74 protein-coding genes and 1 tRNA gene (1 of these 75 running past the window's edge) are annotated in these 52,949 nt (G+C 62.3%); 49 read left to right on the forward strand and 26 right to left on the reverse strand.

Annotated features, from left to right (window positions below; all coding sequences use genetic code 11):
- The first annotated feature begins 66 nt into the window (after positions 1–66).
- Positions 67–141, forward strand: a tRNA-Asn gene (locus RMO89_RS00955).
- An 87-nt stretch (positions 142–228) separates the two neighbouring features.
- On the opposite strand, the gene RMO89_RS00960 is transcribed toward RMO89_RS00955, so the two are convergent.
- The 20 genes from RMO89_RS00960 to RMO89_RS01055 form a co-directional block, all read right to left on the reverse strand.
- The gene (locus RMO89_RS00960) at positions 229–1,404 is read right to left on the reverse strand and encodes a tyrosine-type recombinase/integrase (protein ID WP_310530663.1); all 1,176 of its coding nucleotides are present in this window, start codon (positions 1,402–1,404) and stop codon (positions 229–231) included.
- Between the two features lie 8 nt (positions 1,405–1,412).
- Positions 1,413–1,589 (reverse strand): hypothetical protein, encoded by a 177-nt coding sequence (locus RMO89_RS00965; protein ID WP_310530664.1) that lies wholly within the window; start codon positions 1,587–1,589, stop codon positions 1,413–1,415.
- The gene (locus RMO89_RS00970; RefSeq protein ID WP_310530666.1) at positions 1,586–1,996 is read right to left on the reverse strand and encodes a hypothetical protein; all 411 of its coding nucleotides are present in this window, start codon (positions 1,994–1,996) and stop codon (positions 1,586–1,588) included. Before RMO89_RS00970 ends, RMO89_RS00965 begins: the two co-directional genes overlap by 4 nt.
- Positions 1,993–2,583 carry an MT-A70 family methyltransferase gene (locus tag RMO89_RS00975; protein WP_310530667.1) on the reverse strand — a complete coding sequence of 197 codons (591 nt, stop codon included), beginning with the start codon at positions 2,581–2,583 and terminating at the stop codon, positions 1,993–1,995. Before RMO89_RS00975 ends, RMO89_RS00970 begins: the two co-directional genes overlap by 4 nt.
- On the reverse strand, positions 2,580–4,199 hold the full coding sequence (locus RMO89_RS00980) for a helicase HerA domain-containing protein (protein WP_310530669.1): 1,620 nt from the start codon (positions 4,197–4,199) through the stop codon (positions 2,580–2,582). Before RMO89_RS00980 ends, RMO89_RS00975 begins: the two co-directional genes overlap by 4 nt.
- Entirely contained in the window at positions 4,196–5,047 is an 852-nt protein-coding gene (locus RMO89_RS00985; RefSeq protein ID WP_310530670.1) for a phage Gp37/Gp68 family protein, read from the reverse strand. The genes RMO89_RS00980 and RMO89_RS00985 overlap by 4 nt, the downstream gene beginning before the upstream one ends.
- A gap of 228 nt (positions 5,048–5,275) precedes the next feature.
- Positions 5,276–5,470, reverse strand: a complete 195-nt coding sequence (locus RMO89_RS00990; protein WP_310530671.1) for a hypothetical protein — start codon at positions 5,468–5,470, stop codon at positions 5,276–5,278.
- Positions 5,467–5,667 carry a hypothetical protein gene (locus RMO89_RS00995; RefSeq protein ID WP_310530672.1) on the reverse strand — a complete coding sequence of 67 codons (201 nt, stop codon included), beginning with the start codon at positions 5,665–5,667 and terminating at the stop codon, positions 5,467–5,469. Before RMO89_RS00995 ends, RMO89_RS00990 begins: the two co-directional genes overlap by 4 nt.
- On the reverse strand, positions 5,664–5,942 hold the full coding sequence (locus RMO89_RS01000) for a phosphopantetheine-binding protein (RefSeq protein ID WP_310530673.1): 279 nt from the start codon (positions 5,940–5,942) through the stop codon (positions 5,664–5,666). Before RMO89_RS01000 ends, RMO89_RS00995 begins: the two co-directional genes overlap by 4 nt.
- Positions 5,939–6,961: a recombinase RecT gene (locus RMO89_RS01005; protein ID WP_310530675.1), complete on the reverse strand. Its 1,023-nt coding sequence runs from the start codon at positions 6,959–6,961 to the stop codon at positions 5,939–5,941. The genes RMO89_RS01000 and RMO89_RS01005 overlap by 4 nt, the downstream gene beginning before the upstream one ends.
- Before the next feature lie 23 nt (positions 6,962–6,984).
- Positions 6,985–7,911 carry a hypothetical protein gene (locus RMO89_RS01010; protein WP_310530676.1) on the reverse strand — a complete coding sequence of 309 codons (927 nt, stop codon included), beginning with the start codon at positions 7,909–7,911 and terminating at the stop codon, positions 6,985–6,987.
- A gap of 11 nt (positions 7,912–7,922) precedes the next feature.
- Positions 7,923–8,321 (reverse strand): hypothetical protein, encoded by a 399-nt coding sequence (locus RMO89_RS01015; protein ID WP_310530677.1) that lies wholly within the window; start codon positions 8,319–8,321, stop codon positions 7,923–7,925.
- Positions 8,318–8,539, reverse strand: coding sequence for a hypothetical protein (locus RMO89_RS01020; RefSeq protein ID WP_310530679.1), 222 nt, complete (start codon positions 8,537–8,539; stop codon positions 8,318–8,320). Before RMO89_RS01020 ends, RMO89_RS01015 begins: the two co-directional genes overlap by 4 nt.
- Positions 8,536–9,189: a hypothetical protein gene (locus RMO89_RS01025; RefSeq protein WP_310530761.1), complete on the reverse strand. Its 654-nt coding sequence runs from the start codon at positions 9,187–9,189 to the stop codon at positions 8,536–8,538. The genes RMO89_RS01020 and RMO89_RS01025 overlap by 4 nt, the downstream gene beginning before the upstream one ends.
- Complete coding sequence (locus RMO89_RS01030; RefSeq protein WP_310530680.1) at positions 9,189–9,383, reverse strand: hypothetical protein; 195 nt, start codon at positions 9,381–9,383, stop codon at positions 9,189–9,191. Before RMO89_RS01030 ends, RMO89_RS01025 begins: the two co-directional genes overlap by 1 nt.
- Positions 9,383–9,553, reverse strand: coding sequence for a hypothetical protein (locus RMO89_RS01035; protein ID WP_310530682.1), 171 nt, complete (start codon positions 9,551–9,553; stop codon positions 9,383–9,385). Before RMO89_RS01035 ends, RMO89_RS01030 begins: the two co-directional genes overlap by 1 nt.
- Positions 9,550–9,783 carry a hypothetical protein gene (locus tag RMO89_RS01040; RefSeq protein WP_310530683.1) on the reverse strand — a complete coding sequence of 78 codons (234 nt, stop codon included), beginning with the start codon at positions 9,781–9,783 and terminating at the stop codon, positions 9,550–9,552. The genes RMO89_RS01035 and RMO89_RS01040 overlap by 4 nt, the downstream gene beginning before the upstream one ends.
- A complete protein-coding gene (locus tag RMO89_RS01045) occupies positions 9,780–10,100 on the reverse strand; it encodes a hypothetical protein (RefSeq protein ID WP_310530684.1) in 321 nt (106 codons plus the stop codon). Before RMO89_RS01045 ends, RMO89_RS01040 begins: the two co-directional genes overlap by 4 nt.
- Positions 10,101–10,173: 73 nt before the next feature.
- Positions 10,174–10,629 (reverse strand): hypothetical protein, encoded by a 456-nt coding sequence (locus RMO89_RS01050; RefSeq protein WP_310530686.1) that lies wholly within the window; start codon positions 10,627–10,629, stop codon positions 10,174–10,176.
- Positions 10,629–11,321, reverse strand: coding sequence for a S24 family peptidase (locus tag RMO89_RS01055; RefSeq protein ID WP_310530688.1), 693 nt, complete (start codon positions 11,319–11,321; stop codon positions 10,629–10,631). The genes RMO89_RS01050 and RMO89_RS01055 overlap by 1 nt, the downstream gene beginning before the upstream one ends.
- A gap of 72 nt (positions 11,322–11,393) precedes the next feature.
- On the opposite strand from RMO89_RS01055, the gene RMO89_RS01060 reads away from it, so the two are divergent.
- The 48 genes from RMO89_RS01060 to RMO89_RS01295 all read left to right on the forward strand — a co-directional run bounded on the left by RMO89_RS01060 (position 11,394) and on the right by RMO89_RS01295 (position 46,869).
- Positions 11,394–11,651, forward strand: a complete 258-nt coding sequence (locus tag RMO89_RS01060; RefSeq protein WP_310530689.1) for a hypothetical protein — start codon at positions 11,394–11,396, stop codon at positions 11,649–11,651.
- Complete coding sequence (locus RMO89_RS01065; protein WP_310530691.1) at positions 11,648–11,902, forward strand: hypothetical protein; 255 nt, start codon at positions 11,648–11,650, stop codon at positions 11,900–11,902. Before RMO89_RS01060 ends, RMO89_RS01065 begins: the two co-directional genes overlap by 4 nt.
- Positions 11,895–12,320: a hypothetical protein gene (locus RMO89_RS01070; RefSeq protein ID WP_310530693.1), complete on the forward strand. Its 426-nt coding sequence runs from the start codon at positions 11,895–11,897 to the stop codon at positions 12,318–12,320. The genes RMO89_RS01065 and RMO89_RS01070 overlap by 8 nt, the downstream gene beginning before the upstream one ends.
- Positions 12,313–12,684, forward strand: a complete 372-nt coding sequence (locus RMO89_RS01075) for a hypothetical protein (protein ID WP_310530694.1) — start codon at positions 12,313–12,315, stop codon at positions 12,682–12,684. Before RMO89_RS01070 ends, RMO89_RS01075 begins: the two co-directional genes overlap by 8 nt.
- Before the next feature lie 151 nt (positions 12,685–12,835).
- Positions 12,836–13,384: a hypothetical protein gene (locus tag RMO89_RS01080; RefSeq protein WP_310530695.1), complete on the forward strand. Its 549-nt coding sequence runs from the start codon at positions 12,836–12,838 to the stop codon at positions 13,382–13,384.
- Between the two features lie 74 nt (positions 13,385–13,458).
- Complete coding sequence (locus RMO89_RS01085; RefSeq protein ID WP_310530696.1) at positions 13,459–13,956, forward strand: DNA N-6-adenine-methyltransferase; 498 nt, start codon at positions 13,459–13,461, stop codon at positions 13,954–13,956.
- Entirely contained in the window at positions 13,956–14,564 is a 609-nt protein-coding gene (locus RMO89_RS01090; protein WP_310530697.1) for a hypothetical protein, read from the forward strand. The genes RMO89_RS01085 and RMO89_RS01090 overlap by 1 nt, the downstream gene beginning before the upstream one ends.
- Positions 14,561–15,193, forward strand: coding sequence for a helix-turn-helix domain-containing protein (locus RMO89_RS01095; protein ID WP_310530699.1), 633 nt, complete (start codon positions 14,561–14,563; stop codon positions 15,191–15,193). The genes RMO89_RS01090 and RMO89_RS01095 overlap by 4 nt, the downstream gene beginning before the upstream one ends.
- Positions 15,190–15,495 (forward strand): hypothetical protein, encoded by a 306-nt coding sequence (locus RMO89_RS01100; protein WP_310530700.1) that lies wholly within the window; start codon positions 15,190–15,192, stop codon positions 15,493–15,495. Before RMO89_RS01095 ends, RMO89_RS01100 begins: the two co-directional genes overlap by 4 nt.
- Positions 15,492–16,394, forward strand: coding sequence for a DnaT-like ssDNA-binding domain-containing protein (locus RMO89_RS01105; RefSeq protein WP_310530701.1), 903 nt, complete (start codon positions 15,492–15,494; stop codon positions 16,392–16,394). The genes RMO89_RS01100 and RMO89_RS01105 overlap by 4 nt, the downstream gene beginning before the upstream one ends.
- Positions 16,360–16,878: a hypothetical protein gene (locus tag RMO89_RS01110; protein WP_310530702.1), complete on the forward strand. Its 519-nt coding sequence runs from the start codon at positions 16,360–16,362 to the stop codon at positions 16,876–16,878. The genes RMO89_RS01105 and RMO89_RS01110 overlap by 35 nt, the downstream gene beginning before the upstream one ends.
- Positions 16,875–17,144, forward strand: a complete 270-nt coding sequence (locus RMO89_RS01115; RefSeq protein WP_310530703.1) for an HNH endonuclease signature motif containing protein — start codon at positions 16,875–16,877, stop codon at positions 17,142–17,144. The genes RMO89_RS01110 and RMO89_RS01115 overlap by 4 nt, the downstream gene beginning before the upstream one ends.
- On the forward strand, positions 17,141–17,350 hold the full coding sequence (locus tag RMO89_RS01120) for a hypothetical protein (protein WP_310530704.1): 210 nt from the start codon (positions 17,141–17,143) through the stop codon (positions 17,348–17,350). The genes RMO89_RS01115 and RMO89_RS01120 overlap by 4 nt, the downstream gene beginning before the upstream one ends.
- Positions 17,350–18,048 (forward strand): hypothetical protein, encoded by a 699-nt coding sequence (locus RMO89_RS01125; protein WP_310530705.1) that lies wholly within the window; start codon positions 17,350–17,352, stop codon positions 18,046–18,048. The genes RMO89_RS01120 and RMO89_RS01125 overlap by 1 nt, the downstream gene beginning before the upstream one ends.
- An 81-nt stretch (positions 18,049–18,129) precedes the next feature.
- Positions 18,130–18,786, forward strand: coding sequence for a hypothetical protein (locus tag RMO89_RS01130; RefSeq protein WP_310530707.1), 657 nt, complete (start codon positions 18,130–18,132; stop codon positions 18,784–18,786).
- Entirely contained in the window at positions 18,746–20,878 is a 2,133-nt protein-coding gene (locus RMO89_RS01135; protein ID WP_310530708.1) for a terminase gpA endonuclease subunit, read from the forward strand. Before RMO89_RS01130 ends, RMO89_RS01135 begins: the two co-directional genes overlap by 41 nt.
- A 4-nt stretch (positions 20,879–20,882) precedes the next feature.
- Positions 20,883–21,182, forward strand: coding sequence for a hypothetical protein (locus RMO89_RS01140; protein ID WP_310530710.1), 300 nt, complete (start codon positions 20,883–20,885; stop codon positions 21,180–21,182).
- Positions 21,183–21,214: 32 nt separating this feature from the next.
- Positions 21,215–23,317 (forward strand): hypothetical protein, encoded by a 2,103-nt coding sequence (locus RMO89_RS01145; protein WP_310530711.1) that lies wholly within the window; start codon positions 21,215–21,217, stop codon positions 23,315–23,317.
- Between the two features lie 80 nt (positions 23,318–23,397).
- Entirely contained in the window at positions 23,398–23,523 is a 126-nt protein-coding gene (locus RMO89_RS01150; RefSeq protein WP_310530712.1) for a hypothetical protein, read from the forward strand.
- Positions 23,523–24,146 carry a hypothetical protein gene (locus RMO89_RS01155; protein ID WP_310530713.1) on the forward strand — a complete coding sequence of 208 codons (624 nt, stop codon included), beginning with the start codon at positions 23,523–23,525 and terminating at the stop codon, positions 24,144–24,146. The genes RMO89_RS01150 and RMO89_RS01155 overlap by 1 nt, the downstream gene beginning before the upstream one ends.
- Before the next feature lie 10 nt (positions 24,147–24,156).
- Positions 24,157–24,663, forward strand: coding sequence for a hypothetical protein (locus RMO89_RS01160; RefSeq protein WP_310530714.1), 507 nt, complete (start codon positions 24,157–24,159; stop codon positions 24,661–24,663).
- Between the two features lie 3 nt (positions 24,664–24,666).
- Positions 24,667–25,038 carry a hypothetical protein gene (locus RMO89_RS01165; protein WP_310530715.1) on the forward strand — a complete coding sequence of 124 codons (372 nt, stop codon included), beginning with the start codon at positions 24,667–24,669 and terminating at the stop codon, positions 25,036–25,038.
- Between the two features lie 12 nt (positions 25,039–25,050).
- Positions 25,051–26,523: a hypothetical protein gene (locus RMO89_RS01170; RefSeq protein ID WP_310530716.1), complete on the forward strand. Its 1,473-nt coding sequence runs from the start codon at positions 25,051–25,053 to the stop codon at positions 26,521–26,523.
- 9 nt (positions 26,524–26,532) lie between these two features.
- Positions 26,533–26,769 carry a hypothetical protein gene (locus RMO89_RS01175; RefSeq protein WP_310530717.1) on the forward strand — a complete coding sequence of 79 codons (237 nt, stop codon included), beginning with the start codon at positions 26,533–26,535 and terminating at the stop codon, positions 26,767–26,769.
- Positions 26,762–27,340, forward strand: coding sequence for a gpW family head-tail joining protein (locus RMO89_RS01180; protein ID WP_310530718.1), 579 nt, complete (start codon positions 26,762–26,764; stop codon positions 27,338–27,340). Before RMO89_RS01175 ends, RMO89_RS01180 begins: the two co-directional genes overlap by 8 nt.
- Before the next feature lie 2 nt (positions 27,341–27,342).
- A complete protein-coding gene (locus tag RMO89_RS01185) occupies positions 27,343–29,016 on the forward strand; it encodes a phage portal protein (protein ID WP_310530719.1) in 1,674 nt (557 codons plus the stop codon).
- Complete coding sequence (locus RMO89_RS01190; RefSeq protein WP_310530720.1) at positions 29,013–29,921, forward strand: S49 family peptidase; 909 nt, start codon at positions 29,013–29,015, stop codon at positions 29,919–29,921. Before RMO89_RS01185 ends, RMO89_RS01190 begins: the two co-directional genes overlap by 4 nt.
- Before the next feature lie 23 nt (positions 29,922–29,944).
- Complete coding sequence (locus tag RMO89_RS01195) at positions 29,945–30,454, forward strand: hypothetical protein (RefSeq protein WP_310530721.1); 510 nt, start codon at positions 29,945–29,947, stop codon at positions 30,452–30,454.
- A gap of 26 nt (positions 30,455–30,480) precedes the next feature.
- Entirely contained in the window at positions 30,481–30,834 is a 354-nt protein-coding gene (locus RMO89_RS01200; RefSeq protein WP_310530722.1) for a head decoration protein, read from the forward strand.
- A gap of 25 nt (positions 30,835–30,859) precedes the next feature.
- The gene (locus RMO89_RS01205; RefSeq protein ID WP_310530724.1) at positions 30,860–31,918 is read left to right on the forward strand and encodes a major capsid protein; all 1,059 of its coding nucleotides are present in this window, start codon (positions 30,860–30,862) and stop codon (positions 31,916–31,918) included.
- A 14-nt stretch (positions 31,919–31,932) separates the two neighbouring features.
- The gene (locus tag RMO89_RS01210) at positions 31,933–32,157 is read left to right on the forward strand and encodes a hypothetical protein (RefSeq protein ID WP_310530725.1); all 225 of its coding nucleotides are present in this window, start codon (positions 31,933–31,935) and stop codon (positions 32,155–32,157) included.
- Positions 32,158–32,250: 93 nt separating this feature from the next.
- Complete coding sequence (locus tag RMO89_RS01215) at positions 32,251–32,412, forward strand: hypothetical protein (protein ID WP_310530726.1); 162 nt, start codon at positions 32,251–32,253, stop codon at positions 32,410–32,412.
- A gap of 14 nt (positions 32,413–32,426) precedes the next feature.
- Positions 32,427–32,894, forward strand: coding sequence for a hypothetical protein (locus tag RMO89_RS01220; RefSeq protein WP_310530727.1), 468 nt, complete (start codon positions 32,427–32,429; stop codon positions 32,892–32,894).
- A 26-nt stretch (positions 32,895–32,920) separates the two neighbouring features.
- On the forward strand, positions 32,921–33,208 hold the full coding sequence (locus RMO89_RS01225; RefSeq protein WP_310530728.1) for a hypothetical protein: 288 nt from the start codon (positions 32,921–32,923) through the stop codon (positions 33,206–33,208).
- Between the two features lie 12 nt (positions 33,209–33,220).
- A complete protein-coding gene (locus RMO89_RS01230; protein WP_310530730.1) occupies positions 33,221–33,916 on the forward strand; it encodes a lysozyme in 696 nt (231 codons plus the stop codon).
- Positions 33,913–34,188 (forward strand): hypothetical protein, encoded by a 276-nt coding sequence (locus RMO89_RS01235; protein WP_310530731.1) that lies wholly within the window; start codon positions 33,913–33,915, stop codon positions 34,186–34,188. Before RMO89_RS01230 ends, RMO89_RS01235 begins: the two co-directional genes overlap by 4 nt.
- Positions 34,188–34,538, forward strand: a complete 351-nt coding sequence (locus tag RMO89_RS01240; protein ID WP_310530732.1) for a hypothetical protein — start codon at positions 34,188–34,190, stop codon at positions 34,536–34,538. The genes RMO89_RS01235 and RMO89_RS01240 overlap by 1 nt, the downstream gene beginning before the upstream one ends.
- 40 nt (positions 34,539–34,578) lie before the next feature.
- Positions 34,579–34,758, forward strand: coding sequence for a hypothetical protein (locus tag RMO89_RS01245; protein ID WP_310530734.1), 180 nt, complete (start codon positions 34,579–34,581; stop codon positions 34,756–34,758).
- Positions 34,759–34,840: 82 nt separating this feature from the next.
- On the forward strand, positions 34,841–35,176 hold the full coding sequence (locus RMO89_RS01250) for a hypothetical protein (RefSeq protein WP_310530735.1): 336 nt from the start codon (positions 34,841–34,843) through the stop codon (positions 35,174–35,176).
- A complete protein-coding gene (locus RMO89_RS01255; protein ID WP_310530736.1) occupies positions 35,176–35,622 on the forward strand; it encodes a hypothetical protein in 447 nt (148 codons plus the stop codon). Before RMO89_RS01250 ends, RMO89_RS01255 begins: the two co-directional genes overlap by 1 nt.
- Before the next feature lie 31 nt (positions 35,623–35,653).
- On the forward strand, positions 35,654–35,797 hold the full coding sequence (locus RMO89_RS01260) for a hypothetical protein (protein ID WP_310530737.1): 144 nt from the start codon (positions 35,654–35,656) through the stop codon (positions 35,795–35,797).
- 6 nt (positions 35,798–35,803) lie between these two features.
- A complete protein-coding gene (locus RMO89_RS01265; protein WP_310530738.1) occupies positions 35,804–37,009 on the forward strand; it encodes a hypothetical protein in 1,206 nt (401 codons plus the stop codon).
- Positions 37,010–37,076: 67 nt separating this feature from the next.
- Complete coding sequence (locus RMO89_RS01270) at positions 37,077–37,949, forward strand: hypothetical protein (RefSeq protein ID WP_310530739.1); 873 nt, start codon at positions 37,077–37,079, stop codon at positions 37,947–37,949.
- 145 nt (positions 37,950–38,094) lie between these two features.
- Positions 38,095–38,829: a hypothetical protein gene (locus RMO89_RS01275; RefSeq protein WP_310530741.1), complete on the forward strand. Its 735-nt coding sequence runs from the start codon at positions 38,095–38,097 to the stop codon at positions 38,827–38,829.
- A complete protein-coding gene (locus RMO89_RS01280; RefSeq protein ID WP_310530743.1) occupies positions 38,829–43,265 on the forward strand; it encodes a D-Ala-D-Ala carboxypeptidase family metallohydrolase in 4,437 nt (1,478 codons plus the stop codon). Before RMO89_RS01275 ends, RMO89_RS01280 begins: the two co-directional genes overlap by 1 nt.
- Positions 43,265–45,229: a hypothetical protein gene (locus tag RMO89_RS01285; RefSeq protein WP_310530744.1), complete on the forward strand. Its 1,965-nt coding sequence runs from the start codon at positions 43,265–43,267 to the stop codon at positions 45,227–45,229. Before RMO89_RS01280 ends, RMO89_RS01285 begins: the two co-directional genes overlap by 1 nt.
- A 4-nt stretch (positions 45,230–45,233) precedes the next feature.
- On the forward strand, positions 45,234–45,608 hold the full coding sequence (locus tag RMO89_RS01290) for a hypothetical protein (protein ID WP_310530745.1): 375 nt from the start codon (positions 45,234–45,236) through the stop codon (positions 45,606–45,608).
- A gap of 1 nt (position 45,609) precedes the next feature.
- The gene (locus RMO89_RS01295; protein WP_310530746.1) at positions 45,610–46,869 is read left to right on the forward strand and encodes a discoidin domain-containing protein; all 1,260 of its coding nucleotides are present in this window, start codon (positions 45,610–45,612) and stop codon (positions 46,867–46,869) included.
- A gap of 171 nt (positions 46,870–47,040) precedes the next feature.
- Here RMO89_RS01295 and RMO89_RS01300 read toward each other — a convergent pair whose 3' ends face one another.
- The 6 genes from RMO89_RS01300 to RMO89_RS01325 form a co-directional block, all read right to left on the reverse strand.
- Positions 47,041–47,319, reverse strand: a complete 279-nt coding sequence (locus RMO89_RS01300; protein WP_310530747.1) for a hypothetical protein — start codon at positions 47,317–47,319, stop codon at positions 47,041–47,043.
- A complete protein-coding gene (locus RMO89_RS01305; protein ID WP_310530748.1) occupies positions 47,319–47,849 on the reverse strand; it encodes a hypothetical protein in 531 nt (176 codons plus the stop codon). Before RMO89_RS01305 ends, RMO89_RS01300 begins: the two co-directional genes overlap by 1 nt.
- Positions 47,846–48,523, reverse strand: coding sequence for a hypothetical protein (locus RMO89_RS01310; protein WP_310530749.1), 678 nt, complete (start codon positions 48,521–48,523; stop codon positions 47,846–47,848). Before RMO89_RS01310 ends, RMO89_RS01305 begins: the two co-directional genes overlap by 4 nt.
- A 136-nt stretch (positions 48,524–48,659) precedes the next feature.
- The gene (locus RMO89_RS01315; protein ID WP_310530750.1) at positions 48,660–50,921 is read right to left on the reverse strand and encodes a DNA polymerase III subunit beta; all 2,262 of its coding nucleotides are present in this window, start codon (positions 50,919–50,921) and stop codon (positions 48,660–48,662) included.
- Positions 50,922–51,026: 105 nt separating this feature from the next.
- The gene (locus RMO89_RS01320; RefSeq protein WP_310530751.1) at positions 51,027–51,617 is read right to left on the reverse strand and encodes a methyltransferase type 11; all 591 of its coding nucleotides are present in this window, start codon (positions 51,615–51,617) and stop codon (positions 51,027–51,029) included.
- Positions 51,614–52,949, reverse strand: partial view of a DUF3560 domain-containing protein gene (locus RMO89_RS01325; protein WP_310530752.1) — the 3' portion only. It continues 380 nt past the right edge of the window; the window shows 1,336 of its 1,716 coding nt (coding positions 381–1,716); its start codon lies beyond the right edge, outside the window; its stop codon occupies positions 51,614–51,616. Before RMO89_RS01325 ends, RMO89_RS01320 begins: the two co-directional genes overlap by 4 nt.

The raw sequence follows: 52,949 nt of genomic DNA on the forward strand, positions 1-52,949 counted from the left end.
CCAAACGTATCAGCGCTGCTATAGGCGCACCCCTGCCCCGGCATTGACCGCAGTTGCCGGGTTTGTTCCCTGATAGCTCAGCGGTAGAGCTCTCGACTGTTAATCGAGTGGCCGTAGGTTCGAATCCTACTCAGGGAGCCACCCCTTTCCACAGGGGCGCGGAAATCAGCGGGTTTCAGGGCATCGAATGCCTCACCAGAATGACCCACCTGTGACGAGGTGAGGCTTTCAGTCATTTGCAGTGAACCTGTATTCATCATCTGTCTCCCCTAGATCACGGGTCATTTCCCACCTGGCAAGCGCAGTGATCGCGGCGTCTGCGAGCATGACCTGATTGGCGTCTTCGGTATAGATCGCGAGCGTATCGTCGCGGGACTGGCCGCTTACGGACTTCATCGGCTTGTTCGCCATTTCCAGATCGGCCATGCGGCGCAGCGTCGCCTTTCTCAGCCCGTGGGCGGTGCAGTGCTTCAGGCCAGCTTCGACGCAGGCGCGTTTGAACCAGTTGCCGAAGCTCTCCTTCTTGAACGGCCCGCCCCGCTTGGTCAGCAGGAAGCAGAACGGGCTGGTGTCTTCCGGCTTCATTGCAACGATGGCTTCGAGCAGTTGCGGCGCCAGAGCGATCCAGAGCGTCTTGCCGGTCTTCTCCTGCACGATGGGGATGCGGCCATTCCTGACCTGCGCCCTGCCCATCTTGACGACATCCGAGCGCCGCTGATCGGTCCAGAGCAGCAATTCCATCGCCAGCCTCTCGCGTGTGCCCACCGGCCAACGCCCGCGGTACTGCGTGATCTCGTCTTCGGTCCACGAATGGAACCCCTTGGTACGCTGAGCGACCGGCACCCGGATCTTCTCGACGTGCTCCATCGGGTCGCGGTCGACCATGCCGACCTTTGCTGCGAACCTGAACAACCGGCCGAGTTCCTTGCGTAGCTTGCGGGCCGCGTGAATGCCGCCCTTGGCCTTGTTGCCGGTCCCGGTCTTGATCAACTTCTTGGCAATGATCTTGTCGATCGCCTCGAAGGTGACATCCCGCACCATACGCTCGCCGCGCCGGATGCCGTCAGTGCCTTTGGCGTCGCGGAAGTCCTCAATCACAGCGCGCACCTTAGCTTGAGTCACCTCGCTTGGGCCAAGGCGCGTGGGAACGGCGAAATAACGGGTAACGAGATCGTCGACCGACCCCGGCGCGTGTCTCGGAGCCTGAACAACTGGCTGGGCTTCGTCCCCGGTCAGGAAGCGGGCATATTCCTCGGCGAACTCCTTGGTCCCGAATGCTGCCTTGAAATAGAGCTTCTTCTCGCCCTTCCGGCGGAAAACCAGTCGTTCGCGCCCATGCTGGCTCTCAAAGCCGCTGACGTACTTCGGCAGGAAGCGATTTTGCGGCATACGGATGCGGGGCATAGCGGACCTCATTCGGCGTTCCAGGGATTAGGCTTGCCCGATTCGGGCTCAGCCTCGCCAATGATGACCTCGATCTTCTGGTTCGCCAAATCCATGATGATGCGCGCGCGCTCGAAGCCCGCGCTTTTCACGGCTTTGGTCGCCCGTGTCATATCTGCCTCGGTGATACGAGCTGGCGCGGTCATAGCCGGTTCGCCGCAATTTGCTGGGCAACGGCGTGCGATCGAGGATCAACACCATCGCGCGCGACTGTCGCAGCGAAAATCACCTGCTGGGGGTGCTTGCTGCAAATCTCCCGCAGCCTCTCAGGCGCGTCTGGGAAGCGGTCTTTGTAGCCCAGCATGGATAGGAAGTCCCAGTCCCCAGCCTCGGCGATCTCGCTCGCAATCGGGAACGCGGTCGCTACGTCGCCGTCAATCATGGCAATGCGGTGTCCGGTGCCGAGGTGGCTCAAAATCCAGCGGGCGGGCCGCTTGCCTTTCGGTGAGGGATGGATGCCTATGTGCAGACCGAGGCCGCGATAGGTATAGCCGGCGACCGTATGTGGGCCACCCCAGTAGGCAACCTCGAAATCTTCGGGTTTCCAAGTCATGCCTGCACCTCGAACTTGCCCACCTGATTGCCCCAAGCGTCCCAGCCCGGATAAGCCTGCCGCGCGAAAAGCTCGACAAACCGCAGCGCGCGGGGCGAAAGGCGATTGCAGTAATCGTACTGCTCATCCGGCTTGCGGCTGTGACCGCGGGCCTCGGCGTCGATGACATCAAGGTCTTCCGTCTCGATCACGCCGCGCACACTGTTCGAAGTGAGCGGGCTGCCAAGCGTGCCGATCAGATAGGGCTCGGTGGCGCTGCGAAGGACGTAGCCGCAACCGAATGCGCTCTTGCCGTGCTTGGTCCGCTTATGCCACGCGCCGCCTGTGACGTAGCGGAAGCCCCATTGCTCCAGCAAGGCGATGCTCTCCCGCAGGGTTGGCCAGCACGCCCACATGAACAGGATCGTGTCGCCGCGCCCGAGCTGCGAGACGGGCAGTTCGCCGAGTTCTTCCCAAGTCATCGTCGGGTAGTGAGCGTCGGGGCCCTTACCCTGCCCGGCAGCCGAGAAGGTCTGAAACTTGGTCGCCGGGTCCGCGAGGATGACATCGTAGGACAGCGGAGTGAGGTTTTCGAAGGGCCAGGTCATGCGCTTTCCCCCGGCAGCGGATCAGCAAGATGCAGCACGCCGCCGCGATCGACCGCCACGCCGTTGCGGATCAGTTGTGCGACCCCGTTGTTGAAGTTGCCGCCCCGCGGAACGATGCCGAGGTTGGCGCCAAGAGCGGATCGGGTCAGGCCGCCTTCCTCTTTCAGCGCGATCATCATGCGTGGTGCCGGGTTGGCAAGAACATCGCTCCAGAGCGAGAACGCCTGATCCCGCCGCATACCCTCTGCTGGCGGTCGCGCGCTACGCACCGTGTCGCCATCCTCGACGATCAGCCCGCTTTCCCGCATGGCCTTGCGAGCCGAATTGAAGTTGCCGCCGCGGGCTTTGTTGCCGATCATCGCAGCAAGCGAACCCCAAGGAACGCGAGCCGGGGCGATGCGATCGAGCATTTCGACCATCTTGCGAGCGGCGGCGTTGAGGCCGGCAGGAGCCTCGCTTGGTTCGCGCTGTGCAATTTTGGTCTTGGGCGTTGCAACCGGCTTTTCGGCAACAACCTGAACTCCGGGAATAATGCGAGGCTCAGACGGCATAGAGCCATCGGCCCGTGCTACGCTCGGCCATTGAATGTCGGCGATCATGCCAAAAAAGGTCCGCTCGGCCTCTTGGTAGCGAGCGATCACCGCTAGAAGTTCATCCAGTTGCTGCTGCCCGGTAGCACGCTCAATCGTCCATTCGTCGCGCTCATCTCGCAGTGCCTCAAGTTCTGCCTTGAGTGCGGGGTCCAGCGCCTGCCCCTCATTGGCGACCATCGGCGCGGCCAACGTCGCCCGAATCGCCCCCATATCCACCGCCTGAAACCCAAGCCGCGCGTGCGGCGCATCGTCAGCATCAGGCGTCTTGCTGCGATCCTCGGAGCGGTTCGCAGGCATCCGAACCCGCTGCAACAGGTCGTGGCGAGGCGACCAGACCCATGCCTCGCCGGTTTCGAGCCTCGCGAGGCTGTCGAGCACGATCTTACCCTCGGCGGTGTCGGCGGTGCCCTTGACCCATTCCAGCAGCGCCTTGCGGTCCTGCGGGGCTGTCAGCTTGTGGATCACCATCGTTTCGCACTGGGTCAGAACCGACTTGGCAATGTCCTGCGGGCGCTGCGTGACCATCAGCATTCGCCAACCTTCGATGCGGCCGCGACGGACAATCCATTTCAGGTCGCCGAAGAGTTGCGCGACCGAACCGCTGGCATTCTCCGGCATGAACTCGTCCGCTTCGTCCATCGCGAGATAGCGCGCGCGGGCCGGGGCGTTCTTCATCACGGCGACAAAAGGAGCCATGAACCGCCGAGCCGCAGCGTGGCTTTGCTTGAGCAGCAGCGAAACGTCGACGATTGCGGAGAGGTCATGGTCAATGATCGCGCGGGCCACCGCCTCGCCGCTGTCCTCACCGATCTCGACATCACCGAACTTGCCGCCGAAAATCGGGATCGGGAAAGCGGTGCGAAGGCCATTGTACGCGCCGGTCGGGTCAATGATGATCACCTGCCGGCCAGCGTCAAGCAGCAGTTCGACCAAACCTATTGCTGTGTACGTCTTGCCGGTGCCGGTAACGCCCATGACGCCAACCTTGCCGTCGAGGGCTTCGAAGGGGATTGGATGGCTCATGCCGGAAACCCGTCATGCTGGACGCCGTCGAGCAGGCGGCCTGCGGCTTTCTTGCCAACGCGCTGCACCCATGTACCGTCCGCAAAAGTGTGGAAGCTGACGCCGCCCGCATCTTCTATTTCAGGGGCGGGAATCCATTCGCCCCACTGCTTGAACAGAAACGACACACCTGCCTCCGCGCACTGGTCGCGGAGTGAGCGGGCCCAGTCGGGGTGCATCGGACGAGCCTTTGCACCACTCTCGCCGCCGACGATGATCCAGCCAAGCTCGGCCAGCCATTCGTCGCGCAGAACTACCCGACCAAGCAGCGGCTCCATGCTGAGCCCGATGCAGGGAATGCCAAGCCGGTGCTTCAACTCGATCAAGCGCGGAATGTCGCGATCAGCCTCTTCCTGATTGACGATGCTGATGATCAATCGCGCGTGTTTGGGCCAAGGGCGACCAGCAAGGCGCTTTTCGACGAAGGAAACGCGCTTCGTGACAAGCTGGAGGTCAAGGCTCCCGCAACTGCGGATTGCGTTCCACGCCTCATCAAACCACTCGTCCGGCACTTCCTTGTCGAACAGGTCGGACATCGACTGGATGAAGACGCGGCGGGCCGAGTTGGGGTGAAACTTGCCGATTACAGCATCAGCGGCCCACCATGAGGCGCTATTCTGGAGTTTGTAGAGCAGCCCGACCGCGCCCTTGATCTTGCGGCGAGGTGCGCCGACGCCCCACAGGCTCTCGCCAAAGCGGGCCGCCCATGTCTCTGCGTAGCAGTGATCGCAGCCGGGGCTCACTTTGGAACAGCCCCACCAGAAGTTGATCGTGGCGTCGGTCCATTCGATGCCGGTTGTCTCGCTCATGCTAATTCCCACTCACAAATATCAAACCCATGCGGCGGCCGAGAAATCTTCCAACTGGTCGTCTGCGCTCGCCCGGTATGCGAGGGCCAAGGATCATGCCCGGCCTTGCGGCTGTCGAAGCCGCCAAAGCAGCGGACATGGACCTTTCGGTAGCCGGTGACGTTGCCTTGATCGTCGGCGATGACGCAGGCGCTGGGCAGGCTCCCGGCGTTTGGGTGATAGGCCATGTCACTGGTCCCCTTCCCGCGCCGCGACTTCATCGCCAGCGTGCCGCAGTACGAATTGCACCATGTCGGCCCACTGTTCTTCGGACATGCGCGGGGTCTTCTTCTTCCCCGACAAGCCTTTCCACATGCGCCGCAGCGCCAGCCCGACGCGCTCGGCTTCGGAGTATGTCAGGCGGGGCTGCGGCGGGTGGATCATTTCGGCTTCCGTTCAGCCAGCGCGGCATCAGCGATTGCAGCCGCCAGGCTGACCTGCTGCGCCGCATATGCCGTGAAGTCGGGAGCCGAACCGCTTTCGTATGGCGGCGGCTTAACGCTTGCGATGCCGGAAAGCGCCATGCCAATCAGCCAGTCGCGATGGCTGATTTGTTCCGATAAATGAGTTCCGACACTCATGCCGCCTGATCCATCTTCTTGGCGTCGATCAGCGCGACCAGTTCCGACAGCGGACGGGTTGTGCCAAAGCTGTTCGGACGGAACCGCTCGACTTCATCGTCAAGGATTTCGACGTTGAACGTCTCTTCGACGAGCATGATGATCTCGACGAAATCGAGGTGATCCATGCTGAGCGTTTCAATGAAATCCGCATCGGCAATGTCGACCGGCTTGACCGGATCGCAGCCGAGGTGGCCTTCGATGATCTCGCAGAGGGTGGCGGCGGTGGTTTTCACTGGCCCGCCTCCCCGCCCTGGCGCTTGCTTTGCAGCAGCGCCTCAAACTGATCAGCCGCTTCCTTCGGGAATGCTACGCAATGCTTCAAATACTCGCTCTCGACCTTGTTGATTGCGCCGTTGCCATTGGCTCCGCGCAGGGCGTCCATCAGTTCGCCGAACTTGATCTGGGCTGCCGTGAGTTCTTCGGTCGCCTCGCCGCGCTGCTCATCCGCCGGCCCTTCGGCTGCGGTGGGGTTCTCGTCGGACAGGGTGCCATCGTTGGCGTCGAGCGCGCGGGCGGTTTCCTCGTCGACCTCGCTCATGCCGGTGGCCGGATCGCGGGCGACCTCGCCGGTTTCGGCGTCGAAGGCTGGGATGCTGTCGTTCAGTTCTTCAGCGAGGGCTTGGCGGGTTGGGAGTGAAGGAACCGCCTCGCTCTGGATATAACCGCCGTCGATGTCGTCTTCGCCCTCAACCGCAATGCCAGAGAAGCCGAACGCGACACGAGCGCCCTGCATAAGCGCGCGGTGACGCAGCATCCGGCGCGGCGACTTGTTCCACGGATCGGTGTTTCGTTTGCATTCCTCAAGATACTCGATGACCTTGATCGGGTGGGTGCGATCCTTGCGGTAGATGATGGCCTCAATCGCCTCGATGCCGCCCTTCGCGTCGGGCGTGTATTCGAACTCGATGCCGTCGAACGCCGGATGCTCGTTCATAATCCTGATCCAGCCGTCAATCGAAACCATCGGCACGATGCCCTGCCCCTTGGCCGGGAAGGCGTAGATTTCCTTGAGCAGCGGGTTCAGGCCGTATTCGTTGGCGACCACGACCAGCGCCATGAACTGAGATTCATTCTGGCAGGTCGAGAACGCCGTGTTCATCAACGTCGCCTTGAGGTTGGCGGGCTGGATTTGCAGGCGCTGGGCCATAGCTTCCAGCGCATTGCGCGGCTTGCTGGCGGCAGCGACCGCGCGGGCCGTGCTGGCGTCGATTTCGCGGTTTTCAGCCGCGATGGCGAGGGATCGTGCGGTCATTGGTATTCTCCTTTTCAGATTGTTCAGCGGGCCACGGCCTGCACGGTCGACCAGATGCGAACCCCGGTGATCTCGCGGGTGCCGGCGCGCACAAGGCGGGCCACGGCGGCGTCGATTGCTTCCTTGACCTTCGGGTCCGATTTCACCGCGCGCATGGCCTTGGCGTAGTCTTCCACGGCGCTGTTCCAGACCGCCTTGCCCGAGATCGTTGTGCCAGCATCGGAGCGCACCGGCCCTGCCTGCGTTGCGGTCTGGGCGGCGGCGAACGTCTCGTTTTCCATGCGGCGTTCAGCAGCGCGGGCATCAGCCGCGGCGTTCTGTTCGGCGAGGCGAGCTGCTTCCAATGCTTCGGCATCACCATCGCGCTTCGCCTGTTCGATAGCCTCGGCTGCGCGAATGGCTTCCTGCTCGGCGCGGCGGCGTTCAGCCTCGGCGGCCTGAGCGCGTTCCTGAGCGGCGCGCTGCTCGGCGGCGATGCGGGCTTCCTCGGCGCGGCGCGCGGCTTCACGCTTCGCCATGAAGGCGTTCATACCGTCGCGGAGTTTGCTGCGCGCTTCGGTGATCGGATGGACCAGCCGGTTCTTCTCGGCATCGACCGCGCGGCCTCCGTCGAGATAGGGCTGCTTCACCGTCTTGTGCGTGTCGGATATATGGCCGTCACAAGCGCGCAGGATCTTGTCGAGATCACCGGCCTTGCCGAGCGTTTCTTCGTCTTCGGACACAAGCTGGAGCTTGCCGTCTTCGGTGGTCACAATGGCGCGGCTGACGGCTTCGATTGCGCTATCCATGCGAACGATGAAGTCATCCCGATGATCCAGCAGCGCGTCGCGGAACTCCATTGCGATGCGCTCTTCAAGAGGAGGCTCGTTTGCTCCGATGACGGCGCGCGGGTTGCTGGCGGGGTTCTCGCCGAGATCGGGTTCGACGGTCTTTGGCTGGGCAATAGGCACGGCAGTTCTCCTTAGAAGGGCATAGGATTCGAGGTTGAAAGCAGGTCGATGCGCTTGCCCGGCTGGGCGTAGGCGCTCCCCGGCGCGTGCTGCTTTGCCCACTCGCGGCGGGCGACAAGCGCGCGGTATTCGGTTTCGGAGATTGGGCTGCCGGCGCAGGTCGGCCAGACGCGATCAAACTCGACGGGCTCACCATCGAACTCAGCCTGCCAACGAAGCGAGCGGTCCAGCAGTTCGCCAGTCACCGGGTCCGCAGGCTGGCCAAACCAGAGCCGCACGCCGCCAATCACGCTGCCTGAGCGGAGGCGGCAGCGATAGAAACCAGCGACGGGCTCGGCGATCGAGGTGGAGCCGGCGACGTTGACCTGGTGGGCGTCGCGCGAGGCGTATGGGGTGGCGCTGCGGGTCACAGCACATCCCTCCCCGCAACAACCCGCAGAACCGGGCGCACAGCATCCTCAATCGCAGACATTTTAGGTGGAACCGTGATGCAATACTCACCAATCGCAGCCTCAATAATCTCCCGATCCTCGCGGGCCTCAGCGATTTGCCGCGGCGTCACGCCAGCCTCGATCATGTCGAACGCGAGGCGGGCCATGATGCGGTTGTTCCAGTCGGCGAAGGTCATGCTGCGATACTCACGCTTGCCATCCGCGCGATCGAGAGAAGAAGTTCGCGGAAGCGGGGGGGGGTGCCGATGCGCGGGCTGCTGTCTGTCCCGCCGCCTCTTGCGCCGACTTCACCCAAGCGCTTGGCCCGCGCGAGGCCCATGCGAGCCACAACAGCGGGATCGAATTGAGGCTCAGTTTTACCCCAGACGAGGCTTTCGAGGTCAGTCAGTGAAACACCGTAAACCAGCAGCAATGTCGGCTTGCGCGCATAGTGCCCGTAGGCACGTTGCTCGACACAGCAGGTCCAGCCACCCTGAAAGTCGGCGTTGACCCAGCCACCTTCGCGCGGCGGGACATTCAAGCCAAAGTGCGGCCAGGCATGGCTGCCCCAAGGGTGTTCAATCAAGCCGCCCCACTTGCGAGCTGAGGCCAGCGCGGCTTCAAAGCAGCCGTCATCATCGCCCTTGATCTTGCGTTCGCCGGTCAACTTCACAGCGAGAGGTTGGCCGAACCACATCTTGCCCCAACGCTGGCAGGGCGGGTGCGCCACTACCGGCCACGGGCCATCATATTTGCGGGCGTCGCGCACTTCATCCCACGGTTCCACGCCGGGGAGATTGAAGTAGGCTCCGCCTGTCTGGACATAGAGAGCGGCCACGGCCTGCATCACCGCCCCAGCCCCATCGGCAGCCGGTCACACTCAGAGGCAGCATAAAACGCCCGGCGCGCCTTCTCAGCGCGCACCCGTTCGATCAGGCCGGGCGTAACCTGCCCGGTGACAGCACTACCCTGACCGATGTACCCACGATGCCCGTACATAGGCGCTGCGGTGCGACTGCTGGTCTGGTGAATGAGGCGCATCAGATGGCTCCCAAAGCGAAGAGACACGCCGCCGCACTGCCCACCATCGCGGCACGCAGGAGCAATTCATCCCAATTGCGGATTGACCAGCGCCAAGCGGCGGCGATGCCCTTGCCGGCGAGGAAAGCCGCCATGCGCGGCAGGCCGATGTGGCTTGTCGGGTGGTTCACTGGCCCGCCTCCCATTCGATACGGTCAGTCTTGCCGATCAGGTACTTCGACCCATCCGGACGCTCGCCGCCGTAGGATTTGATTTGCCGCTCCAGTTCGAGCAGCAGTGGGAGCAGCTTTGTGGCGTGGCTCCATTCCTTGCCGCTATCGTCGGCGCGGTGGTAACTCATCACGCCGGCCGTCGAGTGCCAGAGGGCTTCGATTTTCGAGAGGTAGGACGGGTGCGTCACGCCAGCACCGCCTCAGCCGCGATGGCCGCGTCAATGCTGGCGTCATCCCAACTTCCAAGCACGCCCGAACGGCCAACAAAGGCGCGCTGCGGATTGGCGATCAGGAACGCGAAGCGCTCTTGCGTGGGGGTGAAGCGGAACCGGCTGGTGTGAAGGCTGCGCTCGAACTGGCCGCGAACCGCGATATATTCCGCGTACCAGAACCGCTCATCGTCCTGAAAGTCGCGAACCAGCAGCGTCCAGCCGTCAACTGGCTCAATGCCGGGAACGGTGGCCCATGTGTAGCGGTGGCGTTCGAGTAGATCGGGTGCGGACAAGTGAGCCTCCAGCGGTGTGCTGGAGACTTGCCTATGCTAGATAATCTATCGGGTCAATAGCTTTTCTATCGTATCATTTTTTAGCCACGCACTGCGTAACGATCCACGGGATCGATTCGTCTGTCGCATCAAGGTCGAGGCTCATCTGCTGAACCTGACCCCGGTAGTTTGTATATTCGAATGTCACTCGGGATGCTGATTGCAGGCGCTTAGTGAAGGTCACGGCCTCAGTGCCTTGAATCATTATGGTATCGTTCTTGTACGCAACGATCATTTCGATTGCTGGGTCAGCATCGAACCTAACCCGATTGTAGAATGGCAAGAGGATGCCACCCCGCCTATCTGAAAGCGTGTCTCCGGGCCGAAAATTAATGAGCTGGCGACCGCCTGTCTGGGCTCCGCACGCAACTACAAGCGATCGGCCCTGCCCTGCATCCAAAGCGGCCACATAGGTCACTTCATCAGTGATCATGTCGCGCTGAATCTTGGTGGTGAATACGGCGAGCAGCGCCAGAGATGAAGCGAGCATCACATTACCCTTGCTGACCAAACGACCTTGCCGACGATGTAGATTTCTTCCTCATCAGCATCAAGCGGCGGAACGCTGGGATTGTCGCTGAGCAATTGCACCCGCCCTCCGCTGAGGCGCCTAACCCGCTTGATCATGCCAGTGCCAGCATAGGACACTGCCCAAACATGGTCCTGAAGCGCCACCCTGCTTTGAGATCCATCGATCATCACCAAGTCATCGCGCCGCAAGGTCGGCTCCATACTGTCACCGATGCCTGTAGCGATAAACAGCTTGTCCGTTGTCGCCCGCGTGAGGCCGCGAAGGAAGTTCAAACTGAACGGAAGAAAATCCGTTTCGGGATAGTCTTCGGCCACCGAGCCATCGCCCATCGCATAGGTGATGTCGACCTTGCGGACCAACTCGATCCCGTATTGGCCCGCAAGTTCTTCCGGCGTGCCCAGCTCTCCGACTTTGGGCGGCGGCCCATCCGGCATAGGCCCGCCCTCAAGCAACCATTCGACTGACACACCGAACGCTCGCGCGAATGCGGTTCCGTATTTCGAGAACCCATGTTGATCGTTTTCGTAGGCGCGAAAACTGACCTCACCGACCCTCGCCGCTTTTGCTGCGCTCTTTGCTGTGCCGTGGCCCGCCCTGGTTCGCGCCCAGCGCAATCTTTGTCCGGGGGTAGAAAGATCATCGCCATCCATGCCTAGACCATACTGCATCGCCGCAATAGAAATCCTATTGCTAGATAATCTAGCGTCTGCTAACCCATCGCTATGGAACCTATCACAGATCATAAGTCGCTCATCGACGGGCTTGGCGGAAACAAGATCGTCTCCGAGATCATCCCTGATTGCACGCCGGTTCGCGTGGGCCAGTGGAAGATCGGCAACCGCATTCCGGTCGAATATTGGCCGGCTGTGATTGAAGGTGCGTCCGCAAAGGGTGTTCTCGACGCTGATGGCCAATCTATCACGAGCGACTGGCTGATGAATACCGTGCGCCCGCGCAATTCTTCGGTCGCAGCAGCATGACCGCGCAAGACATCGACCCCCTTGCGCGCTCCGGGCCGGGCGCTGACCGCGAGTTCAGCGACCCGGCCCACCTTACCGTGTTCATCGACGATGGCTCCGACGCCGGGGCATGGGCCAGTGCCCTGTCCTATGCGCCGTATCGCAAGATCGCTGATGGCGTCTGGACCAATGGTTTTGTGCCTCCGTCCGTTGCTGATGCTCCTGTTCATGGCAGCCCTTCTACCGAGGGAGCGCCACAGGATCATGTCTGACAGTTCTACGATCGTAAAACGCCAGCAACTCGCGATCCGCCGCGAACTTGATCGCCGCGGCATCCATCTCAAGCAGGTCCAGTTCGACAGCAGAATCCCCTATCCCACCCTGCTTTCCTACTTCCCCGCCGAGGGTGGGCGCGAACCGGCGATGATGCCGATGTCTGCGCTTTACTGCCTTGTCGGCGCGATTCCCGACGATCTCCTGAGCCTGCTGATGCCGCCCGGTCGGTTGATCATCGCGGCTCACGAAAGCCTCGACCACGACACCCTTGCCGCGCTCTGCCTCGATTACGCGATGAACCATGCGCGCGCTCGCCATCCCGACAGCCCCGGCGGCGTCGAGATCACCGCCGACGAAGGGGATGCCCTCGAACTCAAGGCGGCGAAACTCCAGCAGGAGAACTCAAATGATTGACCTATCCCCGATCGTTGCGGGCAGCTTTGCGCTCTCGACCGCGTATTTCGTCGCCGTTTACAAGATCGAGCGCGCCCGCGCCGAACGATGGAAGACCGGCTGCAACACCCGCGACATGGCGATCAGCGACCTTCGCAGTCAGGTTCTCGGCTTTCACGCCGAACGCGACGCCCGCAACGCCCACCTCAAGCGCATCGCCAGCGCCGGGGCCAAGGCATCGAACGCCAAGCGCAAGGCTGCCCGCAAGAGCGCCGTGGCGAAGACCATCGCTGCCATGCCGAGCCTGACCATGCGGACGCGCGCTCAGGTGGTCGCTCCGGTCAAGGCCAAGCGCACCCGCAAAAAGGCAGCCGCAACAACCTAATCTCAGGCGCGGGACGGCCGCGAAAATGGGGGGATCGGGTCTGGGTACATACCCGCGCGAGCCGATCTGAACCGGGGCCTAACTCCAAGGCCACACCAAACCGGGCGGTTTAATCCCCCTCCGATCAGTTTCATCAGGAAAGGAAAAGACAATGGCAAGACCTGCACGCAAACCCAAGGATGATGATGGTGGCGAGGTAAAGGCGAAAGACTTCGCGCACGCCAAGAGCCTCTACATCAACGACATCAAGCCCGCCCGCTCCAAGGCGAGCGAGTTCATGCAGGAAATCTCGACCGCGTTCAAAACGGTCAAGAAGGTCTGCGGCATCCAGCCCGGCGCGATGAAGGCGGCCCTCAAGGTCGTCGAAATGGAAGACGCCAAGCGCGATGACTACCTGCGCTGCTTCAACGGCGTCCTGCGCGAGCATGGTATCGAGCCGATGCCGGTGGATATGGTCGATGCCATGCAGGGCAAGCCTGATGGCTACGCCCGCCCGAAGCTCGTGACCATCCCTGCCGGACCGGAATCGGATGGAACGGAAACTGATCTCTCGGACGCTGCTGAGTTCGATGAAGCGACCGACGAAGAACTGGCCCAGCAGGAAGGGCGTGGGGAGCCGGAAGCCGGAACTGGCGCTGCCGCCATCGCGGCCATGAACGCCGCCAACGAAACCCCGTCTCAGGACGGGCAGGACGACTGATCAGCATTCGTCCCCGGAGCCCGGCGCATTCCCCCGCTCCGGGCCGAGGATGACGAATGTGAGTGAGGGTTGAAGTGGGATATTGGGAATCGTCCGGTAAATCCGACGAGTGGTACACACCGCAGCTCGTCTTCGATGCGCTCGGCTGCCAGTTCGATCTTGACGTAGCGGGTGATGCGAATGCCCCAGCATACTGCGTCCCTGCGCCCGTCGCTCTTTCCGGCGAAGGCTTGTCGCAGCGCTGGACTGGCTTCGTCTGGATGAACCCGCCGTTCGGTGGCCGCAATGCCATCCTGCCTTGGCTCGACAAGTTCTTCGAGCATGGTCACGGCATCGCCCTTACGCCTGATCGGACTTCGGCCCCTTGGTTTCAGGATGCCGCCACGAAGGCGCAGGCCATCCTGTTCACCCGCAAGATCAAGTTCAACCGGCCCGATGGCTCGCCGGGGATCAGCCCTTCCAATGGCACCGCGCTTATGGCGGCTGGGAATTACGCCGTCGCCGCGCTTCACCGGGCAGCAATGCAGGGCTTCGGGGTGATGGCGCTCCCTCTGGCAGTGAGGGCAGCATAATGGGCTATCTCGCACTCGACCTCTCCAAAACATCAACCGGCTGGGCTGCATGGTCCGAGGGCTGGGAAAAGCCGCGCTACGGACATTGGGTTCTCGGCTCCGATTACACCTCGCGCGGCGGCGTCTTTGCCAAGCTCCATCAGAACATGATGGACCTGCACACCGTCATCTGCCCGATCGAATACCTCTTCGCCGAAGAGCCGATCAACCCCGCGCAATTGCAGGGCGGCACCACGATCAACACGCTGCGCCTCGCGTCTGGCCTGTCAGCCCATGCGGAATCGTTTGCCCATGCGCTCGGCGTGCGCCGGTTTCAGGAGTTCAACATTTCGAGCTGGCGCGGTGATTTCATCGGCAAGATCAGCAGCAACGAAGCCAAGGCCAATGCGCGCCGGGCGAAGAAGGCTGGCGATCAGCGGGCAAGCGCGCGGGGTGAACTGAAAGCCCTCACGATGGAGCGGTGCCGGCAGCTTGGCTTGAGCCCGCGCAAGGATGATGAAGGCGACGCCATCGGCATCCTGACCTATGGGCTGCTGGTGAGCGGCATCACGCCGCCCTGGCTACTCGAAGAAACCCTCCGCGCCCCGCTGATGGGAGCCGCGAAGTGAGCCGCCTCCCTATCTCCGAAGGAATCCTGTTCCGCGCCTGCGCTACCACAGGGTTCTATCCCGAGACGCTGCGCTCAAGCACGCGGATAACCTCCGTTGCCCAGACACGGCAGGCCATCATGTTTGCGCTTCGCACGCGGACAAAGATGTCCTTCCCCCGGATCGCGAAATTCGTCGGTCGGGCAGACCATACGACAGCGATCCACGCGATGACCGCCGTTCCTGAGCGCATGGCGACCAACCTGGAATATCGCGCCTTCGTCGAGAGCCTGCTGATCACCGACCCGATCAAACCATTCTCGGCAGAGGCGATGCTGGTTGAACATGGTATTTCACCTGCAATCCCCGAGCGGGATTGCGGCAAGGTCTGGTCGATCCCCGCCGCGCCTGTTGTCATAGAGGCTCGGCACCGCCCGGATGTCATTCAGCGCCCAGCGCCCCCGACCACATGCAGGAAGCGCCCGCGCAAAGGAAAGAGGCCGACCTACCAACTGATCGACTGTGCTGAGCATCGCTTTCTGGTCGATGAATATGGCCGCGATCCATTCGAGAATCGCGCTACCTACGACATGATCGCCGGCAGCCGTGGCCTCGCGCTTTCGATCCTCACGGCGAGGGCAATGGCATGACGCCCCGAAGCGCCGCCGCGACACGCGAGGCAATTATCTGGTTTGCCGAAGAGAAGCGCCTGACGGACGCTGACATAGCTCAGAAGCTCAATCTGACCGAGGGCTACGTCAGGGACATGCTGCGGCCTCGCAGGCGCGCACAGGGCATTATTCCGCCCACCAAGCGGCTCATTCCGGTGCGGCAGTCAGAGGCCGTGATCTACCATGAAGCGCAACACCTGATGGTCGACCGCGATCCCTGCTTCCAGTGCGGGGTGCGGAAGGATGTTCATGATGATGTTGGTTGCGGGAGGTGGAGGTGACAGGCTTCATCACCCTCCAGCGCGAGGCATTTGATCACCCGCTACTGCGCGACGGCGAACGCTTCCGGGCATGGTTCTGGATGGTCGCAAAGGCGTGCTGGAAGCCTACACCGTTCGACATCAACGGTAAGACCGTGATGCTCCAGCGCGGCCAATTCTGCACCTCTCGGGCGCAGTTGGCAGAGGCTTGGGGATGGTCGCCGAGCGCAGTTGAGCGGTTTTTGACCCGTCTCGAAACCGAACAGATGATCGGACGGGCAACCGGACAGGGCCGATCAGTCGTAACTATCTGCAATTACGCCAAATATCAGGACGACGGATTTGAACCCGGACAGGCAACCGGACAGGCAACCGGACAGCGATCGGACAGCCACCGGACAGCAAAAGAACAAGGGAACAAGGGAACAATAGTAGAAGAACCTAACGGTTCTCCTACTCCCCCCATAGCCCCCAAGCCAAAGCCGAAACCTGCCAAGGTATCATCCAAGGTTGCGATGACGGCTGACTGGTCGCCCGCTGACCTGTCTGGCGATGTCGGCGAACTGCTCACGCAATGGCCACCCGGTCGGCTGGAGCAGGAGGTCGTCGACTTCCGCGAATACTGGACCGAGGCCGGCGAGAAGCGCCCCGGCTGGGACCGAACCTTCCGCAGCCGCATCCGCACAGTCCACGAACGAGTGATGAGGGAATCACGAAATGGAAACCAACACCAAGCCGCTGGGCGCACTCCTGCCGGGCATCGTGGAAACTACGATCGACGGGACAGCTTCACTCGCGCCATCGACGACAGCCTCGGCCTCGATCAATTTGGCAACCCTCCCGGCGAGGCTGGACGATGGGATGATGGCGACCCTGCGGGAAATCGTGAACTCACCCCTGCCCGCCGAACAGACCTGTGACGAGGCGCACCTTGCGGCCTGCATGAAGTCCCTCGACATCCTGCCGCGCCGGGCAGACGACACGGGCGGGATGCTGCGGCTCAAGCTCTACCAGCGGAAGCTGGGCGGGTATTCGAACGATGCCCTGTCCTTCCTCACCTCCAAAGCCCTCGAACAGTGCCACTGGTTCCCGACCATCGCGGAGTGCCTGAACATCCTCGCTGGCTTTCCGAACCGCGAAGTGGCGACCGACCGGCGCGACACGGCGAAGGTGCTGATCCGGCGCGAGGCGAACGCCCGCATGGACGATGACCTCGGCCTGCTGAAAAACCGCCGCATGTCGCAGGAGCAAATCGACGCCCTGCCCGAGTTCACCAAGCGGGTCGCGACCGAGCGCTGCACTCTCTGGGCCTGCAAGGACGGGACGCACATTGCCCGGCAGTTCGCCCCGCTGGACGATGAGACGCGGGCCGAGATCGAGAAGCGCGGGGGGCTGGCTGCGTGAGCCTCGCCGTAAAGCGCCGCAAGGCTCGCAACCGCCGACGCGAACTGATCCGGCTGGCTCAGGCGAACCGCTGCGCCCTGTGCGGCGAGCGGCTCGGTAGCACGAAGCCCACTTTCGAGCATGTCCAGCCTCGCGCTCGCGGCGGCCGCAGTCACAGGAACATCGTTTTGACCCACGAGAACTGCAACCAGCGCCGCGCCGATGCGCCGCCGACCGGCTGCCTGCTGATCATGTTGGAAGTCGTCAACGCGATGGTTCCGGCATGAGCGACTACAGCCGCACCAGCCTGACCCGCCACGCGCCGGGGATGCGCGACGCCGACGAAAACGGGCCAAGCCGGTTGGCGGCGCGCAAGTGGCATGAGGATGGCTCGGTCGTCCTGCTGGCCGACAGCGTGAGGCGGCTCGATCCGCTGGACCGCGATCTGGTCCGGGCAATTGCGACACGGCTCTACGGGCCAAGGGGGGAATGATGACCGAGCGACTATCACCAGAGGCCCGCTTGGCCGCTCACCACGCCCGCGCCGCAGCGCAGACCGGCCGCGAACGCTCGCTTGCGGCAGCCATGCGCGCCGACCTGTCCCGCGAGGCTGACCGTCAATCCGCCGAACTCAAGATCCGCGAGGGGGTTTCCGTCAACCTCGCGGATCTTGCCGTGCCGCCCACCGAGGAATGGGAGCGCCAGGGCGAGGCCGTGAACTACACCGTGAAGACCGAGGGGCAGAACGTGCAGGTGGTGACGACACGGCGGCGGGTGCGGATCGGGCAGGTGATGAAGGCGCACCGGATGGGCAAGATCACCGATGACCAGTTTCTTGCCTGCGAGTGGTATCAAGAGCAGTATGAGCGCACTGGTTTGGAGGGGCGGCTGCGGTCGGTCGACCTTTCGACAGAAGTGTACGGTGGCCCCAACTACGGGATCATCTTCGCAGAACTCCAGATGAAGGCTCAGACGCAATACCGCGCCGCACGATCAGCAATCCCCGCCCGGTTCCTGAAATTCTTCGAGCTGGTAGTTCTTGATAACCTTCCGGTCGACAGGGCGCGAAGAATTGCCCCTTCCGGGCGAAATCCTTGGGCCCGCCTTCGGGCGTCAGCCGAAGCGGTTTTTACCCAACTGGAAGCAATGGACCCCGACTGGAAGAGAAATGGTTTGACAGATGTGTGTTAGCGAATCATATCCCCACGCATTACTTCGAGTTGGGCCCGGCGAACGGACCCCTCGAACTTCCCCCAAATCATCGGCTAACTGATGGCCCGAGCCGCCTCCAACATCGAGGTTCACCTTCGCCGGCTGGCGACGGCCAAGCCCCGCATCGCCAAACTGAAGCGCGGCGAATTGCTATCCTCGATGCCTATGGCTGAAATGCTCGGCGTGCGCTGGCCGGCGCTGCGCGATTGGTGCGGCGACATTGAGGGATTTGAGGCTAGCGGCGCGTTCGAGCGCGGCGGCAACGGGGTCGAATGGAAGTTCGATCCGCGCAAGGTCCACGCCTTCCTGACCAACCACTTCGCAAAGCGGGTCAAGCAACAGGCGGTCAAGAGCGCTAAACTGACCAAGGCGGTCGGTGTCACGATGTCGCCAGATGAGGCGGCGCCGAGCCTCGCCGAGACGAAGGATCTGGTGAACCTGACGCTGGCAGTCACTGCGGCGCAGGAAAAGCAGGGGTATTTCATCCCGGCCCACCAAGTTTCGGACTTCATCGCGGGCTACAACGAAGCCGTGGTGAGCGGCATCCTTGGCACTCGAACGAAGGTCGATCCGAACGGCAACCTGCCAGTCGCGGTACGCAAGGCGCTGGACGAGCATCTACGCTCTCTGGCGACGGCGGTTCACGCACTGGCGCAGAAATTCATCGGAGATTGTGGTGCGCGTTCTGAGCAGGGGGGAACTGGCAGAGCGGGCTGACCTGCTCGCGAACCACGCCTTCTGCCAAAGCCCAGCCGCGATAGCCGCCAAGTTCACCGACCGGCTGCTGCCCCGTGAATCAATCACAACCCTCGACTGGTCGCTGAAACACCGGATCATCCGCAAGCCGGATGACACGCGAACCCACTGGTCACTGGACCTGACGCCGTACCTCGCCCCGATCATGGCGGCGCTGGACGACCCGGAAATTCTGGAAGTCGTCGTACCAAAGCCGGGCCGCTGCGGCGGCACGGCGGTTGCTGAGAACCACGCAATGAAGCGGCTCGACAGCGGGCCGACCGGCGACATCATGTGGTACTTGGCGGGGCCAGAGGAAGTTCGGTCCTACGCTGACCGCATATTGGCACCGCTGTTCGAAGACCACACGGCCATCGCCTCGCGCATCGGCGGGGGTAAGAGCGACAACAACAAGACCCGCAAACGGGTGGCCGGGCAGACCTTCGAACTGATGGTCATGTCGGCAAAGACCACGACCAACCGGCAAGGCGCGTTCATCGTCTTCGACGAACCGGACAGCTACAGCCGGGACTATCGCTCAAACTTCCTTGAGCAAGGCCGGCAGCGCCAGCGAATGCTGGGCAACGACCGCAAGATTTATGCCTGCGCGCACCCCGACATCGGCTGGAGCGGCGGGATTTCGGCAGGCTGGGTACTGTCGACGCAGGGCATTTTCGTGATGCAATGCCCGCACTGTGACGGGTTCGCATCGCCCTACCCGACGAAATACTGGCAGGAAGTCCCGCGCTTTCGCCTGTCCTACACCAAGGCCCCGGAAGGCACGCCGGTCGACCAGCGCCTTTCGCTTGCGGAGCGAACTGCGGCAATGGGTTGCCCACACTGCGGCGCCTGCCTTGACGAAGACGAGCGGCGAGAAATGGTCGCCAAGGGTGCCTACATGCACAAAGGGCAGGAACTCGACATCAAGGCCGGGATCATCGGCGAACCTGATGCAAACCGGACCTGGGGCTTCTGGATTCATGTCCTGATGGCCCCGCAAGTCGGCATGGGCGAACTGGCACGCGAACTGGAAGGCGCGATCGAACACAAGGAACGCACCGGCAAGAGCGACAAGCTCAAGCAGGTTATGGTCCGCACGTTCGGCGAGGTGTTTGAAGGTGCGGGCGATGCGGCCGGGCTGGATGCGCGCTTCCTCAAGTCGCGGACCAAGGATCTTGCCGCAAATGAGGAGCCGGTACGCTACCGCATGGGCGAGGTTCCTGCTGGCGTGAAGTTCATCGTCGCTTCGGTCGACGTAGGCGGCGGCAAGTTCGACGTGCTGCTGCGCGGGTTCGACCTGCAACGCCGCTCATGGCTTCTGGACCGCTTCACGATCCGGCAGCGCGAACACGGCGATGGTATCATGCGCGACATCACGCCGAGCAAAGTTCAGGACGACTGGACCGTTTTGGAAAGTCAGGTGATCGACCGCCTGCTACCGATGCAGGGTGATCCGGCCAAGGCGATGCCGGTCGCGCTGACGGTGATCGATGCTTCGGACGGCAACGTGACATGGAAGGCTTACGAGTTCGCCCGGCGCATGGATCGCAAGCGTTGGGGATCATGGCGCAAGGTGCGCTGCATCAAGGGCGCTACCACCGCGAAGGCACCGCCTCTGCCGGTGACGCCAACGACGATCAGCCGAGACAATGACGGCAAGCCGCTTGAGCCGAAAGTGACGCTGCACATGCTGGGCGTCCACCAGTTGAAGGAAAGCGTGGTCGACGACCTCGCGATCTCGGACGGCTCGCCGGGCCAGTGCTTCTTCGCTCTCGATACGCCCGACAAGGCATTCGAAGAGTTCTTCAACGAAGTGCTGATCGACGGGAAATGGGTTCGCAACGGACCTCAGGAATCACTCGATCTCTACGCCTACAGCGAGGCGGGCCGGCTGATGCTGGAGCCTGACCGCAAGGGCCGGGATTGGGCGGCGGGCAAAGAGCCGCCTTGGGCAACTCCCATCAGCCTGACGGACGATGGCGAGCCCGCAACAGCAACCAAAGCGCCCGCTGCGGCGCCAGCTACAACGCAGTCCTTCGCGGACAAGTTAAACCAGTTGGACCAAGGAAACTGAACTCATGGCAGCCCGTGATTATGACCCGATTGCCGCGTCGCAGGCCAACGTCCCTGCTGGCCCGACCGGCGTGCAGGGCGACTATCTGGAGCACCTGCTGGTGATCCCCGCCACGACAGCGCCGGGTGCGGTAAGCATCAAGGACGGCACGGGCGGAACGCCGATCACCGTCTTTGCTGGCGGGACGCTGACCAGCGTGATCCCGTTCACGATCCCGATCTACGCCAAAGCCAAAGCACCGGGCGGCTGGCTCATCACGACCGGCGCGAATGTCTCTGTGCTGGCGGTTGGCGAGTTCGCCTGATGGTTCTCAAAGGGCACCCCTTGCGCGTCTGTATGGCGGCTGCGGCGGGTGCTGCTGTTTTCAGTGGGAGCGCATCCACCCCATTCGGCCCCGCGACCTTCTTTGCATCCGGTGAAGAAGGCTTCTGGTACGATCCGTCTGACTTCACCACCATGTTTCAGGACACGGCGGCGACCGTCCCCGTCACGGCAGCGGGCCAGACCGTTGCCCGCATCAACGACAAGAGCGGGCGGGGAAACCACGCTACGCAGGCATCGGCAGGTCAGCGGCCGACGCTCCGCCAGCACGGCACAACGCTGAAGTATTACCTCGAATTTGACGGGGTGGACGACAACCTGACCACGACCGTTGCCTTTGGCTCGGTGCAGGTGCTTTCAGTATTCGCGGGGCTTCGCAACCGGACCCAGATCGACCTCGCGGGCCTGCTGGAAATGACCTCCGCATCATCGACCACGTGCGTTCGCCAGCGAGCAGTGGGTGGGAATACGATCTGGGACGCGCTGCTTTCAGGAACAACTGGCGAAGGTTCAAGCTGCAACGCGACTTCCAACACAACCGCGCCGAACGATATGGTCATGTCGTCACAGCACGACATCCCGAACGATCTTTCGACTGCGCGCGTCAACGCTGTGGCAGGGGCGAATGCGGTTGGCGACAAGAGCACCGGAACGCTCGGCACGGTCACGGTCAACATCGGCAAGATGAATTTCCGCACAGGGGTCGCCGCCGACCTCTACGGCATCATCGTGCGCGGGGCTTTGACCGCCACGCCGACCGATGCCGAATACTGGCTCGATACGGCGATGGGAGGAGGAGTAATGCCCCCTTTTAGCGAGCCGGAGCCGCCGATGGCCGCGAAGCAAGGCTTTGCCCGTGAACTGGACGGGCGTTTCCCGTGGGTAGTTCACGGGCAGCCCGAAAGCCAGTTTACGTTCTGGTCTGACGTTGGCGTGAATGTGCTTGATAGCTGGAACCCCGATGTCTCGGGCGTCAGCGGTTACGATTACGCGAATATGGCTTCATTCAATTCGTCGCATATTGCGGCGGCAGAAGCATGGGACAGCGCGGCCATTTCGGCGGGGTTCAAGTTCGCTCGCCATCCGTACACAGCGGCCCGCGCCCTTGCTGATCTTGAGGCGGTAATGCGCGAACACATTGTCGGCTGGTCGGCGCAGGATGAACCAGAAGCCGGCTCAGGCTTCGACATCGCCCCACAGCTTGCCATGATGGACGCTGCGGACCCGACATTCACCATTCCGCGTCGCATTAATTTCACTGGCCCAGCGGTGATCTTTCAGCAGGCGTCGGTCCTGTTCCCATACTTCAACCAGTTTGCCGATTACCCCGCCGTGCAGGCGGGCTTTGACCTTTACCCGGTGCAGCAGACCACGGCTGGCAAGACGGTCATTCTAGGCTACCGCCCAAACGGCCAGCCCTATACCGCTACACATTCCTCGTTGGGGCTGGTGTCATCACGCACGGAACAGTGGCCCATTAGCGGCACGCCGACCGACAATCCGCTGGCAACGTCACCCTATGCCGTGTTCATCGCCACGGCGGGCTTCGTTGAGGGCTATCAGACCGAGCTTCGCATTCCGACGCCGGAACAGGTGCGGTTCCAGATTGCCGATGCGATTGTCATGGGGGCGGAAGCGATCAGCTTCTTCCCGCAGCGGTTCGAGTGGATCACCGGGGCCAAGACCTTCACCAGCCACAACGCGACACCCGGCACGGTCAAGACGGCGCTGACCAGCATTATTGCGCGCTGGCAGGCGCTGGAAACGGGCTTCGCGGCCAACCTGCTGATCGACCCGGCGACCAACCGCATCTGGCCGACGGCCTACCGCGTCTGCCCGGACACGGTGCCCAGCGGCCAGCAGGACACGGCGGAAAGCGGCCTGACCTTCGCCAGCCCACCGACCAGCGCCTACCTGCCTGGCCCGTTCCAGGGATCGAAGCGGGTGACCAGTATCGGCAACGTCTATTTCATTCAGAACATGATGGACGAGGCCGCCAGCCTGACCGACGCGACGTGGGGCTTTTCTGCCGTCAGCTTCGCGGCGCGGGAGACGCTGGTGTTCCTTGAGGCCGACAGGGCGAATGCAGTTTGGTCTGACATTGATGGGGCGCCGTGAGGCGAAAGCGTCGCGAGCCATACTTTAACCTTCATCGCCGCAGCCGGCGCGTGGGCCTGATGTTTTCCAAGGATTGAACGATGGCGCTCATTACCGACCCCGATCTGGCAGCAGTGACACCGACCAAGCGTGACATGGCCCGCGAGACTACCCCGGTGCAGGCCCATCCCGGCACCGGGACGCAACACGTGAGGGCTTATATCTGATGCTCTTTGATCTCGTCCGCGTTCTGACCCCAACCGTAGGAACTGGCACCCTGACGCTCGGTGCGGCAGCGGATGGTGGGCGCACTTTTGCCGCGGCTGGTGTGATGGACGGCGAAATTGTCAGTTATGCGATCGAGGACGGCGCCACCCGCGAGGTAGGTGAGGGTATCTACAGCGCGGGCACCCTGACGCGCGACATGAAGGCGTCAACGACTGGATCGCTGCTCAGCCTTTCTGGCAGCGCCAAGGTTTCGATCACAGTGCTTGCTGCTGATCTTCCAGCGGTTAGGTTTCCCCGGATCGCGGAAAGCGCGGTCAACGGGCACCGGGCTTTGTCAGCCAATGCGGCCGGGCAGGTCCGCCACTGCGGCAGCGACAGCGCCGACGCGCAGGCGGTCCTTGGCATCTCGCTCGGAGCGGCAATCGTGGGTGACATCGTGCTTGTTCACTCAGGCGGCGATGTTGAGGAATCCTCGTGGAACTGGACACCTGGCCCGGTGTGGGTCGGCGCGGGCGGCGTTCTGACACAAACCCCGCCATCTACCGGAACCTTGATCCGCATCGGTGTAGCGAGCGCGACAACGAAATTGACCGTCAACCCGCAGGTGTTGGCGAAACTGTGAAGGAAGAACGATGGGTGATTATCTGAAACTGGCGAGCGGCGTTCCGACCGATGCGAACGCCAACGCGACCTCGGCCGGCGCGGGTGATGCCGGCAAGATCGTGAAGCTCGACGGCTCGGGCAAGATCGACAGCACAATGATGCCCATCGGGGTCGGTGCTGAAACACGCTCGATGACCACCTCGGAAGCCGTTGCTGCGGGTGATCTGGTGAACATCCACAACTCTACCGGCCCCAAGGTCCGCAAGGCCGACGCCACGACCGCAGGCAAGGAGTCCCATGGCTTCGTTCTCTCGTCGGCCGGCAGCGGCGCGAGCGTGACGGTCTATCCCGAGCAGGCGGTGATCAGCGGGCTGACCGGGCTTACGCCGGGCACTCGTATGTTTCTCGCCACCACGGCGGGGACCAGCACCGCGACCGCGCCATCCACTTCAGGACAAGTGGTGCAGGACATCGGCTATGCGATCTCGACCACAGAAATTCTGTTCAACCCACGCCAGCCGATCACGTTGGCTTAAGCCATGGCTGCTCGCAACGCCCTTGTCCTGATCGGCGGCGTCCCTGCGGAAATGCCCGCAGGTGACACGCTGAACGGGACTTCAGGCGGTGGGGGTGGAGCGAATGGAACCGCAACACTCGACTTCGGCGCGTTCCCCGGAACGAATGAGGCATCTATCACCTTTGCCTCGGCTGGCATCGCGGCGGGTTCGCGAGTGACCGCGGCCATCATGGGCGGCGACACGACAAGCGACCACACCGCTTCGGATCACCGATATGCCGCCGCACTGATTGGCCTGAGCTGCGCCGCGACGGCAGGTGTCGGTGGGACGATTTACGCGCGTTCAAGTGAGAAATTACAGGGAACCTTCGCGGTTCGCTGGTCCTGGTCATAATTGGAATTTAGCATGGCACTTGACACAATTCTGGCAGGCGGCGTCTCAGGCAATAAGGCCGAAGTCACTGGCGGGCAGGTTCATGTCCGCCCAGAGACGGATGCCGCAACCAATCCCGGCAACATCGGCGGCGTCAAAATCTATGGCGAGAATGATGGTGGCGACCTGACGGGCAATGTATTGCTCAAGTCGCCTGAGATCGATGTCGATTACCGTATGCGTGTAAGTCAGGATTTGATGCTTGACGAAGAGGTGTTCAACTACACCGCGCAGAACACCGGCAAGCACAGTTATTCCAACACGACCATGACGAACGCATGGACGGCGGGGCAGCTTACCACGAATAGCAGCTCGATCACCACGATCACGACCGGCACGATGTTTTCTACCTACGCGCAGTTTCCCAACACCGGCACGACTACCCTTTCGGCCGACACTGAAGTCGCATTCTCGGCGCAGCCCACGACCAACACCTTTATCGAATTTGGCCTCGGGCTCCCCGGCACGGCGACCACCGCACCGAGTGATGGCGTGTTTTTCCGCCTGACCAGTGCGGGCTTGCAGGGCATTGCCTCATTCAACGGTACGGAAACCTCGACCGGCGCTTTCCCGCTGGCGGGCGGCACCGGCACTTGGGCCTATACCAACAACAAGCGCTATCAGTTCATCGCCTATATGGGCGGCGTTGAGGCGCAGTTCTGGGTCAATGACGGAACGGGAGCAGTTCTGCTTGGCGTGATTCCTCTACCCATCGCGCAGGGCCGCATTTGCATGGCGGCTGGCGTTCCTTATTTCTTCAAGCACCGTATTACTGGCGGCGCTGCGAGCGGCGTTATGCAGGCGATTGTTGGTGCATACGGCGTCCGCCAAGGCGGCACCAACCAGACCACAATCCCCAGCACCAACGGCAACCGCCTATATGGTTCCTATCAGGGACTTTCGGGCGGCACGATGGGCAGTCTCGCTAACTACGCCAATTCAACCAACCCCACCGCCGCCGTGCCGACCAATACCACCGCCGCGCTGGGATCTGGCCTAGGCGGGCAGTTCTGGGAAACCGATACGCTGGCGGTCACGACAGACGGCATCATCTGCTCATATCAGGTTCCCGCTGGCACGGTTAACCTGCCCGGTCGCCGCCTGATAATTCGCGGGGTCAAGGTCGCCAGCTTTGTGCAAACGGCACTGACGGGCGGTGGCTATAACGAGCAAGTGAGCCTCGCCTTCGGCCATACGGCTGTATCGCTGGCAACGGCTGAGTCGGCAACCACGAAGGCCCCTCGCCGAGTCCCGATTGATATTCGCACGGTGGCATCCGGCGCGACGGCCTTGACGAAACTGGAAACGCTGTGGCTCGACCTTGGCGACGCTCCAATCTTCGTTAACCCCGGCGAGTTCGTTGCGGTGGTGAAGAAGAAGGTTGGCACGGCTCCAAGTGCCGGCGTGATTGGGCATGTCATCACCTTCGTTTACGGTTGGGAATGATGAACTGACATGCTCGGCTTCAGCCCAATTGGCTTCCTCCCACTCGGCTTTTCGATCCTCGCGCTTTCGTCCGTCATTACGGTTGGCGGGAGTATGGTGGTTTCGTCACCGGGGAGCGGGATGATCGCCAGTTTTTCTGAAGCGGCGGCTACCGTGAATGTGGCCGGCTCCACGATCTTCAATGCGCCCCAGGGCGGAATCAGCATCAACCTAGTGGCAAACGGAATGGTGGTAAGCAATGCTTGAGGCCAAGACCATCTATCAGGGCGACACGCCCGTCTGGCACGTTGGCCATGATACCGATGGTGCGGGCTCCATGGCCGACCTGACTGCGGGCTATACCTGCCGTGTGCGCGTTGTCGGAACCGCAATTGACCGCGCCGTGACCGATCAAACGGCGGATCATCTGAACTTCGTGGTTGCGCTGACCAAGGTTGAAACCGCCGCCCTCGCCGCTGGAAACTACATTCTGGCGATTCAGATCGAGAATGCTGGCGCGGCGTTCACCGCCGAGGATCAGGGCATCCTGACCGTCAAGACGCAGGCGATCGAAGGCGTTGTCGACCCGGTGATCAGCGAAGTCGACGCACTGAAAGCTGAACTCGCGCAGGTCCGCGCCGGGCGCATTGCCCTGATGACGGGCGGTGTGGTGCAGAAGGTCCGCAACGGCAGGTATGCAACCGAAATCTGGTACGCGACGGCGAGCCTGTCGGATTACAACATGATGATCGCCACGCTGGAGCGCGAGATTGCCGCGGCTGATCGCATCGCAGGCGGCGGCACCCGCCGCAGCGCCATCAGCGTGGTTTGGAACTGAACATGGCAGGACTTATCAGCGCAGCCACCGACTTCGGGCGCGGCATGATGGGCTATCTCGGCTTCGGATCGTTCGACGCGGGCCGCAGCGACATTCAGGAAACGGCTGGCTGGATTCCCAGCAAGACGCACCCCGACATGGCTTTCGCTGGCTCAGGCGGCTTGATCACCGAGCGCGGCGAAGACCTTGACCGCAACTCTGCGTGGATCAACGGCGCACTGGACCGCAGCGTAGAGGCCGTCATCGGCAATGGCCTGCAACCGTGGCCGACGCCGATTTACGACCTGCTCGCCGATAGCTTCGACAGCAAGGCAGCGATGCAATGGGGCCGCAAGACCCGCGCGCTTTACCGCGCATGGGCAGAAGACCCGCTGTTCCGCTGCGATGCCCACATGCGTTTCAGCGTCGGCCTGTTGACCCGGCTTGCGTACCTGAACTTCCGGCGCGGCGGCGAGGCCATAGCTGAACTTCGCAAGGACAATCGCGGCGCGACGAACCCGCTCAACGTCCTGCTGATCGACCCGAAGCGCCTTCGCAACCCGATGGGAGTGCCCGACACCGACCCGGTGATCCGCAACGGTGTCGAGCGCGGCCCCAGCGGCGCACCGATCGCGCTGCACATCCTCAAGCGCCACCCCGACGATCCAGCGCCTGACTTCGACCGGATGCAGACCGAGCGCATTCCTATGCGGACGACGACCGGCACGCCGAAGATGATCCACATCATCAATCCGCGCTACATCGAACAGACGCGCGGCTTCTCGAAACTGGCGGAATCAATGGTGCCGGCGAAGATGCTGGAGCGCTACGACCGCGCCGAGATCAACGCCGCCTTGCTCAACGCGGTAATGGGCTTCTTCATCAAGTCGCCCGGCACCCCGGAAGACCTCGCCGAGATGGTCGCTCCGGGCAGCACGCTCACCGAGGGCAACGCGCTCAACGAATACGTCAACTATCGCGGCCAGAACCCTATCCGCCAGGTCGGCGACGCCTTCATCCGGCAACTGCTTCCCGACGAGGATGTTGTCACCGTCCAGCCGACGCACCCGAACGCGGTCTATCCCGAGTTCCAGAAAGCACAGCTCGCCAAAATCGCAGCCAGTCACGGCCTGTCCTACCCGCAAATCTCGCAGCAGTGGGATGGCATCAACTATTCGTCGGCGCGCGCCATGCTCAACGAAATCTGGCGCGGGATGCTGCAAGAGCGCGATTACTTCGCCCAGAACTTCGTCCATCCGATCTACGTCGCATGGATCGAAGAGGAGGTGGCGGCGGGCCGCATCAAGGTTCCGGGCGGCCCGGCCAAGCTCTACTCCAACCTATCGGCAGTCACGAACTGCCGCTGGATTGGCCCAGCGCGCGGCACGGTCGACCCGCAGAAAGAGTCGATGGCAAAGAACCTCGACAGCGCGGCGCACCGCGTCTCGCCGGTCGAACTGGCGCTGGAAGAGGGTAAGGATATTTTCCAGATCCTCGACGATGTGGCGATCTACCGCGAGGCGCTGGCTGATCGCGAACTTCCCGAGCCGAACTACAACACGAAGGCCGCGGCAGACGCTGGCGCAAGTGATGGTAGCGGCGACCCGGCTGGCACCGAGCAAGACCGCGATGGCGACGGGGTTCCGATGGAAGACAAGAAACCGAAGCCCGCGACGAAGAAAAGGCAACCGGCATGACGGCTTTCCCTCTCTGGGCCGAGCGCCTCTACAACACCCCGGTCGCACTGGCACAGCACAAGAACGACGCGCTCTGCGAGTTCGCCGAGATGCGGATTTCAGGCAAGTCGAGCCTGCCCGAGCGCATCGGCGTCGGCTCGCTTGAGGGTGTCCAGATGCGCGCGATGAGCGATGAGGCCAGCTTCTACAACGAGGATGGCCGCAAGCCGTTCCAGTTCAAGGGCTCGATTGCCGTGATTCCCATGCGCGGCACGCTGGTTCATCGCGCCGACTGGATGGACGCCGAGAGCGGTCTGTGCGGCTACAATCGGCTGCTGAAGCAGTTCCGCGCCGCGCGCGACGACCGCGACATCAAGGGCATTTTCGTGCCTACCAATTCGGGCGGCGGCGAGTGCGCCGGGATGTTTGCCGCAGCCGAGGAAATTGCCGCGATGGCAAAGGCCGAGGGCGGCAAGCCAATCTACGTCTATCTCGACGAACAGGCGTGTAGCGCGGCCTATGTTCTGGCATCGGCTGGCGACAAGGTGCTTGGCCGGCGCGAGTGCATCGGCGGCTCGATTGCTGCGCTGATGAACATGATCGACAAGTCGAAGGCTTACGAAAAAGTGGGTCTTGAGCCGCATGTCGTTCGCGCATCTTGGGCCGACCGCAAGGCTATCGGCACGGGCGGCGAGAAGTTTGACGCCGAACTGCTGACCAAGATGGGTTCGTTGGTCGAAGAGATCAGCGAGCAGATTGTCGAGTTCGTCGCGGCCATGCGCCATGTCCCCGTGAAGGCGCTCAAGTCGCTGCGCGGCGAAGTATTCTCGGGCCGCGACCTGCTGAAATATGGCCTGATCGACGACATCGTTTCTGAACAGGAAGCGTGGGCGATGCTCGAAGAAGAGATCGACCAAGCCGCCTAACCCCCTGCGAAAGCGAGAAATCCATGACGACAAGCAAGCGCTTGGCGGCGTTCCGCGCCGACCATGCCCCGAGCCATGCGCCCGAGGCCAACGAACTCCCCGCCGCCAATTCCGGCGACGAAGAGCCCACCCCCGATCCTGATGAAGAGGAACCGGAAATGACTGACACCACCGCAATGAACGAAGCGGTCGCGCAGGCTGTTGCAGCCGAACGCACCCGCACCAACTCCGTGCTGGCAAGCGAGCATTATGCTGGCCGTGAACCACTGGCGACCAACCTGCTCGCAACTGACCTCAGCGCCGAGCAGATCACCGCCGCCCTCGCGAGCGCAACCAAGGTTGAACCCGCGGCAATCACCACCCCTGCCCCAGATGCCGACGAAGCCGCCCGCGCCGAAATGCAGGACGCCATCAAGGCGAACGGCAACTCAGGCATCGAGCCGGGATCGGGTGGCGGCGTCACCGATCAGCAGACGGCAGAGGCTGGCATGAAGTCGGCCATCGCCAAGGCCAACGAAATGGCGGGCTACTGAGCCTGAAACCCGAAAGGACTTAGACCATGACGACCTACACCGAAGGCGCACTGGACGGCGAATTTCTCGCGTTCGAAGTGCATCCCGAAATCTGCCGCGAGCAGACCACCTTTTCTTCCGGCAACAGCATTGTCGCCGGCCAGATTGTGAAGGGCGCGCTCGGCACCACCGTTCCGGCTGTCGCTGCTGACACCACCGGCCTCTACCTCTCGTTCCAGAACACGGACGCGAGCGCGGCAGCCAAGAAGGGCGCTGTAATCGTTCGCGGCCCCTGTGTCGCGACCCGTAGCATGATCACCTACCCAGCCGGCTCGACCGCGCCGCAGAAGGCCGCGCACGACGCCGCCCTCGCGGCTGTCGGCATCATCGTCCGTAGCTGACCCCTGACCTGAAAGGACATTACCCATGCTTACCATGGACATTTTCAAGGGGGGTGCCGCTGGTGGCGCATTCTCCGCAATCACGCTGACGACTGGCATCAAGGATGTGAAGTTCACGCCCGGCCTGCTCGGTTCGATGAACCTCGTTTCGAAGGTTCCGATCCGCACCGAAAAGTTCGCGATCGAGCGCATGACCGACTCGCAGCGCCTGATCCCCGTGACCGAGCGCGGCACGCCCATGACCCGCGCCACGCGTGATCGTCGCAACATCCGCGACTTCCGCACGCTCCGCACGGCGAAGATTGACCATATGCGCGCCACTGAAGTTGCCGAAATCCGCGCCTTCGGTTCGGAAACGGAACTGATGGCGGCCCAGACCGAAGTGGCAATGCGCCTCGCCAAGCTGCGCCGCGACCACGAACTGACTGAAGAATATCGCCTGCTTGGCATGATCGCCGGCAACGTGCTGGATTCGGATGGCTCGGGCGTGCTGTACAACTGGTTCACCGAGTTCGGCATCGCGCCGCCGACCGAGCTTGGCTTCAATTGGGCTGCTCGCACGCAGGTTAATTCGTACATCAAGCAGAACGTCATCCGCCCGATTGTTACCGCCCTTCAGGGCCGTGCGCCGGCCGGGATGCGGATTGTCGCTCTGTGCGATGGCGCATTCTATGACGCGCTGATCGAAAACGCCGAAGTGCGCGCCACCTACCTGAACTGGCAGGCAGCCGAGCAACTTCGCGGCGGTGCCGGCAAGATCGGTGCGGCTTACGAATCGTTCGACTTCGGCGGCGTGACTTGGATCGACTACCGCAACGCGGTCGATGCCAATTCGATCAATGTCGGTCTGGCGAGCGGCAAGTGCCGCATCTTCCCGGTCGGCGTGCCTGACATGTTCCAGAAGATCGTGTCGCCCGACGATGAAGACTTTACCTTCATCAATACGCTCGGTCAGGAATACTATGCCCGCTCGATCCTCGACCCATCGGGCTACAATGCCTACGTCGAGATGTCGGTTCGCGCCTATAACGCGCATGTCTGCACCACGCCGGAAGCCCTGCTTTCGGGCCGTGTCGGCGCTTAATCAGGGAGGCTGACATGGCTGAACTGGTCAAATGCAAGGCGCTCAAGGAGTTCGTCGAGTTCGTGCCGGGTTACGGCATGGTTGTCGGCGCACCTGACAGCAAGGAAGATGCAGCCAAGAACCCGATGGTTCCGGCTGAGATCGTCGACCTGCTGGTTGAGCACGGCAAGGTCAAGGCCGCTGGCAAGTCCAGCGCGCCGGCCGCCGATCCGGCACCCGCTGCCGACGAAGCCCCGTAGAGGGTCGCAAGGGGGTCGGGGCGTTCGCGTCCCGGCCCTTCCCGGCCTCTGTCCGCAGGGGCTCGGAAGGGTATGTGAGGAAGGGAATTTCCAATGACCGATGAAGCACTGGCAAGGCAGATTGGCGCGCAAATGGCTAAACTGCACCGCGTATCGAACAAGCTCTGCGAACTGCTGACTGAGGCATCAGTTCGGCTTGAACAGAGCGGCCAGATCAGTTCGGTCGAAGCTGTCATTGAACCCAAGGAAGACTGAGCGTGACCCCGGCTATGATCGTCAACGCCTTACTGGTGTTGGGGGTCTTCGTCCTCCTTGCTTATGCGTGGGGACGAAGGCCGGGGCCGCTGGTCTTGTCTGTGTCGGTGGCGCTCGTTGTGTCGCTGGTACTGATTGCCGCGCTGGAAAAACGGGATGCACTCTCCGCGCTGCTGGCTGTTGATGCCGGCCTTGTCGCGGCAATGGCTCACCTGGCCCTTGATCGATCGACGCCGCAGCATATCGCTGGCCCGGCCAAAATCATCATGATCGTCGGTACGCTCAAGATTGCTTTCGCGCTCTCAGGCGCGCTGCTTGATCTCAATCACAACACTCGCGCGGCTACACGAAATGGAGCCTTCGTCATTCAGATACTTGTCGCCGGGGGAATGCTTGATGGGCTCATCGCTTGGTTGGGCCATCGCAGTCGGCTCCTTGGGGCTCGCGCTCGTAGAGTGCTTCATCGTTTGGAGGGCGAGTAAATGTCGCAGGCGCAAGGATGATGGATGTGAATGACGACAAGATCGCCCCGATTGTTGTGGGCGTTGTGGCCGGGATGGCGGCGCGGATTGGCCGCATGATCCAAGAGGAAGGCTGGCCTTCGTGCCGCTCCCTACTCGGCTTCATGTTGCAGCTCGGCGTGATCATGCTGGTTGCCGCCGTGGCTGTGGATGTGACGGGCGTAACCAGCCCGATACGCGCCGCGCTGGTCGCTTCGGTCCTGACGATGGCGAGCAATGAGACGATCGCCATGTTGAGGGCAAAAGCATCATCAATCGTCGACAAGACGATTTAGGAAAGAGCCGCCATGTTCACCGACTTCAAGAGCGACGCGCCAATCTTCGATGCCATCCGCATCGTGGGCGGCAAGTTCGACAGCCGCGACGTTCTCGCGATCCACGGCGCCATCGCGCAGGCCCGCGCGCTTAAGGACGATAAGCCGATCTTCGATGTTGCCCGCCGTCTCGACGATGACGCTGACGGGCTTTCGCAGGTCGAAGTCGACACGTTGAACGCCGGCCTCGCCGCCGCGCGCGCCGGGGCGGTCAATATCGCCCCCATCGCCACAGGTCGGCAGATTGGCGCAGCGGGCCTCGCGCTGATCAAAGAGTTCGAAGGGCTTGAACTGAAAGCCTACCTCTGCCCGGCGAAAGTCTGGACGATTGGCTACGGCTCTACCGGCCCGCATGTCACACCGGGGCAGGTGATCACCGAAGCGCAGGCCGACACCTTGCTGCAACGCGACCTTGACCGCTTTGAGGATGCCGTCGCCAAGGCCGCGCCGGGCGCGACACAAAACCAGTTCGACGCGATGGTCTGCCTCGCCTTCAACATCGGCATCGGCGCGTTCCTCAAGTCGAGTGTGCTGCGGCTGCACAAGGCTGGCGAGCATCGCGCCGCCGCTGAGGCGTTCGGCATGTGGATCAAGGGCGGGGGCCGTGTGCTGCCCGGCCTTCAGCGTCGCCGCGCCAAGGAAGCTGATCTCTATCGGAAACTCGCATGAATGCCGGCCAAGAACACATCGCCCGCAACATCTTCGGCGGCGTGGCTTTCGCTGTCGCAACGGCGGTCATCGGCTTCGTGCTATCGCCGTTCGTGCCGGAATCGAAAGAGGCCATCGCGAACATCATCCTCGGCAACGTGCTGGGTTGGCCGCTGATGGTGCTGGCCTATCACTACGGCTCAAGCAGCGGCAGCCGCGCCAAGGATGCGACCATCGCGACCGCCGCGGCAAATGACGGCCCGCTCGACCTTACCGGCTCGGAGGCTCCCTGATGCCCGCCATCTCACAGCGTCTCATCTTCATCCTTGCCGGCATCGCGCTCGCCATCGCTGCGCTGTTCTGGATCACCGGAGCGCTCACGGGCGGAAAGCGCGCCAAGGTGGAAGCTGAGCTGAACGGGAACCGGGCTGATGCTGCCGCGTCTAGCGGAGCCGATGCCGTCAATACCGTGGGCGACCGGCACGCCGCCGAAACCGACATCGACAGGAAGGTGCAAGATGCACAAGGCAATATCATCTCTGCAACTGATGCCGCTGGCGCTGATCGCGCTGGCCGTGACGGGTTGTGTTCAGTCGCCGCCCATTTCTGCCCCGACCGCAAGCTGCACCACACTCATCCCTGATAGCTGGCGCAATCCGGTCGATCATGCTCCAGCGCCGGTATTGGATTCCGACACACTCGCACAGATGAAGGCATGGATCGTATTCGCGACTGCTGAAGTCGGGCAGCTCGAAAAGGCTAATGGCCGCACCGCTGACACTCTGGCGATAATAGAACGCTGTGAAGACCGCGACCGCGCCGCCGTGAAGCGTTCGAAACCCAAGTTCCTCGGCCTGTTCTGATGGAAACCCTGATCGGCATCGCATTCGCCATCGTCGCTGTGAACGCGCTCGCGTGGATGTGGTGGAAAGCGAAAGACCTGACATGAACTACGCCAGCCTTGAAGACCGCGCCCCGGCTGCCGACGCTCTAGCGCGCACCATGCTCGGCTTCGCGATCACCTATACGATTGGCAGCCGCGCCTATTCGATCAAGGCGCACGGCAGCATGGAAGACGGCACGATCTCGCTCGGCACCTCGACGGGCATTGTCCAGCAAGTCGAACTGATGGTGCTGAAAACCGACCTGCCGGCTCGCCCGGTCAAGGCGCACCGCATCCGCATCGCCGCCAAGCCGGGCGACATATTCGAGCCGGTCAACGTGCAGGATGACGACACCGGGCGGCACTGGTTGTTCAATCTGAAGAAGGTGGTTGCCTGATGCCCAGCGCAATCGAGCAAGTCCTGACCGCGCTACGCACGCCGCTGGAAGCCGCTGGGCTGAACATCGAAGTCGACCGCGATGAGGCCGACATTCTGGCCGGCGCGGAATATCCCTGCGTCGCCCTGTCATGGGGCGGGTCAACGCTAGAGCTGCTCGACAACTGCAATTCCTACCTGTGGCGCGCGAGCGTGACCTTTGATTGCTGGGCTCAGGTGAAGACCGGCCAGAGCGTGCTGGCGCAATGCGCGGCGCAGGCCGGCACTGTGGCGCAGGTGATCCAGACCGAAATGCAGACATCGCGCTTCGGCGGCCTGTTCTTCGATGCGAACCCCGTGGCCGTGGGCGACTTTGCCAACCTCACCGAAGACACCGGCACCATCGCCGTGACCGCTGAAATCCTGTTCCAGACGCCCAAGGGTGACTGGAATACGATCCTGACCTGACCTCCTAACTACAACCCGAAAGGACACCGACATGGCCCAGGATGAGGCCCGTACCGACACGCCTGAATACGGCTGCTTCAGCGACCTCGCTGCCGAGCAGGCCGCCACCGCCGAAGCGCCCAAAAAGGCCGGCAAGACCGACACCCCCGCCGACGCCTCGGCTGATCAGGAGTAATCCGACATGGCTTTCAACGGTAAAAAGTACGCAATGGCCGTGAAGGTTCAGGCCGACGCCAATACCCCGGCGACGATTTCAACCTCGACCGACATGCTGCTGTGCTACGATATTCAGCCGGGCGGCGACCCGTGGACGCTGGCCAACCCGGAAGCAACCGGCACCCGCTTCAAGCGCGGTGAACTGGCAATCGGCCGCAGCCGCTCCGTGACCTTCAACGTCATCCTGCGCGGCCCCGGTGGAGCCAGCCCGCCCGCCGCCGACGCCTTTGTCTTCGGGCGCATCCTGCGTGCCGTGGGCTACAAGGAAGAGGTGCAGGCAACCCCGCTGTTGGCAACCGGCGCGATCACTGCCGGCACCACCACTTCGGGCATCCTGCCCGTGGGTGCATCTGCCACCGATGATTTCTACAACGGCCTGCCGGCGATCCTCTCGGATCAGGGTGTGGGCGTGAAGGGCATCACGGCGATCCGCGATTATGTCGGCAGCACCCGCACGGCACACTTCATGGAAACCTTCGGCGTCGCGCCGGCCGCAAACGTCACCATCCCGGCATTCCTTGGCTATCGGTTCTGGTCTGCCGCGCCCGACCTTTATCTGTCGGTCGACTACTGGATGGACCAGAAGCGCTACAAACTGACGGGCGGCACCGTGTCGCAGTTCCAGCGCAACGTGGGCGTTTCGAACAACTCGCAGACCGCGTTCACCTACGCCACGATCACGATCACGGGTGATGTTCACCCGAGCACACCGGAAATCGACGAAGTTTCGCCGGTTGTGGCGGAAGGCGGCGCGATTCCGACCTTCCGTGATGCTGACTGGTGGCTTGATAAACTGTCGGTCTGCGGTTCGTCGGCAGTGTCGGATTACCAGATCCAGACTGCCCGCGCGCCCTGCCCGTCGAAGGCGTCGGGCGGTGAAGCCCCGATCATCACTGAGCAGTCTCGGCAATGGTCGCTCTCGCTCAATGAAGTGCTGCTCTCAGCGAAGGACTTCAACGCGCTGGCGCAGGCCAATAACGAAATCGGTACGACCACTTCGATGTGGGCGCAGTACGGCACTTCGACCGGCAAGGTGATTTCGATGGGCGTCTGCGATGGCCGCCTCGGCTATTCCGAGCCGACCATCAACGGCGAGTTCGTTGGCCGCAACCCGACGCTATTCGTCGACGCGATCGAGAAGAGCGAGTTCATCGTCTATCCGTACTTCTGATTTCTGACTCTCCCCACCTCGGCGGGCTGGCTTGCGCTGGCCCGCCGTTTTTTCAGGACAATCCCCAATGAAATCCCCAACCTCAATCCCCGTGGAAGCGTCGAGCTTCACCTACATTCCCGAATGCCTTTCAGGCACTGAAGGTGCCCCGACCTTCTGCCTGCGCTATGGCACGCGCCGCGACAAGCACGCCTCGCAGGACGAGATGAACTTTCGCCGGGTTCGCAGCCATTCGGCTGAGGACATCCGCGAAGCCGTGATCGAAGAATTTCGCTCCAAGTGGGCATCCGATGAACTCGACATCGACGAACTCGCCGCCCGCATCCGCGCCTTCTACGATGACATGGACGCGCTTGAGAAAGCCATCACTGACTGGCTCAAGGAATGCACCGAGATCGAGGCGGAGAACGAAGGACTGGCCAAGGCCGGAAAGACGCCGCGCGAGTTTCCGCCGCGCCCGCAATCAGACATTGACGCTGGCGAGCGCGAGAAAATCGCCGGGCTGATCGAAGAGATTGAGTCCGCATCCGAACGGATTGGCCGCATCCGCCGTGACAACAACAGGCGCGAGCGCCTCATCCGGCATGTGTCACTTGCCCTGCTGCTGGAAGAAACCAGCCTTCCGGTGCCGCTGAAGCGTGACCGTGACGGGATGCTGACCGATGCCACCCTGTTTGCCATCGAAGATGAACTCGAAAAGCAGTTCTCTGGCGATGGCCAGCGCGCCGCGTTCTGGCAGCTTGGAACGCAGGCGATGATGACCCTCTATCTGGGCAGGGAAGAGGAAAAAAACTCGCAATCGCCGTCGCCTGGTACTTCAAACCCCAATGGTTCGACGGCGCAGGAATCCGAGAGTTCGACTTCGGAAAACTCGGCATCGAAGGAGCCGGAACCGGCCCCCACCCCCGGCACTTCATCCCCGATGGATACACAGACCTGATCAGCCTCGCGCTGCAAAGTCGTGATGGGTACGGCGCGATGCGCTGGCCCGATGGGCGCGGATTGCTCGACCAGCCGGTCAAGCTGATCCGCGCCTTCGATGTGATCTACCGCGAAGCCGAGAAATACAAGGCGAAGAGGGAAGCATGATCCGCACCAGCATCCGCGCCGACACATCCGCAAGGGCCGCCATCGAACGCCGTCTGGACACGCAATTGCGCCAGCGCGCGCTTGGGGCGGCCGATGCGGCGGCGCGCGTGGCATTGCAGGACATGCGCGGCGAGATGGCGGCGGCCGGGCTTAGCACGCTCGGTCGCGCGCTCGGCTCCGGCTCCGACAAGAGCAAGGGCGGGCAGGTACATATGAAATCGGGCGGCGGGTGGTCAGCCTCGGGCTGGGTCTATATCCGCAGCAAGAGCCCGCGCTCGGTCGGCGCGATCATCTCCTATACCGAGCCATCAACGCTGATCACCCCGAAGAAGGGGCGTTGGCTCTGGATTCCCACCGATGAAGCTTATCGCACCGTTGGCCTACCTCCGGGCAGCGAGACGAAGAAGGCCCGCCTTGAGCCGCACCTGTGGGACCAGACTTGGGGCAACCGCTTCGGCCCCCTCGCCGTAATCAAGTCGGTGAACGGCTGGCCGCTGATGATCCTCAAGAACCCGGCGAGCGTGAGGCTTTCCGGCCAGCGGGGAATGAAGCCCCTGCTGAAGAGCGGCCGCGCGCCGAAAGGCTTTGTGCCGAAAGAGTTCATCGTAATGTTCATCGGCATCCCGCGCACCTCGCGCAAAGCCCGCATCGATCCTCGCGCGATTGCCGCGCGTGCCGCCGTCAAAATTCCCGCCCTGTTGGGCCCCGCATTCACCGCAGAGGCGTCCTGATGTCGCAGTCCAGCATCTTCCCGGTCTATATCAAGACGCAGTACGATGGCAGCGGTGGCGCGTTCGATCAGTTGACGCGCGAGGTAGCCCGCGCTGCCGATGAAGCACGCAAGACGTTCGAGCGGTCGTTTTCCGGCTTCAAGTCTGGCGTCAGCAATCTGTCCGTCGACCTACCTGGCCTGCGTAAGACGGCTGCCGACGCTGAATATGCAGTGCAGCGTGTCGATGCACTCCGCGTGGCGGCAATCAACCTATCCCGCGCTACGGGCGATAAGACCTCTGCGACCGTCCAGTACATCAAGGCGCTCAGCGATCAGTCGGTAGAGGCTGAAAACGCACTCCGCATCGCAAATGCCGAAGTTACCACGCATGAGCGCCTTCAGGCACAGATCGACAAGACGATCACCTCAAATACCAAACTCGCGCAGTCTTATCGCAACACCTTTCTTGAGCAGGCGAAGGCCGAGAATGCCGCATATCGCTTCCAGCAGGCGATCAATACCACGGCAGCACCCGGACTCACCCGCACGGCGACCGACAACGGGGCCGGCTATTCCGCTCTTGCCGCAATGGCAAAACAGCAGGAGGCGGCGCAGCGGCTTGAGGCTGAATTTGATGTTCTGCGCCGCGCCGAAGTTGGTGCCGCTGAGGGCGCGCGCATCCTTGAGGCCGCGCACCGCGGCACCGCGTTGGCGAGCGACCATGCAGCGAAGTCGGCTCGCGACTCTGCCGCTGCATTCGAAGCTGCATTCTCAGCACGCACCGCCGCCGCGCTGGGCGCCCAGACCAAAGCCACCGAAGAAGCCGCAGCCGCAGCGCGCAAGTACGCAACCGACCTCGAACTGGTAAAGCGCGCCATCGACCCGACGCGCGTTGCCCAGCAGCAGCTTGACGCCGAACTGGCCCGCGCTGATGTCGCGTTCGAAAAGGGTGCAATCGACGCCCGCCAGTACGGCCTTGCGGTCAACGCGGCGGCGAACAACTTCGAAGGTATGGTGACGGGCGTTCGCCGCGGCACCGACGCATGGGGTATCCATGCTCAGTCCATGCGCGGCAGCCGGCAGGCGATGGTCCAGACCGGGCAGCAGGTTCAGGATTTGGCGATCAGCCTCTATTCCGGGCAGCGGGCAAGCGTCGTCTTTGCTCAGCAGCTACCACAGCTCGCTTTTGCGCTCACCAGCCTTGAAGGCTCGACGAACAAGACGCAGGACAAGATTGGGCGCTTCGCCTCCTTCCTGTCAGGCCCTCTCGCCAGCGTGGCGCTGGTAGCGGTATCGGCGGGGCTTGGCATCCTGATCGATCAGCTATTTTTCACTGATAAGGCTTCAGATAAGGCCGCTAAGTCAGCGGAGGACGTTGCGACCGCGTTTGATTACAACAGCGCGGCGACAAAAGAACTTATCACGGCCCTAGATGAACTGATCGACACTGAGCAGAAGCGCAACGATGTAGGGCGACAGTCGGCCATTGTCTCGTTCGATGAAGCGAAGGCGAACTTGACGAAGGCGCTCTCGGTGCGCGAACTTCTCAAGGCTGAAGCCGAGAAAACACTGAACGACCTCAATTCACCTGCTTATGATGAAGGTGATGCGGCAGCGAAGTTGATGAGGGCTGCTGACGCACAGAAAGCCTACAACACTCAGATCGCAGAGACTGAAAAGCTCCAGGCGTTGCTGACGAAAAAATTCATCCCTGCAACACAGCAATTTATCGACGATCCCTCAAAGGCCATTGCTGAGCGCAAACTGGCGGCGCTCAATAAGGAGTTCGACCTGTCCCGCGCCCTTACGGCGGCGGAGCAGGAGCGGTATCGCGTCCAGTATGATGCGATCAAGGCTGAGGAGGAGGCGGCGAAGAAGAGGGCGGAGCGTGTAGCAAGGGAAACAGCACAGATCCCCAAACTCGCCGATGTAACCGGCAACGAAGTCGCTCGCCTGCTCGGCACCACCCCAAACGGGGGCAATGGCGGGCTACGCACCCCGGCACAGAACAAAGCCGCAGGCGGCGCTCCCAACAGCTACCATCTCACCGGGCAGGCTATCGACATCCCCCTCACTGTTGGCGGCAAACCGCTGACCAAGGAAGGTATCCGCGCCGCGCTCGCACCGGCCGGCGTGATCATCAAGGAACTGCTTGGCCCCGGCGATAAGGATCATAGCGACCACTTCCACATTGCGTTTTCGCGCAAGCGCGGTGTGCCAGACCAGATTGAAAAGCAGGCCGAGGCGGCAAAGAAGGCGCTCGATAGCTTGATCCAGACCGGAGAGAACGCCGGCCGCACCATCGCCGGAATCAACGCGCGGTGGAACGAGCAGCCGCGCCTGATTGATCAGGTCAAGAAGGACGTTGCTGATCTCGATGCGCTGATTACCGACCTCCAGAAGAACAACAAAGGCGGAGTTTTCGACGGCCAAATTGCCGACGCACAGGCGGCGCGAGCGCTCGCCCTCGATGCACCCAACAAGCTGATGCGCGACATGGTTGAAGCCAACGCGGAGAACGCTGCCATCGACAGCCTGCGCTTGCAGAACCTGAGCATCGAAGCGGAAGTGCTGACCCGCACGCTGGCGCATAAGAACGCGGGCAATGTCGTCACCGAGAAAGAAGCCGCGACCATCGCGCAGATCGTGATGGACGAGAACCGCCGTGCGATCCTTCTTGAGCGCCAGCAGGAAGCGCAGCAGCGCAGCCTTCAGATCATTCAGGACACACAGAGCAACGTGCAGTCGACCGTGCGCGGCCTGCTTTCGGGCAAGGGCTTCGCGGCAATTGGCGACTTCTTCAAGCGCCAGTGGGACATCTATCTCGACGGCCTCGCCAGCCAGATCACCGACCAGCTTTTCGGCGATGTCTTCCAGCAGCAGAAGCTAAAAATCCTTGGGCTGGATAAGGTCGACGAGGCCGGTCGCGACATGGCGGTGAAGATCACCCAGACCGTTAGTGAACTGGAAAAACTGCGTGAAGCAGCGGGTGGCGCGGCAGCGGCGCTGGCTGGCGTGCCGGCGAACGACAATGGCGGCACCCTTGAAGATCAGTTCGATGCCGTCTTCGGCAAAAGTGGCGACATCGTTGTCACCGCCACGCGCACAGTCGAACAGGACATGAAGGTCGTTATGCGCGGCCTGCTGAAGCGCGTCCTTGGCGATGAGCTATCCAAGAAAATCTCCGACTTCTTCGGCAAGAGCGCGGTCGGCGCTGGTTATGGCCAGATCGGCGGCGGCTTGGTTGGCGGAAAGAGCAGCACAGGGTCGGCCCTCGGCGGCATCGTTGGTTACGGCCTAGCCGCAGGTTCAGCGACGATTGGCCGAGTGCTCGGCTCGTTCGCCGGCCCGATTGGCGGCATCCTTGGTGGTGTGGTCGGCAGCCTCATTGGCGGCTTGTTCAGCAAGGCCAAGACCGGTAGCGCCAGCGTCAGCAATGGGGCGATCTCACTTGGCGGCAACAACACAGCGGCGAAGGGAACGGCCAATACAGCAGCGAGCGGCATCGCCTCGCAACTGAACCGCATCGCCGAGCAGCTTGGTGGCACCGTGGGCAGCTACGGCTTCACCATCGGCTCGCGCAAGGATGAATACCGCGTCTCTGGCAGCGCCGGGGCCAACGTCACTTCGAAGAATCCGGGCGGCCTGCTCTACAAGGGCAAGGATGCCGAAGAAGCGGCGCGCGTGGCGCTGCTCAATGCAATTCAGGATGGCGCGATCACGGGCATCCGGGCGGGCGCGCAGCGACTGCTTCAGGCCGGGAAAGACCTTGAAGGGCAGGTGCAGAAAGCCCTCTCCTTCCAGTCCATCTTCGACCGCCTCAAGGCATACGAAGACCCGATGGGAGCCGCTCTCGATAAGCTGGACCGCGAGTTCGAGAACCTGCGGAAAATCGCCATCGAAGCCGGTGAAGGCATGGTCGAACTGGAAAAGCTCTACGGCATCGAGCGCGCCAACGTGATCAAGGAAGCGAACGAGAAAATCACCGCATCGCTGCGGGGCCTCTATGACAGCCTCACGGTCGGCAATGATGCCCGCTCGCTGGGTGAGCGGCAGGCGCTGGCGCAATCGAAGTACGATCCGCTGGCTGCGCGTGTGGCGGCGGGCGACACCGCAGCATACGATGATTTCGCCGCGGCCGCGCAAACGCTTCTCGACATCGAACGGCAGATATTCGGCAGTCAGGGGGGCTATTTCAGCCGGCTCGACGAAATCACTTCGCTGACCAAGACGCGGATCGACGCGGAAAGCAACGTCGCGTCCATTTCATCCGACCGGCCCGGCTTGTTCACGCCCACGGTCGCCAATGACAACGTGCCGGTGGTCAATTCGATCGATGCCCAGACCAACGCCATCGTCGCAATCGGCAACCAGACCAACACGCTTCTCGCCACCCTCCTTTCAAAGTGGAACGGGACGACCGGGATGCCATTTTCTGACACGGTATATTTCTGATGATCATTGTTGCTGAACTTCAGCCATACGACCCGGTGGCTGCGGCGCGCAAAACGCTGCGCGCGACATCAGCCAACGACGCCCGTGTTACAGGCCTGAATAGCCAGCGCTGGTTGCCGGCCATTTCCGCTGATGGGGTGACGGTGGGAATCAGCCTGTTCAAAGGTGACTTTGATGGGCGGTCGACCGCTACGGCTGGCTCCATGAAGCTGCGGATCAACCGCTTCGAAATCACAGAGCCTTACGTGCGCCGGTTCAATTGGGCCGCCGCCCCGGTGAGGCTATGGGCAGGTGTCGCCGGGCAGGCTTGGCCGTGGACGCAATTCGCCGAACTCACGGTGTCGGATTTCAGCGCTGAAGGGAACGGCCTGAGCCTCACCATGAAGGTCAACGAAGAGCCTTTTGCCGCGAACGTGCTGACCGCGACCTATACCGGCGCGGGCGGCATCGAAGGCCCGGTCGATCTCAAAGGCAAGCCTAAGCCGTTCCTGCTCGGTCGCTGCTCCAACGTGGAGCCGGTGCTGATCGACGCGGTGAACAACGTCTATCAGGTGCATGGCTATGGCACGATCGAGGCCATCACCAAGATCTATGAGCGTGGCAGTGAGTTTCCGGCGGCGGCCGGCGACCATGCCAACTATACCGCGCTGGTGGCCGCCACGATTGCCAACGGGGCATGGGCAACCTGCCTTGCCTCTGGCCTGATCCGGCTAGGCGCACCGGCCTATGGCGTCATCACCGCCGATGTTGACGGCGACAAGGCGGGCGGGACTTGGCGGCGCAAGCCCGGCGAGATCATGCTGCGGCTGCTTGATAATGCCGGCGTGACCTCGGGCCTGATCGAAACCAGCGCCTTCACCGGGCTTGATACCGCGCTCACGACACTGCTGACCAATGACGGACGCATGGGCATCTACCTGACCGATCAGGAATCGGCGCTTGATGTCGTCAGCCGCATTGCAGCGCCATGCAATGCACAGGCCGGCGTCTCCCTGCTCGGCAAGATTTTCGCGGTGCGCGTCGCCGTGGGATCGCCGACGATGACGATGGACGCCCAGCAACGCCAGATGCCGCGTGTGACCAGTTCGACCGAGCAAAGCACGTCGCCGCCCTATTCGTTCATGGAGATGGGTTACGACCGCGCATGGCGGGTCCATACCGAAGATGAGATTGCGCTGAACAGCGACTCAGGCGTTCCCCGTGTCGAGGCGCCAGCTAGTCGCACCTTCACCGCCGACTATACAGGCACGCTCGACGCCGCGCAGCTTCCAGCGACCTTTGCGTTCAAGCGCTACAAGGGGACAGTCGACGTATCGACCAGCACCACATGGACGATTGACAGCCAGCCGGGAATCACTGGCGGAACGGTGACGATCAGCAATGGTGTGGCGACCATCCCCAGCGGGGCGGCAATAGGCATGTCTGCCTCGATCCGCGTGAAGTCGGCGCGTGACGCCATAGATATTTACGAATCAGTCGCGGTAAGCCGGCTCGACGGCCCTGCCCCAAGTGGCGGTGGGGGCGGTGGCGGTAGCACGACCGTCAGTGATTCGACGCTCAGCAGCGTCAGCACAACCACGAAATCCAACATCAGCGACGAAATGACCGTTCGCACCGGGGCTTCGGGCGTCATCACCTTTTCCGGCGCGCTGGCGATCAATGCCACGGCGGGCGGAAACACCGGCTATTACGGCGCGGCTGCACGGTGGCGCTTCAAGGCGGTTGGCGGCTCTTACGCCGATGTGGGCGCGGCGGATATCAGCGAAACTGACGGCGTAGTGGTGTCGTTCGATTCCGGCACTGGCGAATATTCGGTCGCGCCAGGCAGCATCAACGTGGCTGACAGCAAGACCGGGCTGACCGCCGGCACCGATTACGTCGTAGTGCTGCAAGCCGCGCGCGACAGTTCAACGCCATCGAAGACGATCGGCTTCGGCGGCACGGTTTACGCGGTAGGGAGTTGATCTAATGCCAGCTACAGCCGCACGCGCTCAGTTCATCCGCCAGCAGTTCCGCAGCGTCACCAACGGGCCAGTTTCCGGCGTGGTCACGGCATGGGGCGACCTCGCGCGCAAGACCACCGAGCCGATCCCGACGTTCTTCGAAACCAGCACCGACGCGCAGACGATTTGCGACGAGCGCATGACCCTGCTGAGCGCAAGCCGGCGCCGGATGTCGCTTGAGGTTCAGGGTGAGAGCGTGGGGCTTGGCATCGCCTATACGACCGCCTCCCCTGTCGCGACCGTGATCGACGACGACCGGCTGCTCAATACCGCGATGTTGTTTGCCGAAATCGGCATCAACTTCGGCACGGAAAAAACCACTTTGGAAACCTGGGGCTGACATGGCGATCACCAAACCCTTTGCTGTAATTCCGCATCCCCTCGGTACTGTGGCGAGCGGCAATGAACTCGCATCGCGCCCCGCGCTGCATCTCGGCGAGTTCAAAGACCCCGGCATGGTCTGGCAATCAAGCGGCGCTTCGAGCCTGTGGGTTCGCGGTGACTTTGGGTCGAACAAGATCGTCAATTTCTGCTCAGTCCTGTCAGCCAACGCCTTGCCCGGCACACAAATCCGGCTCCGGCTTGGCGATACGCAGGCCGAGGCGGATGGCTCAGGCGGCGGCAGCCCAATATCGGTCAATGGCAATGGCGTCGCAAACGCAGCGACATACACAGCATCATCAGATCACGCCTCCTATACCGGCGCACTCGCGCTCGCATCGAACGGCGCTGGTATGATCGATTACACAACGACAGGCTCGCCAACGACCGCACACATGACCAGTATTTCAGCGGGTCAGTGGATCAAGTGCGATCTCGGATCGTCTGCCAATATCGACACTGTTGAGCTTATCGACAACCCGACTTGGGCCGGCTCAGCTCTCAACGGCGCAGTGGTTGCTGGCTCGAATGACAATTCGTCATGGACAACGATTCATACGGTGACGACCATCACGACCGGGGTGGCCTATATTGTCACCGTGGGAGCAGCTTGGCGCTATATCCGCGTCTCCGGCCCTTCGGGCGGCACCGGCCTGTCAGAGTTCCGGGTGAAGCCGACAATTCCAGCAACTCCGAATTACGACAGCGGCAACGTCACCTTCATCAACCCGGCTATCACGCGCGAAGACGGCAAGTACGGCTCGCACCTTGAATTGCCGAGCGAGATCACCGCGCGCTGGTGGCGCATCGACATCACCGGCCATACCGGCGACTTTCAGGCGATGGCGCTGGTGCTGGGCAAGAAGGCCAGCTTCGGCACGTTCTACAACGACAAAGGGTTCGAGTTCGGCCAAGAGGATATGGGCGCGATCGGCGTTGGCCGGTTCGGCGTGGTCGAAGAAGAAACGGGCATCAAACTGCGGACGCTGGCGATGGATTTCGGCTGGCTGAGCGACAGTGACCGGCACGACATATTTCAGCCCCTGCGCGACAAGCTGGGCGTCACGGGTATGGCCCTATGGTGCTTTGATCCCGACGCGACGGTGCAGCGGCAGGACAAGACCTATTTCGGCTGGCTGCGGAAGCCGGCCATGTTCCGGGCGGCATCGTTCCGGCATGACCGCTGGCAGTCGCAGTTCGATATTCGATCCATCATCTGATCCGTCGCGCGGATAGCCGGTGATGGGGATTGCCGGTGAATGGAGGGGGTGAGGCTTTCGGGCCTTGCCCCCTCTTTTGCGTTTCAGGCTCAATTCCCCCGAAAGGGGATATGCAGCATTCTTTATGTCTCGCTTCGGACGGCGGTAGTTTCGGCAGTTCGCCGGTAGGGGTTACTTCCGGTGTGCTGTAAAAACGATGGCCCCGTTCTGCACGAAATTAAACTGACGTAGCTCGTATGAGTGGACATCAGCCATGTCTCGCGGATTGACCTGAATGCGCCCGCCCGCAGCGATAACAAGCATAGCCGCCGTCTCGAACTTTATGCGCTCAGCGTCGGCCAACTTAGCCTCTGCCTCATCGAGCCGTGCCTTGAGGTTCGCGATGATCCCGGCTGCGCGATCAACATCGCCGTTAGTGAGGCAGGCGTCTGCGGTAGGGTCACGCTCCATCACAGAATCTCCACTTTCAAATCCCAACCCAACTTCTTCGCCATGCCCCGCGCGCCATCGCGCCAGCCGAAGTGATCCATGATGGCGAAGTGCATCGCCTGAGCATCGTCAGGGGAAGACATGGGGCGGCTATCACCCAAAGTGAATGTATCACCCCTCGGCTCGGCGACAGTGACCTCGACCAGTTCGGTGCCTTGACCGTCAAGCGGCGTCGAAATGCTCGCCGCGATCAACGCGCCGGCCTCGGTTTCCCATATCTCGAAAGCAACACGGGTAGGGATATGCCCCTTCGCCTCGAAACTGTTCTCGGCCAGCAAGCGCCCGTTGAACTCGATCGTTGGCCCGCCGTGCTGCGCGAACTCGACGCGCTCGAACCCCTCGGTCTGTTCTGCCCGGCGCGCGGCGCGCTTCAGGGCGCGTTCGGTGTCGGCGATGATGCTGAACACCTGTTGGCCGGCGAGTGGCGCGGTTTCGTGCAGCAGGGCGCTGAGTGCGGCTGCTTTGACGGTGATCTTGTCGTTTGGGGTCATGCTGCTTTGCTCCATTTATTCATGTTGTCGCGTTTGATCTTTACCCAGGCACCCGAACGAACTCGCCGGTAGGGTTCCTCAGCGAATTTCGCCATCAGGCCCTCTCCGCCGATAGCCCATATGCGCCGAGCCTCGGCGATCAGGTCGGCGTGGCTGGAAACCCAGGCATCTTCGACCAATTCGACCGGGCTCGGCTCGCTCTCATCACGCCCGCGCGTGCCCGGCGTCCAGTCCCAATCAGAGCGATCAGCCTCGGCTTCGCTGACGGCCTGCGCCAGCGCGCTCTTGCGCTGATAGAGCGGGGTATCGGTCCCGCCCGCCTTCCAGTCGGCCTGCGAAAGCATATCGAAGGCATGGAATGTGCCGCGCTCACCACCTTGACGGTAATCGGTTTCGACCCAGCGTTTCGTTGCCGCCAGCGTGCCGTCGACCACAAGTTCGCCATCTATGAAGGCCGGGAAGCCCGCGCGCTGCTCCACGCGAAGCAATTGCCGCAGAATATGGTCGCAACCCTCGATAGGCATTCCGTTGCGCGTCCAGAGGCGGGGCTGGCCGTCGACCCCCCGGAAGAACAGGCAGCGGAAGCCGTCCCACTTGCGTTCGGCAAGCATCCCGCCATCGGGAAACGCGCCGCGGTAATCGCTGGCGAGGTGGCATAGATAGGGTGAACGCATCTCTCAAATCTCCTGCCCTCAAATCAACCGGCGCGGGCATTGCCGGTGGCGCTGAATACGCCTGCCCTGCCCGGCGCGCAAGGATTCGCGCGCCGGCTGGATTTCCACGATAGGCCCCAAGCGGGGAAAGGGGTGGCTAGGCGACCGCTCCCTGCACGCGCAGCGCCGCCTCGGCCCGCGCCACCCTGCCCGCCATCACCTCGAACCGCTCGCCAAGATCGGCCATCACGCTTTGCAGGCGCGTGTTCCGTTCATTGACGGCCGCCGCTGCATTGCGTTCGCGCTCGGCCTCGGCCCGCGCATCGTCACGCTGGCGCTTGAGCAAGAGCAAGTCGCTCTCGCGTTCGGGCTGGTGAGGGTCGGCCAGATCGGCGCGCGACTTGGTGAGCGCGGCCTCGGCGACCATAGCGCGCTGCATTTGCGCGGCGGCCTGGGCCTCGGCGGTGCCCCGGCGCTCATTGGCGCGGTCGACCAGGCGATGCTCTGCGCTGAGCCGCTTTTGGAGATCGCGGGCAAACATGACGGCGCGGCGGCGCTTGGCGGTGATGGCCTCGCACTTTTCGCGCCAATGTTGCGCGCTGCGTAGATTGTTGCGGTTGGTATCTTGAGCAAGCCGCGCCTGAAACCATGCAGCAGCCTCACTCGACTTGGTGGCGCGAACCTTGGCCCGCTCGGCCCACGCCCGCCTGACCGCCCGTTCATGCGCCGGAGTGCGCCTTGCCACGGTAGGGGAGGCCAAATAATTCCCCGGCAAATTCCCCGAGGGAATTAATGCCTCACTGGCAATAGATTCCCCCGAAAGGGTGGCAACGCGGCTTTCGAGCGATGCGAGGCGCGCGGCAAGTTCCGCGATAGGGTCGGGGCTGTAGTCATGGGATTCGCCCATGACATCGGCACGGGCGCTAGGAGCCTCGCTGAGCGCGTCGGCGTCAATCTGGCCCATCGGTGCGTCGGGAGCCTCTACGCGCTCCCCTGCCCCGGCGCTGGCTGGAATTTCGGGCATATCGGCAGGCGGGGCAACTTCACCGGCAAGCATGGCCTCGACTTCCGTCCGCGTGATGTAAGTCCGATGGTCCCCGCGAATCCGGCCATCCTTTCCGACAAGCAGGAACCGGCCATCGCCATTATCCCAGCACCATTGCAGGATGTAGAGGCCCGCCGCGATCAACATCGTTTCGAAAATGCTTTCGCCAATGAGCGCGCGAAGCTGAGCCGCTGAAAGGTGGATCTTGTCGGCGCTGAACGCGACCGGATAAGTGATGCCGTCCGGGCCGGTCACTTCCCCCGTGCTGCCGTTCGCCGTGTAGGAAAAGCCCTTCTTGCCGCAATCATCCGCATCGGCCAGCGACATGACCGCGAACAGCAGGCCATCATCGCCCGCCACGGTGCCAAGAAAGCCTTGTTTTGCCGGCGCCCAGGTGAGGCCGCCCTTGAACGGCTTGGCCAGCTTTTCCAGCATGGCGACAGGTGCGCCGGGCAGCAGGTCAGGAAAGAGACATTCTTGCGCGCCGGTCGGAGCCATTGCATCGGTAAAGACGCGCATGAAATCGGGGTAGGTTTCGTCGATGGGGCTCGCATAAATCGAGACGTTGCCCAGCTCGAAACGGAAAGCCGCCTCGCCTTCAGTGGTGAAGCTGCCGGCCATCGCCGCGCCGCCTGCCAGCTTGCCCGCCGCGATCAATGCAGACACCGCCTTGCCGGGCAGGATGGCTTGCGGCAGTTCACCCAGGCTATCGGGCAGCGGGCGGCTTGCAATCGCCATGCCGTGACCATCAGTCGCCGCCATCACGAAACGGTCGCGGCCCGCCATTTCGCGGCGCTCGATTGCGATGCCATGCAGGTAATGGCGGTTTTCTTCCTTGCCAATGCAGGGCGCGAGCGCGGCAAGATCAGACAGGAATTGCGGGGCGTCGATCTTAAACGCGGATAGGGTCGGCTCAATTCCCCCGGCAGGGGTCGGGAAATCATCGGCGGGGAGCGTCGGCAGCGACAGGCGATTGCGGCGCGCGGTGACGATGGCGCGGCCCGTCTTTTCGCCGTTCCATGCGGCGATGACTTCCTCAGCAATTCGCACCTGCCCGCAATCCTTATCCTTGGCCGCCTTGGCGATGGCATCGGCAAAAACAGCCGCGTCAACGCAGAGCGCGCCGGGGCTTTCGACTTCGCCGGGCACAGTCACGCTGGCATAAACGCCCGCGTCGGTATCGCTGCCGGTCAAGGTAACGACGCCGGAAAGATCGGCGGTGATCCGAACGCTTGCGAAAATCGGCACGGTCTGGCGCTTCTCGATAATGCGCTTGGCAAGGAAGGCGGCTGCGGCATGAAGCGCGCCCGGCTCGCAGGTGAAGGCCGCGCGCGATGCTTGCGCCGTGGCGGTGTCAATGTTGGAAAGTTCCATTGTCTCAATCTCCAATTGCTCTTGCTCATCAGTGGCGGCTTGAGCATTGCCGCCAGACGCGCCCCGCCCGGTTCCTAAGCGGGGAGAGGGGGCGCGTTTCGCGGGTTATTCGCGGCAGATGCGAATGATTTTCGTGTAAACCTTGGCATTGGCGAAGGTATCAGGCGGCAGGGTTTCTAGCGTTTCCTGCCCTTCCCTGAACGTCACCGGCACAAGCGCCACCAGAACGCCGCCAGGGGCCAGCAAATCGCGCGCCGCTGCAACGTGCTTGCGGACATCGGAAAAGGGCGGGTTCATTATGATGCGATCAAATTCGGCCCTGCCCCGCATTTCGGCGGCATATTCGAGAAAGCACCTGTTCGCCACGCTGCCGAAATCGTGCAGGCCCTGCGAAAGCCGAATATGCCTTTCCACCTGCACGATTTGCGAAGGCCCAAAGCCCGCCGTGCTCAGCGCGCGGGATAGGTTGCCGGTCCCCGCGCTCGGCTCCAGCACCTGCCCGCATTGGCTAGGGCTTACGTCCAGATATTCCACCATGCGCGCAGCAACATCGGCCGGGGTTACGTGGCATTCGGTGAAGCGATCCACCGCCACGATTTCCGGCGCTTCCGTTTTCTCGATAGGAGCGAAATCCTCCCGGCGCTTGACCGGGAGAAAGGCGGGCCGCTTTGCCATGCGGTAGAGTTCGGGCTTCATGCCGCCACCTGCTCGGCTTCGCTCAGCGCGCGGCGCGCGATGGCGTGCCAATAATCATCGCCGTGCCCCTCATAGGTGCCCGCATCGGTGCGCCGGATCATGTCGCCATAACGCTCAATTTTCCGCCCGTTGTAGTAAAGCGTCGCCTCGCCCTGCGTGGTGCTAGGCTGATAGCGTTTGATCTTAAGCAAGGTCGGATCATAGGGCAGGCCGCCAAGCGTTGCAGGTTCGCCAGCGTCAGCGATTTCCTTTTCCGTCGCTCGCTCGATTGCGTCCAGATCCAGCGGCAGGGCTTTGCACGGCTTGTCCGAAATATGAACCACGGCGCGCGGCATATGGAAACCAGCGCCCCGGCTATAGATGCGGATTCGCGCGACGGCTTCGGGCTTTTCCTGCCGTCCAGTAAAGTTTGAGCTATGCAGGGCAATGCGCCGCCCGGTCGCGTCAATCTCGACGGTTTCAAGCGGGGAATAGGAGCCGCCCGAATTTGCCGAATAGGCCGCCTGTGTCAGCGTCTTGATTTCGTTTGCCTCTGCCAGATTGGCGCGGCCGTTCGCCTTGCAGCTCGCTAACATCTGCATATTCCAGATTCGCTGCAGTTGCTCGGCCTGCTCGGCGGTAGGGTTAACCAGGCTTGCCGGTGCGGGCTTGCTTGATACGCGGCGCACCTTGGGCGCTGGCACTTCATAGCCAACCGACTGCATGAGGTCGCGCCAGTCGTCCGATTCCAATTCCAGCCACCGCCCGCTTGCCAAGTGCAGCGGCAGGGGGGCGGGGCTTTCAAGCTCGAAGCTGCCCGGCTCGATTTCGGTTGCCTTGGGCTTTTCCGCGCCATGTTCACGGGCGAACGCTTGCAGGATAACGGGGGTTAGGTCGCCTTCAAATCGGGCAATCGGACCCAAAAGCGAACGCTCGAAGGCCAGCCGGTTAAGTGTGTGCTCGATCCAGCGACGGCGGCCGGGTCCGTTAATCACGCGATCGGCATTCGCAAGGCATCGCGCCTTAGCATCTTGCGGGGCAATCTCGCCCTTATCGACCGCTGAAAAGGTGCCGAAACCAGCCATAAGCGCGCGGGAATCGGTCCAGCCTAGGGCGTGCTTTATCTGTTCATCAGTGCCCAGCGCGCCCCAAAGCTCGATTGCCTTGTGTGCGGTGTTAATATCGCGATGAAGGTCGCGCAATTCCGCTAGCAGGGTCTTAATCCGGTTGGAGCGTGTGCGGTCGCTGTTTTTCATGTTGGCGAAGTGCTCAACGCCGGTTGCCCGATAGAGCCAATAATTTGCCGTCTCGGCCAGTTTGGCGGATTTATCGGTTGCGGCCTGCATTCGCTCC

Source organism: Novosphingobium sp., assembly GCF_031424035.1.
Lineage (GTDB): Bacteria > Pseudomonadota > Alphaproteobacteria > Sphingomonadales > Sphingomonadaceae > Novosphingobium.

Bases quoted from the DNA above. Each gene is read 5' to 3' on its own strand.
- RMO89_RS00960 (WP_310530663.1), bottom strand. From the start codon at position 1,404: ATGCCCCGCATCCGTATGCCGCAAAATCGCTTCCTGCCGAAGTACGTC.
- RMO89_RS00965 (WP_310530664.1), bottom strand. From the start codon at position 1,589: ATGACCGCGCCAGCTCGTATCACCGAGGCAGATATGACACGGGCGACC.
- RMO89_RS00970 (WP_310530666.1), bottom strand. From the start codon at position 1,996: ATGACTTGGAAACCCGAAGATTTCGAGGTTGCCTACTGGGGTGGCCCA.
- RMO89_RS00975 (WP_310530667.1), bottom strand. From the start codon at position 2,583: ATGACCTGGCCCTTCGAAAACCTCACTCCGCTGTCCTACGATGTCATC.
- RMO89_RS00980 (WP_310530669.1), bottom strand. From the start codon at position 4,199: ATGAGCCATCCAATCCCCTTCGAAGCCCTCGACGGCAAGGTTGGCGTC.
- RMO89_RS00985 (WP_310530670.1), bottom strand. From the start codon at position 5,047: ATGAGCGAGACAACCGGCATCGAATGGACCGACGCCACGATCAACTTC.
- RMO89_RS00990 (WP_310530671.1), bottom strand. From the start codon at position 5,470: ATGATCCACCCGCCGCAGCCCCGCCTGACATACTCCGAAGCCGAGCGC.
- RMO89_RS00995 (WP_310530672.1), bottom strand. From the start codon at position 5,667: ATGAGTGTCGGAACTCATTTATCGGAACAAATCAGCCATCGCGACTGG.
- RMO89_RS01005 (WP_310530675.1), bottom strand. From the start codon at position 6,961: ATGACCGCACGATCCCTCGCCATCGCGGCTGAAAACCGCGAAATCGAC.
- RMO89_RS01020 (WP_310530679.1), bottom strand. From the start codon at position 8,539: ATGACCTTCGCCGACTGGAACAACCGCATCATGGCCCGCCTCGCGTTC.
- RMO89_RS01025 (WP_310530761.1), bottom strand. From the start codon at position 9,189: ATGCAGGCCGTGGCCGCTCTCTATGTCCAGACAGGCGGAGCCTACTTC.
- RMO89_RS01030 (WP_310530680.1), bottom strand. From the start codon at position 9,383: ATGCGCCTCATTCACCAGACCAGCAGTCGCACCGCAGCGCCTATGTAC.
- RMO89_RS01050 (WP_310530686.1), bottom strand. From the start codon at position 10,629: ATGCTCGCTTCATCTCTGGCGCTGCTCGCCGTATTCACCACCAAGATT.
- RMO89_RS01055 (WP_310530688.1), bottom strand. From the start codon at position 11,321: ATGGATGGCGATGATCTTTCTACCCCCGGACAAAGATTGCGCTGGGCG.
- RMO89_RS01060 (WP_310530689.1), top strand. From the start codon at position 11,394: ATGGAACCTATCACAGATCATAAGTCGCTCATCGACGGGCTTGGCGGA.
- RMO89_RS01065 (WP_310530691.1), top strand. From the start codon at position 11,648: ATGACCGCGCAAGACATCGACCCCCTTGCGCGCTCCGGGCCGGGCGCT.
- RMO89_RS01070 (WP_310530693.1), top strand. From the start codon at position 11,895: ATGTCTGACAGTTCTACGATCGTAAAACGCCAGCAACTCGCGATCCGC.
- RMO89_RS01075 (WP_310530694.1), top strand. From the start codon at position 12,313: ATGATTGACCTATCCCCGATCGTTGCGGGCAGCTTTGCGCTCTCGACC.
- RMO89_RS01080 (WP_310530695.1), top strand. From the start codon at position 12,836: ATGGCAAGACCTGCACGCAAACCCAAGGATGATGATGGTGGCGAGGTA.
- RMO89_RS01090 (WP_310530697.1), top strand. From the start codon at position 13,956: ATGGGCTATCTCGCACTCGACCTCTCCAAAACATCAACCGGCTGGGCT.
- RMO89_RS01100 (WP_310530700.1), top strand. From the start codon at position 15,190: ATGACGCCCCGAAGCGCCGCCGCGACACGCGAGGCAATTATCTGGTTT.
- RMO89_RS01120 (WP_310530704.1), top strand. From the start codon at position 17,141: ATGAGCGACTACAGCCGCACCAGCCTGACCCGCCACGCGCCGGGGATG.
- RMO89_RS01125 (WP_310530705.1), top strand. From the start codon at position 17,350: ATGACCGAGCGACTATCACCAGAGGCCCGCTTGGCCGCTCACCACGCC.
- RMO89_RS01130 (WP_310530707.1), top strand. From the start codon at position 18,130: ATGGCCCGAGCCGCCTCCAACATCGAGGTTCACCTTCGCCGGCTGGCG.
- RMO89_RS01140 (WP_310530710.1), top strand. From the start codon at position 20,883: ATGGCAGCCCGTGATTATGACCCGATTGCCGCGTCGCAGGCCAACGTC.
- RMO89_RS01145 (WP_310530711.1), top strand. From the start codon at position 21,215: ATGGCGGCTGCGGCGGGTGCTGCTGTTTTCAGTGGGAGCGCATCCACC.
- RMO89_RS01150 (WP_310530712.1), top strand. From the start codon at position 23,398: ATGGCGCTCATTACCGACCCCGATCTGGCAGCAGTGACACCGACCAAG.
- RMO89_RS01155 (WP_310530713.1), top strand. From the start codon at position 23,523: ATGCTCTTTGATCTCGTCCGCGTTCTGACCCCAACCGTAGGAACTGGC.
- RMO89_RS01160 (WP_310530714.1), top strand. From the start codon at position 24,157: ATGGGTGATTATCTGAAACTGGCGAGCGGCGTTCCGACCGATGCGAAC.
- RMO89_RS01165 (WP_310530715.1), top strand. From the start codon at position 24,667: ATGGCTGCTCGCAACGCCCTTGTCCTGATCGGCGGCGTCCCTGCGGAA.
- RMO89_RS01170 (WP_310530716.1), top strand. From the start codon at position 25,051: ATGGCACTTGACACAATTCTGGCAGGCGGCGTCTCAGGCAATAAGGCC.
- RMO89_RS01175 (WP_310530717.1), top strand. From the start codon at position 26,533: ATGCTCGGCTTCAGCCCAATTGGCTTCCTCCCACTCGGCTTTTCGATC.
- RMO89_RS01180 (WP_310530718.1), top strand. From the start codon at position 26,762: ATGCTTGAGGCCAAGACCATCTATCAGGGCGACACGCCCGTCTGGCAC.
- RMO89_RS01185 (WP_310530719.1), top strand. From the start codon at position 27,343: ATGGCAGGACTTATCAGCGCAGCCACCGACTTCGGGCGCGGCATGATG.
- RMO89_RS01190 (WP_310530720.1), top strand. From the start codon at position 29,013: ATGACGGCTTTCCCTCTCTGGGCCGAGCGCCTCTACAACACCCCGGTC.
- RMO89_RS01195 (WP_310530721.1), top strand. From the start codon at position 29,945: ATGACGACAAGCAAGCGCTTGGCGGCGTTCCGCGCCGACCATGCCCCG.
- RMO89_RS01200 (WP_310530722.1), top strand. From the start codon at position 30,481: ATGACGACCTACACCGAAGGCGCACTGGACGGCGAATTTCTCGCGTTC.
- RMO89_RS01205 (WP_310530724.1), top strand. From the start codon at position 30,860: ATGCTTACCATGGACATTTTCAAGGGGGGTGCCGCTGGTGGCGCATTC.
- RMO89_RS01210 (WP_310530725.1), top strand. From the start codon at position 31,933: ATGGCTGAACTGGTCAAATGCAAGGCGCTCAAGGAGTTCGTCGAGTTC.
- RMO89_RS01215 (WP_310530726.1), top strand. From the start codon at position 32,251: ATGACCGATGAAGCACTGGCAAGGCAGATTGGCGCGCAAATGGCTAAA.
- RMO89_RS01220 (WP_310530727.1), top strand. From the start codon at position 32,427: ATGATCGTCAACGCCTTACTGGTGTTGGGGGTCTTCGTCCTCCTTGCT.
- RMO89_RS01230 (WP_310530730.1), top strand. From the start codon at position 33,221: ATGTTCACCGACTTCAAGAGCGACGCGCCAATCTTCGATGCCATCCGC.
- RMO89_RS01235 (WP_310530731.1), top strand. From the start codon at position 33,913: ATGAATGCCGGCCAAGAACACATCGCCCGCAACATCTTCGGCGGCGTG.
- RMO89_RS01240 (WP_310530732.1), top strand. From the start codon at position 34,188: ATGCCCGCCATCTCACAGCGTCTCATCTTCATCCTTGCCGGCATCGCG.
- RMO89_RS01250 (WP_310530735.1), top strand. From the start codon at position 34,841: ATGAACTACGCCAGCCTTGAAGACCGCGCCCCGGCTGCCGACGCTCTA.
- RMO89_RS01255 (WP_310530736.1), top strand. From the start codon at position 35,176: ATGCCCAGCGCAATCGAGCAAGTCCTGACCGCGCTACGCACGCCGCTG.
- RMO89_RS01260 (WP_310530737.1), top strand. From the start codon at position 35,654: ATGGCCCAGGATGAGGCCCGTACCGACACGCCTGAATACGGCTGCTTC.
- RMO89_RS01265 (WP_310530738.1), top strand. From the start codon at position 35,804: ATGGCTTTCAACGGTAAAAAGTACGCAATGGCCGTGAAGGTTCAGGCC.
- RMO89_RS01270 (WP_310530739.1), top strand. From the start codon at position 37,077: ATGAAATCCCCAACCTCAATCCCCGTGGAAGCGTCGAGCTTCACCTAC.
- RMO89_RS01275 (WP_310530741.1), top strand. From the start codon at position 38,095: ATGATCCGCACCAGCATCCGCGCCGACACATCCGCAAGGGCCGCCATC.
- RMO89_RS01280 (WP_310530743.1), top strand. From the start codon at position 38,829: ATGTCGCAGTCCAGCATCTTCCCGGTCTATATCAAGACGCAGTACGAT.
- RMO89_RS01285 (WP_310530744.1), top strand. From the start codon at position 43,265: ATGATCATTGTTGCTGAACTTCAGCCATACGACCCGGTGGCTGCGGCG.
- RMO89_RS01290 (WP_310530745.1), top strand. From the start codon at position 45,234: ATGCCAGCTACAGCCGCACGCGCTCAGTTCATCCGCCAGCAGTTCCGC.
- RMO89_RS01295 (WP_310530746.1), top strand. From the start codon at position 45,610: ATGGCGATCACCAAACCCTTTGCTGTAATTCCGCATCCCCTCGGTACT.
- RMO89_RS01300 (WP_310530747.1), bottom strand. From the start codon at position 47,319: ATGGAGCGTGACCCTACCGCAGACGCCTGCCTCACTAACGGCGATGTT.
- RMO89_RS01305 (WP_310530748.1), bottom strand. From the start codon at position 47,849: ATGACCCCAAACGACAAGATCACCGTCAAAGCAGCCGCACTCAGCGCC.
- RMO89_RS01310 (WP_310530749.1), bottom strand. From the start codon at position 48,523: ATGCGTTCACCCTATCTATGCCACCTCGCCAGCGATTACCGCGGCGCG.
- RMO89_RS01315 (WP_310530750.1), bottom strand. From the start codon at position 50,921: ATGGAACTTTCCAACATTGACACCGCCACGGCGCAAGCATCGCGCGCG.
- RMO89_RS01320 (WP_310530751.1), bottom strand. From the start codon at position 51,617: ATGAAGCCCGAACTCTACCGCATGGCAAAGCGGCCCGCCTTTCTCCCG.